The sequence below is a fragment of the Dysgonomonas sp. ZJ279 genome, assembly GCF_011039205.1.
GTDB lineage: Bacteria > Bacteroidota > Bacteroidia > Bacteroidales > Dysgonomonadaceae > Dysgonomonas.
In genome coordinates, this window is sequence record NZ_JAAKEL010000012.1 from 1 (window position 1) to 57671 (window position 57671).

Annotated in this window: 47 protein-coding genes and 4 pseudogenes (1 of these 51 running past the window's edge); 25 read left to right on the forward strand and 26 right to left on the reverse strand. The window is 36.1% G+C overall.

Going from position 1 to position 57671, the window contains the following annotated elements:
- A pseudogene (locus tag G7Y57_RS18015) lies at positions 1-119 on the reverse strand (MFS transporter); the annotation flags it as partial.
- A gap of 97 nt (positions 120-216) precedes the next feature.
- Positions 217-2427, reverse strand: coding sequence for a GH32 C-terminal domain-containing protein (locus G7Y57_RS11860; RefSeq protein WP_165024283.1), 2211 nt, complete (start codon positions 2425-2427; stop codon positions 217-219).
- A 323-nt stretch (positions 2428-2750) separates the two neighbouring features.
- Here G7Y57_RS11860 and G7Y57_RS11865 point away from each other — a divergent pair, with 323 nt between their 5' ends.
- The 3 genes and pseudogenes from G7Y57_RS11865 to G7Y57_RS11875 all read left to right on the forward strand — a co-directional run.
- Entirely contained in the window at positions 2751-5867 is a 3117-nt protein-coding gene (locus tag G7Y57_RS11865) for a SusC/RagA family TonB-linked outer membrane protein (RefSeq protein WP_165024285.1), read from the forward strand.
- A gap of 20 nt (positions 5868-5887) precedes the next feature.
- Positions 5888-7633 (forward strand): RagB/SusD family nutrient uptake outer membrane protein, encoded by a 1746-nt coding sequence (locus G7Y57_RS11870; protein WP_165024288.1) that lies wholly within the window; start codon positions 5888-5890, stop codon positions 7631-7633.
- 372 nt (positions 7634-8005) lie between these two features.
- Positions 8006-8242: pseudogene (locus G7Y57_RS11875) on the forward strand (tyrosine-type recombinase/integrase); the annotation flags it as partial.
- A gap of 87 nt (positions 8243-8329) precedes the next feature.
- Here G7Y57_RS11875 and G7Y57_RS11880 read toward each other — a convergent pair.
- From G7Y57_RS11880 to G7Y57_RS11905, 6 genes and pseudogenes are all read right to left on the reverse strand, one after another.
- Positions 8330-8824, reverse strand: a pseudogene (locus tag G7Y57_RS11880) (hypothetical protein); the annotation flags it as partial.
- Between the two features lie 24 nt (positions 8825-8848).
- Positions 8849-10873 (reverse strand): DUF4906 domain-containing protein, encoded by a 2025-nt coding sequence (locus G7Y57_RS11885; RefSeq protein ID WP_165024291.1) that lies wholly within the window; start codon positions 10871-10873, stop codon positions 8849-8851.
- Positions 10874-10891: 18 nt separating this feature from the next.
- The gene (locus tag G7Y57_RS11890) at positions 10892-11809 is read right to left on the reverse strand and encodes a FimB/Mfa2 family fimbrial subunit (RefSeq protein ID WP_165024293.1); all 918 of its coding nucleotides are present in this window, start codon (positions 11807-11809) and stop codon (positions 10892-10894) included.
- A 127-nt stretch (positions 11810-11936) separates the two neighbouring features.
- Entirely contained in the window at positions 11937-13100 is a 1164-nt protein-coding gene (locus G7Y57_RS11895; protein ID WP_165024296.1) for a hypothetical protein, read from the reverse strand.
- Positions 13101-13163: 63 nt separating this feature from the next.
- Positions 13164-14618, reverse strand: coding sequence for a DUF3868 domain-containing protein (locus tag G7Y57_RS11900; RefSeq protein WP_165024298.1), 1455 nt, complete (start codon positions 14616-14618; stop codon positions 13164-13166).
- Positions 14619-14631: 13 nt separating this feature from the next.
- The gene (locus G7Y57_RS11905; RefSeq protein WP_165024301.1) at positions 14632-15222 is read right to left on the reverse strand and encodes a DUF3575 domain-containing protein; all 591 of its coding nucleotides are present in this window, start codon (positions 15220-15222) and stop codon (positions 14632-14634) included.
- 1056 nt (positions 15223-16278) lie between these two features.
- Here G7Y57_RS11905 and G7Y57_RS11910 point away from each other — a divergent pair.
- Positions 16279-16470: pseudogene (locus G7Y57_RS11910) on the forward strand (IS256 family transposase); the annotation flags it as partial.
- Between the two features lie 334 nt (positions 16471-16804).
- On the opposite strand, the gene G7Y57_RS11915 reads toward G7Y57_RS11910, so the two are convergent.
- The gene (locus tag G7Y57_RS11915) at positions 16805-17602 is read right to left on the reverse strand and encodes a hypothetical protein (protein WP_165024303.1); all 798 of its coding nucleotides are present in this window, start codon (positions 17600-17602) and stop codon (positions 16805-16807) included.
- A 107-nt stretch (positions 17603-17709) separates the two neighbouring features.
- On the opposite strand from G7Y57_RS11915, the gene G7Y57_RS11920 reads away from it, so the two are divergent.
- Entirely contained in the window at positions 17710-18579 is an 870-nt protein-coding gene (locus G7Y57_RS11920; protein WP_255491427.1) for a nitroreductase family protein, read from the forward strand.
- A gap of 22 nt (positions 18580-18601) precedes the next feature.
- On the forward strand, positions 18602-19621 hold the full coding sequence (locus G7Y57_RS11925) for a helix-turn-helix transcriptional regulator (RefSeq protein ID WP_165024308.1): 1020 nt from the start codon (positions 18602-18604) through the stop codon (positions 19619-19621).
- Positions 19622-20115: 494 nt separating this feature from the next.
- Here G7Y57_RS11925 and G7Y57_RS11930 read toward each other — a convergent pair whose 3' ends face one another.
- The 12 genes from G7Y57_RS11930 to G7Y57_RS11985 form a co-directional block, all read right to left on the reverse strand.
- On the reverse strand, positions 20116-20364 hold the full coding sequence (locus G7Y57_RS11930; protein WP_255491428.1) for a macro domain-containing protein: 249 nt from the start codon (positions 20362-20364) through the stop codon (positions 20116-20118).
- 57 nt (positions 20365-20421) lie between these two features.
- The gene (locus G7Y57_RS11935; protein WP_165024311.1) at positions 20422-20835 is read right to left on the reverse strand and encodes an ADP-ribosylation/crystallin J1; all 414 of its coding nucleotides are present in this window, start codon (positions 20833-20835) and stop codon (positions 20422-20424) included.
- A 15-nt stretch (positions 20836-20850) separates the two neighbouring features.
- The gene (locus G7Y57_RS11940; protein ID WP_165024313.1) at positions 20851-21441 is read right to left on the reverse strand and encodes a DUF4291 domain-containing protein; all 591 of its coding nucleotides are present in this window, start codon (positions 21439-21441) and stop codon (positions 20851-20853) included.
- Complete coding sequence (locus tag G7Y57_RS11945) at positions 21438-21995, reverse strand: NADAR family protein (RefSeq protein ID WP_165024316.1); 558 nt, start codon at positions 21993-21995, stop codon at positions 21438-21440. The genes G7Y57_RS11940 and G7Y57_RS11945 overlap by 4 nt, the downstream gene beginning before the upstream one ends.
- Positions 21996-22007: 12 nt before the next feature.
- Complete coding sequence (locus tag G7Y57_RS11950; RefSeq protein ID WP_165024318.1) at positions 22008-22709, reverse strand: NUDIX hydrolase; 702 nt, start codon at positions 22707-22709, stop codon at positions 22008-22010.
- 128 nt (positions 22710-22837) lie between these two features.
- Positions 22838-23950: an AAA family ATPase gene (locus G7Y57_RS11955; RefSeq protein WP_165024321.1), complete on the reverse strand. Its 1113-nt coding sequence runs from the start codon at positions 23948-23950 to the stop codon at positions 22838-22840.
- The gene (locus G7Y57_RS11960) at positions 23947-24660 is read right to left on the reverse strand and encodes an RNA ligase family protein (RefSeq protein ID WP_165024323.1); all 714 of its coding nucleotides are present in this window, start codon (positions 24658-24660) and stop codon (positions 23947-23949) included. Before G7Y57_RS11960 ends, G7Y57_RS11955 begins: the two co-directional genes overlap by 4 nt.
- Positions 24661-24797: 137 nt before the next feature.
- Complete coding sequence (locus G7Y57_RS11965; RefSeq protein WP_165024325.1) at positions 24798-25340, reverse strand: RNA 2'-phosphotransferase; 543 nt, start codon at positions 25338-25340, stop codon at positions 24798-24800.
- A gap of 17 nt (positions 25341-25357) precedes the next feature.
- The gene (gene prfH / locus G7Y57_RS11970) at positions 25358-25978 is read right to left on the reverse strand and encodes a peptide chain release factor H (protein WP_165024327.1); all 621 of its coding nucleotides are present in this window, start codon (positions 25976-25978) and stop codon (positions 25358-25360) included.
- Between the two features lie 49 nt (positions 25979-26027).
- Positions 26028-27425, reverse strand: a complete 1398-nt coding sequence (locus tag G7Y57_RS11975) for an RtcB family protein (protein WP_165024329.1) — start codon at positions 27423-27425, stop codon at positions 26028-26030.
- A 22-nt stretch (positions 27426-27447) separates the two neighbouring features.
- A complete protein-coding gene (locus G7Y57_RS11980) occupies positions 27448-28182 on the reverse strand; it encodes a hypothetical protein (protein WP_165024331.1) in 735 nt (244 codons plus the stop codon).
- 366 nt (positions 28183-28548) lie between these two features.
- Complete coding sequence (locus tag G7Y57_RS11985) at positions 28549-28743, reverse strand: hypothetical protein (protein ID WP_165024332.1); 195 nt, start codon at positions 28741-28743, stop codon at positions 28549-28551.
- Positions 28744-29053: 310 nt separating this feature from the next.
- Between G7Y57_RS11985 and G7Y57_RS11990 the strand changes: the two genes are divergently transcribed.
- The gene (locus G7Y57_RS11990; RefSeq protein WP_165024334.1) at positions 29054-29941 is read left to right on the forward strand and encodes a WG repeat-containing protein; all 888 of its coding nucleotides are present in this window, start codon (positions 29054-29056) and stop codon (positions 29939-29941) included.
- Between the two features lie 380 nt (positions 29942-30321).
- Here the strand turns inward: G7Y57_RS11990 and G7Y57_RS11995 are convergent, their stop codons facing one another.
- From G7Y57_RS11995 to G7Y57_RS12005, 3 genes are all read right to left on the reverse strand, one after another.
- Positions 30322-31416, reverse strand: coding sequence for a LacI family DNA-binding transcriptional regulator (locus G7Y57_RS11995; protein WP_165024336.1), 1095 nt, complete (start codon positions 31414-31416; stop codon positions 30322-30324).
- A 198-nt stretch (positions 31417-31614) separates the two neighbouring features.
- On the reverse strand, positions 31615-32766 hold the full coding sequence (locus G7Y57_RS12000) for an MFS transporter (protein ID WP_165024338.1): 1152 nt from the start codon (positions 32764-32766) through the stop codon (positions 31615-31617).
- An 11-nt stretch (positions 32767-32777) separates the two neighbouring features.
- A complete protein-coding gene (locus G7Y57_RS12005) occupies positions 32778-34202 on the reverse strand; it encodes a sedoheptulokinase (RefSeq protein ID WP_165024339.1) in 1425 nt (474 codons plus the stop codon).
- 635 nt (positions 34203-34837) lie between these two features.
- Between G7Y57_RS12005 and G7Y57_RS12010 the strand changes: the two genes are divergently transcribed.
- The 4 genes from G7Y57_RS12010 to G7Y57_RS12025 are packed head-to-tail and all read left to right on the forward strand — an operon-like array spanning position 34838 to position 43247.
- Positions 34838-37936, forward strand: a complete 3099-nt coding sequence (locus G7Y57_RS12010; RefSeq protein WP_165024341.1) for a SusC/RagA family TonB-linked outer membrane protein — start codon at positions 34838-34840, stop codon at positions 37934-37936.
- A gap of 19 nt (positions 37937-37955) precedes the next feature.
- Complete coding sequence (locus G7Y57_RS12015) at positions 37956-39677, forward strand: RagB/SusD family nutrient uptake outer membrane protein (RefSeq protein WP_165024344.1); 1722 nt, start codon at positions 37956-37958, stop codon at positions 39675-39677.
- A 13-nt stretch (positions 39678-39690) separates the two neighbouring features.
- Entirely contained in the window at positions 39691-41172 is a 1482-nt protein-coding gene (locus G7Y57_RS12020) for a family 43 glycosylhydrolase (protein WP_165024346.1), read from the forward strand.
- A gap of 11 nt (positions 41173-41183) precedes the next feature.
- A complete protein-coding gene (locus G7Y57_RS12025) occupies positions 41184-43247 on the forward strand; it encodes a hypothetical protein (RefSeq protein ID WP_165024348.1) in 2064 nt (687 codons plus the stop codon).
- 123 nt (positions 43248-43370) lie between these two features.
- On the opposite strand, the gene G7Y57_RS12030 is transcribed toward G7Y57_RS12025, so the two are convergent.
- Both G7Y57_RS12030 and G7Y57_RS12035 read right to left on the reverse strand, forming a co-directional pair.
- Positions 43371-44933: a TlpA family protein disulfide reductase gene (locus G7Y57_RS12030; RefSeq protein WP_165024350.1), complete on the reverse strand. Its 1563-nt coding sequence runs from the start codon at positions 44931-44933 to the stop codon at positions 43371-43373.
- A gap of 195 nt (positions 44934-45128) precedes the next feature.
- Positions 45129-47144, reverse strand: coding sequence for an AAA family ATPase (locus G7Y57_RS12035; protein ID WP_165024352.1), 2016 nt, complete (start codon positions 47142-47144; stop codon positions 45129-45131).
- A 1146-nt stretch (positions 47145-48290) separates the two neighbouring features.
- On the opposite strand from G7Y57_RS12035, the gene tssD (G7Y57_RS12040) reads away from it, so the two are divergent.
- From tssD (G7Y57_RS12040) to G7Y57_RS12105, 14 genes are all read left to right on the forward strand, one after another.
- On the forward strand, positions 48291-48686 hold the full coding sequence (gene tssD, locus G7Y57_RS12040; RefSeq protein ID WP_165024354.1) for a type VI secretion system tube protein TssD: 396 nt from the start codon (positions 48291-48293) through the stop codon (positions 48684-48686).
- 184 nt (positions 48687-48870) lie between these two features.
- A complete protein-coding gene (locus G7Y57_RS12045; RefSeq protein ID WP_165024356.1) occupies positions 48871-49332 on the forward strand; it encodes a hypothetical protein in 462 nt (153 codons plus the stop codon).
- Positions 49333-49345: 13 nt separating this feature from the next.
- Entirely contained in the window at positions 49346-50719 is a 1374-nt protein-coding gene (locus G7Y57_RS12050) for a DUF5458 family protein (protein WP_165024357.1), read from the forward strand.
- Positions 50720-50782: 63 nt separating this feature from the next.
- Positions 50783-51208: a type VI secretion system tube protein TssD gene (gene tssD / locus G7Y57_RS12055; protein ID WP_165024359.1), complete on the forward strand. Its 426-nt coding sequence runs from the start codon at positions 50783-50785 to the stop codon at positions 51206-51208.
- Positions 51209-51219: 11 nt separating this feature from the next.
- Positions 51220-51645 carry a type VI secretion system tube protein TssD gene (gene tssD / locus G7Y57_RS12060; RefSeq protein WP_165024361.1) on the forward strand — a complete coding sequence of 142 codons (426 nt, stop codon included), beginning with the start codon at positions 51220-51222 and terminating at the stop codon, positions 51643-51645.
- On the forward strand, positions 51642-52796 hold the full coding sequence (locus G7Y57_RS12065; RefSeq protein WP_165024363.1) for a hypothetical protein: 1155 nt from the start codon (positions 51642-51644) through the stop codon (positions 52794-52796). The genes tssD (G7Y57_RS12060) and G7Y57_RS12065 overlap by 4 nt, the downstream gene beginning before the upstream one ends.
- A 9-nt stretch (positions 52797-52805) precedes the next feature.
- Positions 52806-53303, forward strand: coding sequence for a hypothetical protein (locus G7Y57_RS12070; protein ID WP_165024364.1), 498 nt, complete (start codon positions 52806-52808; stop codon positions 53301-53303).
- Between the two features lie 68 nt (positions 53304-53371).
- On the forward strand, positions 53372-53845 hold the full coding sequence (locus tag G7Y57_RS12075; RefSeq protein WP_165024366.1) for a hypothetical protein: 474 nt from the start codon (positions 53372-53374) through the stop codon (positions 53843-53845).
- A 52-nt stretch (positions 53846-53897) separates the two neighbouring features.
- Positions 53898-54317: a type VI secretion system tube protein TssD gene (tssD, locus tag G7Y57_RS12080; RefSeq protein ID WP_165024367.1), complete on the forward strand. Its 420-nt coding sequence runs from the start codon at positions 53898-53900 to the stop codon at positions 54315-54317.
- A complete protein-coding gene (tssD, locus tag G7Y57_RS12085) occupies positions 54317-54766 on the forward strand; it encodes a type VI secretion system tube protein TssD (RefSeq protein ID WP_165024369.1) in 450 nt (149 codons plus the stop codon). The genes tssD (G7Y57_RS12080) and tssD (G7Y57_RS12085) overlap by 1 nt, the downstream gene beginning before the upstream one ends.
- 3 nt (positions 54767-54769) lie before the next feature.
- The gene (locus G7Y57_RS12090) at positions 54770-55267 is read left to right on the forward strand and encodes a hypothetical protein (RefSeq protein WP_165024370.1); all 498 of its coding nucleotides are present in this window, start codon (positions 54770-54772) and stop codon (positions 55265-55267) included.
- A complete protein-coding gene (locus tag G7Y57_RS12095) occupies positions 55264-55707 on the forward strand; it encodes a GPW/gp25 family protein (RefSeq protein WP_165024372.1) in 444 nt (147 codons plus the stop codon). The genes G7Y57_RS12090 and G7Y57_RS12095 overlap by 4 nt, the downstream gene beginning before the upstream one ends.
- Positions 55708-55717: 10 nt before the next feature.
- Positions 55718-57562, forward strand: a complete 1845-nt coding sequence (locus G7Y57_RS12100; RefSeq protein ID WP_165024373.1) for a type VI secretion system baseplate subunit TssF — start codon at positions 55718-55720, stop codon at positions 57560-57562.
- A 12-nt stretch (positions 57563-57574) separates the two neighbouring features.
- Positions 57575-57671, forward strand: the 5' portion of a protein-coding gene (locus G7Y57_RS12105) for a TssN family type VI secretion system protein (RefSeq protein WP_165024375.1). The gene runs 815 nt beyond the window's last position; 97 of the gene's 912 nt are visible here — the first part of the coding sequence; the start codon lies at positions 57575-57577; its stop codon lies beyond the right edge, outside the window.

Genomic DNA, 57671 nt, shown 5'->3' on the forward strand with positions numbered 1-57671 from the left:
GACAAGGCAAAATCAGCCTTTACATAATTGGTCGCGATACCAACCAAGTCTACGAATCCCATAACGAAGAATGATAACATCAATGGAATTAATGCTAAATATATGCTTTTCTGTTTCATATTTTTTTATTTAAGTTCTTGTAAATATTTATTGATATATTTCTACTGACTTATTATTTGATAAGCAGTCTTGTAACTCGTAACTAATTACTTGTAACTACTTAATCTTATATATGAATATATTTTCTATATTTATTTCACTTTCGCTCTCGAACGTTAGTGTATTATACGGCTCGGTCGGGAACATTATATTTGTGGAGACAAGGCTTCCGTCATTAACGAACAATTCGGAAGAAGCTTTATCTATGAAAAGGCGGATTTTGTATGTATCCTTTTTCACAAGAGGGGCTTCGATCTTTGGTAATGCGAAATTGTCGCAGAAATTGACATTCCCGCTTTTTGACCTGTCTATACTTAGGCTTTCATTTTCAATATCAAAAGAGAAAACCATTTTCTCCTGCATCCTGTTAGACAGTTTGAATGTAAAGCGTTTTGCACTATTAGCTTTCACGCTCATTTCTATTTCGTAAGCCCCACTATTATTATCTAGCAATTTATCGATGGAATAAGATGTGTCTATTTTTATATCTCCCAATGATTTCTTATCACTTCTTAAATCTACGATTCCTTCTATCGGAGGATTAGCAACAACCAAATGTTTGCCATTATGTACCAGTTTTAATTCACGGGGCAAAGTCATTGCACTTCTGAAATGAGTGATGGGCAGTGGGCGCTCCGCATAAGCCCAGTTGTTCATCCAACCGATAAATAAGCGTCGTCCGTCACTGGCAGGAACATTACTCCATGTCACACCAGCATAATTATCACATCCGTAATCTAACCAAAGGGGGTAAGGCATGTTGTCAGCTTTAAATGTTTTACCATCAAAGTTTCCTACGAAATATTGAGTCGCGCTACCTCCATTAGGGCCGCCGGGGTTGATGCTTACAATTAGTACCCATTTAGTTTGCCCATTATAAGTAAGGGGAAATAAGTCGGGGCATTCCCATACGCCGCCATGAGCTCCAATTCCTTCGCCAAACTCGCTTAATTTTTCCCATGCTTTTAAATCTTTAGAACCATAGAACGTAATTGTTTGCGAAGTTGCCAACGTCATCACCCATTTTTGAGAAGCCTCGTGCCACATTACTTTCGGGTCGCGGAAGTCTACAATATCAGGGTCTGCCAATACAGGATTATTATTGTATTTAGTAAATGTACGTCCTCTATCGGTGCTGTAAGCAATACTTTGAGTTTGGGTTTTTCCGGCTGATGTGTAAATGGCAATCATGGCATCTTTACCAAATCCTGCGGTATTATCTTTGTCTATTACCGCACTTCCCGAGAAAATGGCTCCTAACAAATCGGGCACAATACCCGCAGACAGATATTCCCATGTGAGTAAGTCTTTGCTTACGGCATGCCCCCAGGTCATATTACCCCATAGAGATCCGTAGGGATTATATTGGTAGAATAAATGATACTCACCATCGTAATAGACCATTCCGTTCGGGTCATTCATCCAGCCATATTGAGGTGTGTAGTGATAACTGGGACGATATTTTTCATTATAATCGAAATCGAATCTGTCGGATTGATTGATTTGAGTATAGCCTATATCTTCTTTGTTTACATTAGCTAGAGTTAAAGTTACCTTTTGTCCTTTATACTGTTCTACAGGTATCGGTATCCAATAGTCAACTTTAGTTTGAGCAATGCGAATATTCATCGGTACACCAATAACTTGTCCGTCTACATCAAGTGAAACCGGAATTGCCGGACTTTCGTCTTGTATAGGAATAAGTATATATTTTTGGCTTACATCGAATGATATTGAATGATTCAATAAGACACTGCTTTTTTCGGTATTACTCATTTCGATTTGATCTGCTAAAATATGTCCCCAGCCGCTACTATCATTGTCTACAATGCGAATCACAGCCGATTTCCCTCTATAAGCTTTTACATCCCAGGTCATTCTGCTTAGTGTATCTCCGTTAGTCATAGCATGTGCTTTAAGAACACTTTTCCCATCGACTACCAGTTCGATATACGTATTAGGACCGACACCTCCTCCTAAAAGAAAGTTGATGTAATCTCTTTCGATAACAAACTCTTTTGAAGTAAGTTTTCCGATAGAAATGTCTCCTCCGTTAAAGCTATTGGCTAAATAGTTTCCTTCGAATCCTTTTACTTCCTGCTGATCAGAATATGATCCTTTTGTGGGCGTTGAGCCGAAAGCATCGCCCTCGACCATCCATCCGTCGAAGGTTCCCGATTCGAAGTCATCAATCGGAATATCTTTTGATGAGCAACTAACTAGCAGAACCAAAGTCAGGCATGCGACTGATTTTAGAATTTTTTTCATGGTTTTGATATTAAGTATATATTAAAATTTATATGAGTTAGATATTTAACTTAGATTATGGTATACTGTTAACTCGAATGTATGCATAGATATAGAAATTAAGATTATTCTATGTCTCAGTACAAAGAAAATTTTAATTACAGATTAAGGCTATAACAGATGTTGCGAACGATAGTAAAAATGTTGCATGACCTGAAAATAATTCACTCTTGCAACATTTTTACATGCATCTGCTACATTCATTATATACTTTTATTTCCAACCTCTTTAGATTTGCAGAACCATGAACCTAAAGTTTTTTAACTTATAAAATTTAATTATCCATGAAGAAACGAAAGCACTTAATCAGGTTGAAATTTATATTTTCAATCATTTTCCTATTTGTTCTTCCATCACTTATTTTTGCTCAAACTACAGGAGTAACAGGTGTAGTTGTATCTGCTGACGATGGCATCGAGCTGATCGGTGTAAGTGTAGTAGAAAAAGGAACTACGAACGGAGTATCAACAGATGCTGATGGAAGATTTCAGATTCAAATGAAAGCAGAAAAAGGAGTATTGGTATTCTCTATGATTGGTATGAAAACACAAGAGATATCGGCGAAAAATGGAGACGTTATTAATATTTCTTTAACAGAAGATCAGGCTTTATTAGACGAAGTAATTGTAACAGGCTATTCAACTCAGAAAAAGGCTGACCTGACAGGTGCTGTTGCAGTAGTGTCTATAAATGATCTGAAAACATCTGCTGATACTGATCCTATACGAGCGTTGCAGGGAAGAGTTGCAGGTATGACAGTGACAAACGATGGTAGCCCTTCTGGTACAGGAACAATTAGGATAAGAGGTATCGGTTCCCTTCAATCCAGTCAGGATCCTCTATTTGTAATCGATGGAGTACCTACCACATCTACACTGAATTCTTTAAATACAAATGATATAGAAAGTATGCAGGTTTTGAAAGATGCTGCATCTGCTTCTATCTATGGCTCGCGTGCTGCAAATGGTGTGATTATTATAACGACCAAAAAGGGTAAAAATAATCAGAAATTGAAAGTAGATTTTCTAGCCTCTGTAACAGCTCAATACTTCAGTTCTAAAATGAAATTGCTCGATACAGACCAATACGGAAAGGTTCTTGTGCAAGCAGCTCTTAATGATGGTATCGACCCTACAGCCTATTCCCGAAACTATGGTTACACAGTTACCGGATCGGGATCAGCATTAAGGGATTTCTCTATTACTCCCGGTATATATTCAGGTTATTTAAATTCAACACAAACAATGCGGGCTAGTAATACCGACTGGATGGATGAAATATCAAGAACGGGTATTCTACAAAATTACGACCTTTCACTATCTACAGGTTCAGAAAAAGGTTCGACAATGTTCTCGTTAGGATATAAAAACAATGGTGGAATATTAAGATATACAAATTTCAGTTCCCTTTCTGCACGTATGAATTCATCTTACAATGTGCACAAAATAATCACAGTAGGAGAGAACTTTACTGTAACCTATACTAAACAGGTGGATGATCCCGGTGTGATGGAAAATGCACTGAAAATGGCTTCGATCATCCCTGTGTACGAAACCGACGGAGTGACATTCGGGGGGCCTATCGGATCGATGCCCGATCGTCAAAACCCTGTTCGCCAACTTTATCATAATAAAGACAATCAGTCTACATTCTGGCGTTTGTTTGGTAATGCTTATGTAGATATAAAACCATGGAAAGGATTTTTGTTTCGTTCTAACTTTGGTCTCGACTACGATAGTGAGTTCAGACGTAACCTGACACATACTTTTGTTTCAGATATCATTGCAAATAACACAGCGGAGGTGTCTATAACTAACGCTCAGGATACTAAATGGAACTGGTCTAATACCGTTAATTATAATTTCGAAATAGATAAAAAACATAACATTTCCTTATTGGGAGGTAATGAATTATATAGACAGACTCGGGTCGACTCTTATAATAATATTAAAGAATTTGCTATTGAAACCCCCGATTACATGTGGCCTAATGCAGGTACAGGTACTACAACGGTTACAGGAAATCAATCGGGTTTTTCATTAGTTTCATTTTTCGGTAAAATCGACTATAATTTCATGAATCGCTATCTGGCATCATTTACTATACGTAAAGACGGCTCGAGTCGTTTCGGAAAAGATAACAGGTATGCGACATTCCCTGCTGTTACTGCCGGCTGGCGTATTTCTGACGAATCATTTATGAAAGGGATATCGGGGATAGACGATTTGAAACTGCGTGCTTCGTGGGGGAAAACCGGAAATCAGGAAATCAGCAATACGGCTCGTTATGGGCTTTATCAGGCTGATTATGGCAGCGATCGGGTTACGTCTACTGCATACGATATTTACGGAATCGGTTCAGGGCTTTTCCCATCGGGTTATAGAATAACTCAGACTGCAAATGATAATTTGAAATGGGAAACAGCCGAACAATATAATATAGGTCTTGATTTTACTTTACTGAATCAATCAATATATGGTAATATAGATGCTTATATAAAAGATGTGACCGATATGCTTATTTCTCCCGCTTATCTGGGAGCTAAAGGCGAAGGTGGTGTTAGTTGGGCAAACGGTCCTTCGTTAAGAAACAAGGGTATGGAATTTTCGATAGGTTATCGTAAAAGTCTGAATAATGATCTATCGATAGATGTTAATGGAAATGTGGATTTTTTCCGTAGTAAAGTGACCTATTTGCCTGCCACGGCAACCGGTTCTTATGAACATACCAACACTGAAAATTTAATAGGACGCGCTTATGGCTCTCGGGTAGGATATGTTGCTGACGGATTATTCCAGACACAGGACGAAGTGGATGCTTCGGGACAGACAAATGCCCGTGTAGGTGGGCTGAAGTTTGCGGATATCACTAAAGATGGAGAAATTACAGCTGCCGACCGAACTTGGATTCTCGATCCTGTTCCGGCATTTGCTTATGGACTAAACTTTTCGTTATCCTATAAGAAATTTGATTTCCAAATGTTCTGGCAAGGAGTTCATGATGTAGATGTGGAAAACGTTCAAAAGTACCAGACCGATTTTTGGAGTGTAAACGATGTGGGTGCGAACAAAGGAAGCCGCTTATTAGATGCTTGGAGTCCAACCAACACTAGTTCTACTATTCCGGCATTAACAACAAATAATACTGCTGATGAAGGACGCTTTTCGAGCTATTTTGTAGAAAATGGAAGTTATTGTAAATTAAGAATGCTGCAAGTAGGGTATAGCATTCCACCTTCGCTAAGTAAAAAGATCGCAGCTGATAACGCTCGTATATATGTTAGCGGACAAAATCTGTTGACATTAAAAAGTAATGGCTTTACAGCTGAGGATCCCGAAAATGCTGCATGGAGATATCCTATTCCTACATCATTTACATTAGGTGTTCAAGTATCGTTTTAACTAATAATAATTTTAAGAAAATGAAAAAATATATATTCGCTATAGCTATTGTAATTTGTGCATATAGCTGTGATGATTTTATTGATGTTTCACCTACGGCTGTCGTAGATCAGGACTATGCATATTCGCAACCCGAAGCCATGGTAACATCAGCCTATGCTGTGCTGGGTGACGATTGGTACACATATCCTTTCAATCTATGGCCATATGGAGACGTTGCATCCGACGATGCTTATAAAGGAGGAGGGAGCACCGGAGATACGAACTACCATCCGATAGATATATTTTCTGCATTATCGGCATCCAACCCCGATCACATGGACGAATTATGGTATCGTTTATATGTTGCCGTTTCTCGTTGCAACAGGGCTATAATTTCACTGAATGAGTATGGAGAGGCAGTATTAGGAAGTGAAAAAGCGAAAAAACGCATGGCGGAAGTCCGTTTTCTGAGAGGTCATTTTTACTTTAAGCTTATTTCTCTATATAGACAAGTGCCTTGGATAGATGAAAATGTAGTTATAAATAATTCACATGAGAGTACACGCAACGATGAATATTCGTATGAAGAACTGATCGGGAAAATAATGGAGGATTTTGACTCAGCATATAAAACATTGGATACTTATCCCGAAGCGGCTTCCCGTGTAAGTAAAACTGCGGCTGCCTGCTATCTGGCTAAATGTCATTTGATCCTTGCGTATCCACAAGGCTCGGAATATCAAGTAACCAATGTAGATGCAGCACAAATGAAAAAAGTTATTGATTATACTGATTTTGTAATGACTACAGCTACTAATTATGGTTATGCATCAGACTTTGGAGAAATCTTTATGCCTGACCAAAGAAACGGTAGAGAATCTATTTTTGCAGTTCAACATTCTTTAGATGATAATACTGTCTATGGGCGTGCCAATTGGAGTAATACATTAAATGCGACCTGGGGTTTATTTACCTGCGGATGGGATTTTCATAAGCCGTCGCAAAATCTGGTGAATGCTTTCAAAACAGAAAACGGTTTGCCTATGTTCGATACGTTTAATAATACGACATGGTATCCTGAGGCTGCTAAAACATCGGGGCAAAAGTGTGACCCTCGCTTATTTCATACGGTTGCTATCCCCGGATTTCCATACAAATATGATATGAATACTATTTTCACTTACGAAAACACCCGTACTCCTAACACATATGGTTATTACAGTTCTTTGAAAGAAAATGTACCTGTTAATAGTACTTATGTAACATATAACGGTTCGTGGCAGGCTGTGAACCAAAACGATTATGTTTTTCGTTACACCGATGTTATGTTGATGAGAGCTGAGGCGCTTGTAGAACTAGGTGAATTGGCTGGAGCCCTTACCATTATAAATGATATACGCACGCGGGCAGCAAATTCGGTAGAAAAATATATTCCTTATGCAAAAGATTATTGTGAGATCAAAGCATATCCAAATTTTGCAAACAAAGACTATGCCCGAAAGGCTTTGCAATGGGAACGTAGACTGGAAATGGCAATGGAAAGTAGTCGCTTCTTTGACCTAAGACGCTGGGGTATAGCTGGCGAAACTCTAAATAAATTTTACGACAAGGAAAAGAATGTTTCCTTCACTTATACTGATCTTGGTAACAACACTGTAACACAATCGTATGCTGCATACTATAAAGATGCACGTTTTACTGCGGGTAAGAACGAATTTTTTCCTATTCCTTACAATCAGTTAAACTATATTCCAGGTTTATATAAACAGAATAAAGGTTATTGATCGTTGGTAAATAAAAATAAGAGGTTGTCCAAAAAATAAATAGGCAGCCTCTCTTTTTGTGTTATTCGTTAAAGAATATCAGATTAATGTTTGAAATACAGTATGTTATTAAGATAAATTTAAAAGTTTATCAGGAAACCAAACAGTTCTTTTCCCTTCGAATCTTTTGGAACGCATCCACTGTTTTGAACTGATATAACGAAGCATCCGCTAGATATTTTTGCATAACAAAATCTTTGCTTACCTTTGTATAAAAGAGTTAGTCGGCACATGTAATACTATGCGAAGACCTGTTAAAAGAACCGTTTCCAAATCGTTACTTCTCGAATTTCGCACCTTTATAAAACTCTGATATATAGCTTGTTTAGTTTGATCAACTGCTATTTCAAAGAGATTGCCGATTTATGTGGTATTACAAAACGATTGACAATGCACGTTGCCCGTCATACCTGCGCAACGGTTGTTATGCTCGCCAATAATGTCTCTTTAGAAAATGTGGCCAAGATTTTAGGGCACTCTAATACAAAAATGACACAGCATTATGCTAAGGTTTTGGATAGTTCTATTCTCAGAGATATGGGGAGTGTGGAAGCTAGGTTTGAAAAATAAAATAAATATTTGCTCTTTAGCTTTGATAATCAGCAAGAAACAAAGCAATCATATTTCTTTTTTTGAAATATGATTGCTTTCATTTAATTAATCGATCAATAACTTAGTTACTGCCGCTGTATTCATCGCCCATTGCATCGTGTAAATTTCATCTGCTTCCTGCGTATACACAATAGACATGCCCTGAGCATTTGCTTTAATCGCAAGCAGATTACCAATTGTTGTTTTACTCTGTATTTTTTTTAGTAAAGTCTCTACAACTTCTGTATTCATATTAGCAACTAATTGTCCGCCAAAAGGCATTTCAAGCCAGATTATCTCTCGGTATCGAACATCCAGTAAGCCAAAAACAAGACCCTTGGATAGGCTTTGAGATACTCTTACCTGATGTTGTACGCAAGAAGGATCGTAAGCTACTCCTGTCTTTTGCGATATTTTCATCTTATGAGCCCAATTCATCCAACCAACAACTAAATTTGGAGAAATAGCACCATTGCTATACGCATTACACGTGAATATAACATATTGGGCTTTTGCTTTATTCAAATCATTCAAATCAAGCTCTATATATTCAGCTGTACCTATTTAAACTCTCCTTATTTTTTATTACGGTGTATCTTTTGATGGACGATATACAGCCCGAACTTTTTTAATTCCTGTGCGTGTCGTTGTCAAGGTTCGTACCGCTGTCGTTTTGTTCCAATAGTAGGTTCCTCCCGCATTATTGGCCGAGGAAGACCAATAATCGATAGTTTTATCTACCACATCCATACCTGTATAGGCTGGGTTAAAAATATCGACAACAAAGCTTGCCACTGTATCCATTTCGGCAGACGAAGGCAGATAGTATGCCGCAGGTTTAAACTGAGATGCTAAAATAGAAGGACTTACACCGGCTATATCAAATCCACCTTTTCGTAGCGTATATGTTGCTGCGGGCGAGGTAGTGCCCAGTCTTTGTGTATTCACAAGTCCCTGCTGATTATCAGCCCCTCCGGCTGTCCAATAGACAAAACCCGATGGCAGAGTAGTTGTTCCTTGATACCCCCATGCCAGATTGCTGGCTAATGTAGTCTTACCCTCATCGAAGCGTTCCATATAGAGCGTGCTGGATAATCTGATCGGTGCCCATTGGCGAAAGACTACAGTTTGTGGACTAGTTCCGTTTGATTTTACTATTGTAATTGTACACTCCCTGTATTGTTTATCAGTGTCAAGTTTAGGGAAACCGGGATCTGTATATCGCCACGGCTTGATAAAATAGGTAAACTGATTATTCTTTATCGCGTCTGCTGAACCTGTTTCCATTGGTATCCAGGTATTATTGGCTTTGGTGGTCAAAATCCAGTGCTCCGATACATTTGCCGTATTTATAGCAGGATTATACTGAAAATTAAAGAATTTACTCGATCCGGAAACCGGAAGAACTCCCGTACTCATATGTCCATCGAAGTTAAAATCGGTTTGTGAAAAGCCATAATCGTACATATTCATTAATACCCGCCAGTTGACCCCTTGCCCTGTTCCCGTAACGAGAGTATTGGCGCTGATCCGTCCTCCCTCCTGTGCTCCTCCCCAATCCGAAAGGTAAAGGGATAATATATAATGCTTATTGCGAATCAGATCATAATTTTGGGTTATATCCGTTCCCAAACAAAACCTGTAAGTGATGTCACCCTTTAAGGTACCGTAACTATACTGAGCCTCTACTGTGACGTACGTAGCAAAAGGCATCTGGTTAATATCCGATTTTTTATTTAACTGATTAGCTATCGAATTGTCGGTTCCCTGCATATTTTCAAAAGCGAATAATGCAAGAGTCCCGGTACTAGTATGTGTATTGTAGCCTATAAGACTGTCTACGTTATTTAGGATCGGCCAATTGCTATCTACGAGGGAATATCCCGCGCGCAATCCAGTCGAATTAATTATTTTATTGTTGGGTTGCCCCAGTGTCATCGTAGCCGGAACATTATTTATACTTATTCTTGTCGGTTTTATACTTACTCCTGTCCTGAGGTTTTTTCCATGCAGGCTGACGGTAACCATAGCCATATTGCGCTCCAAGGCAGCATTGAACACTTTACTTCCGTCGCCATTTGTTGTCCCTTGGTCGATAGCTTTGGCAAACATAACAGATTTGTCGGGAGCATTATTCATCGGAAGGGTAACACTTAGCGATTTGAGATCGTTGGGTGTAAGTACAGAACTTCTGCTGATCGCGCTGCCATAATTACCCACAAGATATACTTCGCTGAAAGCTGTAGTTGTATATATGGATAATGACGAGGTTCCTCCACTCATAGGAAGATTAAAGCCCGACGGGTGTGTGGTTGCATCAAAATAATAGACATACGGTGACGCAGCATCATTGTTTACATATACAACAACATTCAGGTTGTTGAGTGTATTGTAATCGAACCGCGTACTGGATGCGCCATTGACAAATGCTTTAAGAGTATTCTTGGCTTCGGTAACTTCCTCCAACGATATATTTATAGTTATCCTATTAGCATCCTTAGAGCCATCGTTATCATAATCCGCTCCATCTTCACGGCACGAAACCGAGAAGCATAGTATTAACATTAGCATCAACGATAAGATTGATATATTCTTTTTATAGGGTTTCATAATTATAATATATTGTTGTTATAATTCGGGTTTAACACCATTGTCAATATTCCAATCGGGTGCTTTCACTGATACACCCTGGGGTGTAAAGTCTATACTGATATTTATTGTAACCTCGTTTTTATCAAGATCAAATTGTGCATATTTATTCAAAAAGTCAGTCATTTTCATACTATATATAGGCTTCCCGGAAGAGTCTTCCAAACCTATAGTTACTGACGATTCCTTTTGGAAACGCATTAGACTGATTTTTGTATAATAGACTTCCTGTTCTGCATTATACAGGAATTTTGGATAATAAGAATAAAGGTCTTTGGTCTGGTGGTTTTCGAAGTCGATAGAACCTGCCAAGTTGTTTATTATAAGCTTTGGCATCCCCGATGCAAATGCTTTTGTCGCAGAAGCATCAGTGTTACTGATTCCTCCTATTTCTAAATACACCTTGATGTGGCTGGAGACAAAGCGAACAGTATCTTCAACTTTGTAATAGTGTTCAAGGTCGGGTATTGTTATTTTTTTATATCCGAAATATAAAGAATCATTGGTGAGGGCATTTTTCTTTTCCATAAGGTTTAGATTAGAAATACGCATTTTGTTCATATCCGCACCTTGTTCGGTTTCTATTAATGTATTTTCGAATGCATTACCTACGCATAATATATAATAATCTCCCGGAGGAACATCGAGTCTTACTCCGTGATTCTGCATAAGTTCACTTTTACTTACTGATTGAATCAGAATATTTCGCTTATCAGAATTGAAGACAAAGAAATCTACTTTCTCGATTTTCTGATCGAAAATTTGCGCAGTCCCATCGCCCGTATAGCTAAAATGGATAAAGGCAGGCTCGCAATCGTCATAATCGTCCGAGATGCATCCACTCATCAAAACAGCGAGTAATGATAATAATATAAATCTCATGTGTTTCAATTTCATATGCCTATATTTATTTAATTCGTAATAGTATTGTTAAAATTTTGGAATTATATAATCTCCTTCAATTTTATTATTATATCTCCGGGATTAAAACTCCCGGAGATTAATATTATATGTTGTATCTTGATTAATAGAATGTTGGTGTAAGAGCTTGTATAACCCAACTACTTACAGTCACGTTCACGGCTATACAGATTCTTGAATCCGGATCCCAAGGGCCAATATTGCTTTCGGTAAATACCAAGTCAAATTGATAAATATACCCCGGTTTAGGATGTGTGTTATCAACTCCTGCACCACTAAAGCTTCTTGTCGCAACATAAGAGAATTGTGTAGGGCTATTATCCACACGTGTCACATCCATAAGACGTATTTTCACATTCGGGAACGTACCTGCTACAGGAATAAAGTTATAAGCAAATACTTTCGTAATATCTCCTTCAGCATAGTATGAATTACTACCGGATGTAAGCGTCGGAATCGGTGAAATAGCATTGTATGCCCATGATATAGCCGGTGCATTACCAAACTCATATAGTCCTACAGGAGGGCTTGCCAATCCCGGCTCATATATTTTACCCATGCTGCCAAGTCCGGTATATATAGAAAGTTTTTCGCTCACGCCTGTACCATCGACATTAACTTGTTGGTAAATATCTACCAGACCAAGACCTACCAGTTTAAATGAAGAATAAGTGTTTCCTAAATCCGAACATTGTATTTTACCTATTTCGACGCGTGAAACCAATGCCGACAGATTGACGGTTGTTGTAAAATAATCGGTATCATCCAATGGATGAGGAGTAGGTTGTGTCTCTGTAGACGGAGTTAATATATTTTCCCCATACAAAAGGATATTATTTTTATCCTGCTCATCCGCAGCTTGCATCACACTACTTTTTACAGATGCTACATTGGTATAATTGAGTGTTTCACCGGTAGTGTTTCCTAAAACTATTACTTTGTTGATAGCAGGATCCAATTGGTGAAATACGTAACCGCTTCCGGTTGTTATAATGGCAAAATCTGAACTTGAATTTAAAATAGTCTTTTTTTCATAAATATTCGTCCCGTCTGTCAGTAGAATAGTTACATCATTCAATGTGATTACACCTGCTGTTGATTTGTTTGCGATCGATTTGCTTATTTGTGAGACAATGCCATCAAGCTGTAAAGTCACCGTTTTCTTTTTTCCTGTACCCGGTGTCACCCCTGCTTCATCGTCATTGCTACTGCAAGCAAACAGTCCTATGCTCGCGAGTATAAAAACTAAATACTTTAACTTTTTCATAATTTTCGATAATTTTAATTAATACTATTTGATATATTCAATCCTCTATTTTAGTTATAGTCTTCATTCGTCCAAAAACTTATTTATTTGCGATAAATTATCAGTTGCTTCGGAAACCCCATTTTGAGACGCTTTCATAAAATATTCTTTGGCTTCGTCATACCTCTTGTTTTCTGCCATTATGATACCCAGATTGTTCCATGCTATCGGATCATTTTTCACTTTTTCGATAATTTGCATTGCTTCTTCAATGTTACCATGCTCTATTTCTATCCCTGCGGCATTGACTGCTGTTAGCGGATTGTTGGGAAATATCTGAACTGCTTTGAGGTAAATATTCTCTGATTCGGCAGAGCCTTTAGGATAACTATTAGCCAACAGATATATTTCATTCAGGCTGAGTAATTTGGGGCTTGAGACGAAAGCCTCTTTAGCTTTCTCTACATCGAAGCTGGCTACCTGATAATTAATTGTACAGGTTATACGTCTTAAACCCGGAAATACTTCGTTAAGCAATTGTCTGTACACATTACCTCCTTCCAGTTTCATTATTTCAGATTCGCGACCATCGTGTATATTAGTCTTACGGATGATTTCCAATACTTTATCTTTACCGGCTATATCGGCAGTTTCTAAAATCTTTGTCAAACCGTCCCAGTCTTCACCTTTCCAATCCACAGAAATGAGATTGTTGGATATATTATGACGTTTCTCGAGGAATTCAGCCGTAGCTTTGGCTCTTCTTTCTGACAATCTCATGTTAACATCGAAACTGCCATCAGGAGAAGAAAAGCCTACGATATTGATGTTTGTTATTGTCAGATCGTCATTTTTGAGAACGGTATTGTATAAATCATCAAATTTTTTAATTTCATTCGTATTATTCCCTAAAGGCATATCTATTACCCAGCTTCCAATCTTAAAGCTTAAATATAGTTCGCTCACTTCATTTCTTGCTTTGATTTTTTCTACATCAGGGCTGATAAAGTTTGTTTTATATCGAGGGATAAACGTTTCTTTGAGTATGGGCGACATTAGTAAGTTCTCGCTGTTAACCAGTTCGCAAAAAGCACATCCTGAAACATTCTCCTGTAAAATCAGCGAACCGTTTTTCATCCAATCTTCAGCAGGCACACTTGTGCTATAATTTACAGTTTGCGTAGTCTTATTTTTACGATTAACAATACTGTAAGGTTCACCATTGAAAACATCTTTTTTGGAGATAAGTAAGCTGCGTCGCAGCGATCTATCTTTTCGATTTCCGGTGATAACTATTTTAGGAAGTTCTTTCGATTTTAATTGATCCTGTGATCTGATTACAGGGGTAAGAACAATCATGTGGTCTGATTTGATTTGCAGTTTATCCAGTATAACATCCAGATTCACTACCAGATCATTGTTCTGTTTATTTATAGAATCCCTTACTGTTATCTGTTCGGAATAATTGGTTTGCGCCGTACTGCTTAGTGTTATAAATAAAAACAGAGTCAGGCTTATAACGTAATATATCTTGTTCATCTTTTCCTCCTTTTTATTTAATAATATAAACAATGTTTACTGCGAGTTTTGTAAACCCGAAATAGTCTTTAACACCTTGTCTGACCCACGATCCACATGTAGCACACTCGTATTTGTCGTAGTCGAAACGTATATACCCAACACCAACTCCGGCTTCCAGATTCCACCTGTCGCTAAGCATCCATGAATGATTGTAGGCGATACCTCCTCCAACAAACCACCCTTCAAAACGGTGATCTCTAAAAACTCTAAAGTCTGTACCTAAAAAATTTATTGGAATATCTACATTGCCGGCATTACCCTGTCCACCAAGCAGATGAGCGCCTAAACTACTACCATTAAATTTTTCGCAAAACCAATATTTTACTTCAGGTTGCACGAGCCAGTGTTTCCACTTTTTATTATTGGAGAAAGTCCATGGATTGTAATTTCCTGAGAGGTCCAAAGTCCATTTGTCATTTAATCCAGCCTCTACACCTAAATTAATAGTGGTTGTTAAATCGTAAAGAAGATTCGACTTTATCGCAACATCTTGTCCTTTAGATACAACAAAAGGCATAACTGCAAGAAACAGTATTAATAATAATTTATTCACCTTGGTCATTCTTTAGATATTAATAGATATTATTTATATTGTATTTTGTAATGAGCATATATTTAATAATAACCCATACTTACTTATATATTTTAAAATGATTTTTATTTAATTAAAATGATTTAACTTGCATTTTGTTTAAATAGAACAATTATGTTATATTATATTAACTATAACTACTTGATTTTTTAACACAATAGGAACTTTTTTTCAAACAAAATACAACTACTATATCCTTAAAACCAATATTGTTTATTTTTATTAATTTAAAAATGCAGTAAATATTTTGCAAAATAATACACTAATAACCCTCTGATAATTATCGAAAATGCGCAGTTATCTTCTTTGTTTAATAAAAATAGAATGTATAATTAGTGTTTTTTGCAAAGTCAAGATTTAAGAAAATATCTTTGTGTAAACAGGTAAGTGATTCTATTTCATCAGCTTTTTTATCAAAACATTGTTGGTTTCGAAATGGTTTAAGCGATTGCCTGGCTCTTTTCCATCTATGGTCTAAGGTTTTTAAAAAAATTCTGTAAAGTAAACTTGCAGACAAAGATATTATGCTTGGATTCAAGCTCCTCCAAGATAGGATTTAGATTGCGAGAATGTTCTCTAACCAAGTCGGGTCGTAATTCTCGAACAGGTTCTAATTTAATTTTAGCTCTTCGACCCTCTTCTAATAGTAGAGAGTGGTTCTATTGACTTGTGTGATTTTTGCTACTGGTCCATCGAATGTTTATCATTAGATAATAAGAGACTTAGGCATCGGTGGGGAACCACAACATCGAGGCTGGATTTATAAAGATTATTCAGCTCTAACTTTTCTTATTCCGTCAATTTTACACACCTCACGTATGATATCATTGTACTGATTATAAGATAAATACACAAAATAGCTTAACGAAAGCAGCAAAGAACAATGAGCGCGTCATAAAATCACAAAGTTATGTAAAAGAACCCTTTAATAAACTATTAAATATAAACTCTATTGTATTGGCGGAGACTGTAAACTAAGCTCTATCAGTAAGGACTAAATTATTATTTTTACTAACACAGTTTTTTATGGAAAAGGAATTTGATTTTGAAAGCATTAAGAAGAAAGCCTTAGAACAACTCAAATCAGGCAAATCTTTATTAGGTAAAGACGGAGCCTTTGCTCCGTTATTGGAAAATATCCTGAATGCCGCTCTTGAAGGCGAGATGGATGCTCATTTGGATGAACATGAACGCCTGTCAGGCAATCGTCGCAATGGACATACCCCTAATTACGGGAAATGCGAACCATCGCTGAAATGGGTTTCAGACCCGTACGGGCTTCATATAAACGGATAATAGTTCTTAGTTTATTCATTGAAATAGGATTATTAGGCATAGATTTTAAGATTTTAGTTTTGCTTTTTCAAGCGAACTAAATCAATACCTTTTTAAAATTCTAAATCTAAATCTAAACTTTTGATGCTATTTTTTAGAGGGCATTTTCCTCCGTTTTCAGGTGGTCACTTTGAACCGTTTCGAAGGGGTCATTTTCTTCCGTTTTTTAGGGGTCTATTTTACCGTTTTTTCCACTAGAAAATCTTTTTACCTTGTATTATAGTTTTTTTTGTTTGTAAAAATCTACTAATTGATTAACAACCTTGAAGGATGCGTCTTTCGAAATGAAGGATATCAGTGTTATTGTTTTCTGCTCACGGGCTGCAGCTTGAATCTTATGATGTCCGTCCAATAAATAGTTAGCGAATCCCCAGTGGCATATAACGCCATCTTCAGACTCCTCATCAAAGATCATTGATTCTTTAGTATCTACCACACTTAATGATATGGCAGTAGGTTGTATTCCTTTTTTGATTTGATTTTGATAAAATAATACTCGGTCTTCGTTTAAAGATTGAGGTTGATAAAGAGGAATGAAAAATTCAAATAGTTTTTCCTTATCTAATATTATCTTATCCATTCCCCGATAATATGTCATGCCTATTTGTTCTGATTTTTCCTCTCCATAATTCCATAAGAGAGCTTGATCTTCTGCGAAATAATCACCTTTTCCATTAAAACATGTTTGATGAGGATATATCTTAAGTAAAAGGCATTCATAATCTCCTACAGGTAAAATATCTTTTAAATATTGTAATAAATTTTCATCCAATTTATTCAGTCCGGAATTAAGTGAATCTCTAACTTCTTCAATGGTATAACTCGCTGTTAAGTCTGTTTTTAATTGACTAAAGAAAAATTGGCAAGTACCACATACGTTTCCAATATGGAATAAGTGTTTATTGTTATATGAGATATATCTATCCCATACTTCCCAATTAGCTCCCACTGTTGTAGTGAAACTCAATTTTGAATTCGACTCTTGTACCTTTAAACTTTTGTGATCTAATAGCATATTAATATTTTCTAATTTGTACCCCCTGATGAGATTCGAACTCACATTCTCCTTTCGAAGCAGTACGGCTCTAAATGAGCTTCCCTACTTATAAATTAATATTTTCGGTGCTTCTGCAAAATCTACCCGCAACAACGCATGGTCAAAAACGGGAATATCCGTACACTCCACGGCTATGTCCGGCATACATTTTGACACAAGAAAATCCTAAAGCTGAAATAGGCTTAAGAAATATCCAGTCATGTATAGCCTGTGGTCATTGTGTTGCCGTATGTCCTACCGATTCGGTTATTCACTCCGAATTTCCTCAACAAAAAGTACATACACTTAATAGGGATATTCTACCTACGCCGGAGCAAGTAATGGAGTTGTGTAGAGCCAGAAGATCTAACAGAGCATTCTTATCATCGGCTGTTCCGGAAGAATATCTCCGCCAAATTGTAAATGCTGCACATCTGGCACCTACAGCCAGCAATGGACAGGAGGTGAGTTTTACCCTTGTTACAAACCCCGATTTACTAAAACAGATATCAGATATTACAATAGAGACATTTGAAACCACTGTGAAAAAAATATCAAATCCTCTGATAAAGCCTTTTTTGAATCTGATATCACCTGGTGCGAAGGATGCTATCCCGAAATTAAGTGCTGTTATTGCAAAACAAAGAAGCGGTACTGATGCTATATTACGGGACGCAAAAGCTGTTTTATTCATACATACACCAACCTCCAGTAACTTTGGAAGGCAAGATGCAAATCTCGCATATCAGAATGCTTCTCTTATGGCTGAAAGTTTAGGAGTATCTCAGTTTTATACGGGATATGTATGTATTGCTGTTGATTTGAATAAGAAAAAGAAATTGTCCAAACTATTAAATATTGAAGGTGTCATACATGCAGGAATGGCTTTGTCGATGCCGGCTTTTAAATTCCCTAAATATATAGACCGTAAAGACCTAAACCTTACAGTATTTTAAAACATCCCAATCGAAGCAAACTATGCCGGTAAACCGTAACGCTCTCATCCGCTATAAGACGATAGATACATGTTTGAGAAATAAGTACAGACAATGGACACTTGAAGATCTGATAGATGCCTGTTCTGATGCCTTATATGAATATGAAGGTATAGATAAAGGTATCAGCAAACGTACTGTACAGATGGATATCCAAATGATGCGCAGTGAAAAACTAGGTTACAATGCACCCATTGTAGTTTATGACAATAAATACTATAAGTACGAAGATGAAGATTATAGCATAACAGCCACTCCACTGAGTGAAGGTGATTTGAAAGTAATGTCGGAGGCAGTTGAAGTACTCCGTCAATTCAAAGGCTTTTCTTATTTCTCAGAGATGGGCGATATTGTGAGCCGGCTGGAAGACCATGTAACTTCCGCCAGGCAAAAGACAATTCCTGTAATTGATTTTGAGAAGAATGAGAGTTTAAAAGGACTTAGCTATCTTGATACCATTTATAATGCTATTGTAAATAAACAGACACTGGAAATGAAATACCGATCCTTCAAGGCTCGTTCAGCATCCACTTTTATATTTTACCCATATTTGCTCAAAGAATATCGTAACCGATGGTTTGTTTTCGGAGTAAAACGAGGGACTCCGATGTTAATGAATCTGGCATTGGATCGCATTCACAGTCTTGAGATAGCGGAAAAAGAACCCTATAGGGAAAATAAGTTATTCGATCCTCAAACGTTTTTTGAAGATGTAATAGGAGTTACCAAGGCATTAAATCAAAAAGGGGAGATTGTTCGTTTTCTGGTAGATAAGCAGAATGCACCTTATGTGCTTACAAAGCCTTTTCATAAGAGCCAGCAATTGATAGAGACACAAGATGACGGGTCGATGTTATTTGAAATAGAAGTTGTGATCAATCAGGAGCTGCAACGTGAGCTTTTTGGTTTTGTAGATACGATCAGAGTGCTGTCTCCCCAATCTTTGGTAGAATTTATGATGCGAAAGTTTAGATTGGCGAGAGAAAGGTATAATAATGACTGAATTCAGTAACGACTTTCTGCCCACTCCAACCTTGTTACCAATGTTGGGAATAGATTAAACATGATCCTCAATCTATACTATCCATCTTATCAAACAGATAATACGTCTTCCTTCCATCCCCATACTTTTTCAATATGCCTGTCTCAGTAGCCAGCCTCAAGTCCCTGCTAGCGGTAGCAGTTGAAATATCCCTATTATACTCCATATAAACCTTCCGGGTAAACCCACTACCCTTGATTATCCATAATTTCCCCCCAATTATAAAACCTGAACCCTGTAGTTTTTCATTTACACAATGTTTTGGATAGTCCCTATCATAATTTAAGATTCTAGCAAGAACATAATTACCCCTCTTACTGTGAGGTAATTGTATGATGTAACCGAAAAGTTATTAAATCAATCAAAGTCCTCTTGAAAAGCTGTAATATCCTCCTGTTTCTTAGTGTGAATATATACTGCAAAATATAATTTTGCAGTATAACCAGTAATGGTTATTATGCATTTAAAATGTCATTATACAGGTTGTAATTATCATCATCAAAACAAACAAAAATAACCTCCTCTATATTCATATCTTCATTATTTATTACTTGTCTTACTGTATTGACAGCTATCTGTGCAGCCATATATTTCGGGAAACGATAAACTCCAGTACTGATATTCGGAAAAGCAATTGATTTGATACCAAGAGAATCTGCAATCTCTAACGATTTCCTATAACAGTAATGACGAGTTTGCTGCATTTACAATGGCATCAGCTGTTATTGCTGTTATATCTCCTTTGACTAATGTTATTGTTTTCATTTCTTCAAATATTTTAATACACAAAGACTTGCTTGATCGTTATTATCTATATTGAACTTTTCGCCGGTAAATACTGTAATAACTTCAATAGAATTTATGATCTGCGAATTAAACTCCGCTAAATTTTCGGCCAGAACCCAAAGTTCGTTATGAATAAAGCCTCCGACATTATGCACCTCGTATTTTTGTAGATAATCGGTTACCAATTCAAACTTTGTGACAATGCCACAATAACTAGAAAATTCATCTCCTGTATTCCACTTTTGTGCTATCTGTTCCGCATACTCCTGATTAAGTACGGGATAAAATATTGGCTGCCATCCCAAACGTGGTGGAAAGCTTTTGAAATTTGAGTCGATAATCAGTTGTAATTCTTTCAGACCTATTGGCCTGTATAATGTTGTTTTCATCTTTTTCTATTCATATCAATCAACTCCTAAGCGTTTCATTATATTTTCCGAAACAGGGTATATTTTTTCTATGGGAAGATGCTTTTTTGCTTTTTCATATTCCCCTTCTTTTCGTAGATTATATATTTTACGAACAAGCGGAGTATAATCTTGTATGTCAACAATCCATTCATTATTATATGCTTCGATCAGATGACGGCTTATGCCGACCTGTATTGAACGACAATCTAGTTTGTTTCCTCTCAAATTTCGTTCGGGATCCCATTGAACATTTACAGTAGCGTTTTGAATCATTTCTTTACAGGTATCGCCACTATTATAAACATTTTCATGTGGATGGGTTAATACAGCTTGTGACAATACATACTCCCATGATATTCGCTTAATTCTAATAGCCAGTATATACTCTTGTCCCGACTTTTGCCCATATCCACAGCGTTCCATCATCCAAAGAAATGAAGGTTTTATCCATGTCATGCGATTGAAAGAGAAAGGCTCGGAAAATCGTTTATTCTTGATTGCTTTTTCTGCTATTTGTTTGTTATAAGCCTGATACACCACGATTGTGTCTCTATCGTAGTCGGCTCGTATCTCATATTGTTTCATTGTTGTAATCTATCTCTAACTTCTATTAAAGCAAATCCCAAAAGATTTGCACCTTTCCACAACCTTGGATTTTCTGCATGTTCATCATCCTGTGCCAATCCAATTCCCCAGATATTATCGACCGGACTGGCTTCTACCAATACACGATCTTTTGTGTTCAGGAGAAATTCTTTTAAATCGGGATGTTGTGAAAATTTATAATAGTTTCCCTCACAAACGATATTGAAACAATTCTCATTCCAGATTTTCGGGTTGAAATTTCTGACTTTTCTACCTAGCTTTTTAGCTTCAGCCGGAGATTTGGCTGCAAGAATTTTTTCTACTATTTCTGTATCTCCAAACAATTCGGCTTTTCGAGCCATCATCCAGTGTTCGGCAGTCGCATACCTTATTCCATCGACTTCAAATGCGCTTTGCCACCACTGGCTGAAGCACGATTTTGTTACAGAGCCATCCTTTGAAGGTGCATGTCTCCAAAAGAAAAGGTACTTAACTCTTTCTTTTTTTTCTACTTTATTCAATAACCACTGTAGATTATATGTGTTATTTTTCATAATTGTATCTTCTTATAATTCAAAATAAAATCCATTCTTTGTTAGTTCTTCGTATCTCTCTTTATCAAAACTATATAGCTTTGGGGCTCTATTCCGTGCCCCACGTTGCTGCTCCTTTAGATCAATTAATAAGTTATAGCCTAAAATCTTCTTTCGGAAATTGCGGTTGTCCAGTTCTGTTTGTAATACTGTTTCATATAAACAATGAAGATCGGGCATGGTAAACTTCTCAGGAAGAAGTTCAAAACCTATAGGCTGATATTTGATCTTTCCTTTTAATCTTTCTTTTGCCATATCTAATATCTTTGCATGATCGAAAGCTAACTCCGGAACATCAGAAATCGCAAACCATTTTACACAGGTAGTATCCGTTCCTGCTTGTGCACTATAATCAGACAATTTGACCAATGCATAATAAGCTATACTAATTACCCTATAACGAGGATCTCTTTCAACAGCAGAAAATGTATACAACTGTTCCATATAAATATTTTCAAGTCCGGTTTCCTGTACAAGTTTACGTTTGGCACAAGTTTCAGAATCTTCATCCATATCAATAAAACCTCCGGGTAAAGCCCATTTACCTAAATAAGGCTCAATACCTCTCTCAATTAATAATACTTTTAATTCTCCTTTATCGAAACCGAATATAACACAGTCTGTCGTTACTGCCGGACGAGGATATTCATATACATATTTCCCTTGTTGTTCCATCTTTATATTTATGTATTATTTACGCAAACAAAGAAAAGGGAATATTTTCAGAACAAAAAACAGTTTGCGTATTTTTTACAATAAAAGATGAGAAATAAAAAGCACGCTAAAAAAAGTGTGCTTAATTTTTACTTGTCAACTATATACTTTACTTCATGAGCCTCCGTCAATTGCGGTATCTCCAATTTAGCAAGCATTTTATCGAGAACCGCTTCTGGTAGGGGATAATCTCTGTTTTTATTCTGATTCAACCATACACTATACGGTTTTTCTACATAAACAATTTTCACTTTAGCACCATAAGAAACAAACAAATCAATCAACTGCGAACGCATCTGCTGAGTAATATTGGTTGCATTCCAAACAAAGTTCTGCCCTTTTCTTAAATAAGTACGGGCTTCTTCTTTTGCTGTTTGCACCACCCATCCGTTTCCCGATTTATCAGTCGGACTTATCTTATGCTTACGACGAATAGCATCCAGACTAACAACAGGAGTCTCTTTACCTAAAGTTTGTATATAATGATCTTTACCCATACCCGGCAATCCGGACAGCATGGTAACCTCACATTTGAAATTATCAAACGGAACATAATCAATATAGCTGTCGTCCGTATTGAAATAGTGAAAACGAGCACTAGGACTTGCAAACTCTTTTGATACTCCCCAACAATCTTGTTCTTTACAGAACAACTCAAACATATCCAATGAATACAGAAGAGCACCCGGATCATCGCAAATCCGTCCTCGAGCATCTGCTTCTGCCAATAGTTTCAAGTGTTTGGTATTTAATCGGCATGCTACTTCAACTATTTTTTTTAGCGGATCAGGTTTTTCCATCAGCCAAAGAGGCAAACCATGAAAGCGGACTAAAGAGCCTATCTGCTCTCGGATATAAAACGGTGTCGGTATTTCTCTAAACAATACGCTACGTGCTGTATATTCCCCTCGACGGGCATGCCCGTTTGCAGAGATAATACCATTGCCTTCATCTATGGAAGTAGACCGTTTTTCGACATCATGGAATAAAGCACTAGCCCAGAGTATTTCCTGAGACTGTTTGTCCAGTTTCTGATATTCATCCGATTTTAATAGTTGCTCTATAACCATCTGCGTATGTATAGCTACATTTCCTTCCACATGATGTATACGATGCTGTTCTACGTATTTCATATCAGTTACCCACGAAAATTGTTTTTCGAGAGCATTCCATTCTTTATTTTGTGTTAGTTGCCAAATCATTTCTCTTCCTCCTTTTTATTGCTTGTTTCCCAAACCAGTTTTGCCCGTTTCCAGTTTCTTGTCCAGTGTTCGTCTGTTTTTACATGACCTTTACGTACATATTTGAAGACATTATGAGCAAAATCGTTCACGGGATATTCTCCAATGTTACGACTAACGACTCCTTCTCGTGTACATACTTCATGTGTAGACGGATCAATCGAACCGAAAACACTTGGCTCCTCTGCCCAATTCAATATTTGTTGTTTAAGCATATTTTCAGACAAATCTTTAACAGGCTCTATTTTTAATTCGGGGACTGTCGGAAAATCAAACATTGCAGCATAGAATTTTACCTCTTCCCACGAGAGCCACTTGTCTACACATCGCACAGCGAAGATAAAGTAATAATCTTCTATATGTTTATATTCAATGGAGTGGATAGCATATAAGTTTTCTCCGAATAATTCTATATCGCCCAAATCGTGCTTTATCAACTCCCAGCGTTCACGAATTTGATTCGTCCACGGCGAGGTCGTAGGTGATGCATGTGATCGGGCAAATACACCGAACTGATTGAGGCAGTTATTTTCGCCATCCAGCTTTTCTGTATGTACAAGGGTTTCTATTTTCCGGAAATCTTCCCAGTATGTATGGTTGATGCGGTCGTCGCTTGTTGTTCCCGGCGAAAAGGGGTAATGATATGTACGACCATATTTTTGTGATAACATAATTGTAATTGTTTCGTTTATAAAAATATGAATTATAAGCCTTGTAAATTTATATTTACAGGCTGAAGTCGAGATTCAAATCTCATATATACACTGACAATTACATGATTTCTATTTTATTAATATGTTATTCCTTACTATTTCGATATATATTTTACATCCACAAACTCAGTGAGCCATACGCCATTATCAGAGCAGTAAAACAAGATGCCATCTTCGTGCATCTTTCCTGTCATAATAGTTAAGATGCAAACTTTGCCATGCCTAGAACCCACTTTTTCTGCTGTTTCCTTATCACTGCTTAAATGAACATGCTGACGACTACCTTTTATGATTCCTTCGTTCATAATAGAGGAAAGAAATCGCGTAGCTGTTCCGTGATACAAAAATTCGGGAGGTGTGACCGGAGATAAAGCCAAATCTATATCTATCGAGTGTCCCTGATTCGCTCTTATCTTATTCTTCTTTTCGTTGAAAGAATAGCGTTGCTTATTATTTGTTTCGACAATCTCCTCCAATTCTTCCATAGAGAAATGATAACGATTCTTTTTACACTTTTCTATAAGTTCCTGCACATTCGCCCAGCCTTGTTCGTCTAGCTCTAAGCCTATCTTTTGAGGATCGTGCCTGAGTACAAGGCTTAAGAATTTACCGATCCGTTTTTTATGTTCTTCTGTCATTTTTTGTTTCTTAAATTTCACTTCAACGATTCCTGTATTACTTTCACCGGATTACCCCGTTGCAAGTTATTATGATTATTCCAATTCTTTTGAACTGCCTGCATACTCTGTTCTATATTCCAAGCAGCCAATTTAATTAGCAACCGTTCCGTTGCCAGTTTTTTATTCTGCAATTGCGAACGCTGATCGGAAGCTATAACACTCAATCCCGAAGGAGTATGAGTTGCTCTCACCGCCGATTCGGTCTTATTGACATGCTGTCCACCGGGACCAGATGCACGAAGAGTCTGATATTCAATTTCCTTTTCGTTGGTATCTTTTATATCAGGTACAATAAAGGAATTTACCCCAATAAACCAATTCTTGCGTTTATGATAAATTCGATAGGGACTTTGAGCAATCCATTGAATTGTACCTTCCCATTCCTTTACTATATCTTCGCATTCTTTACCTTCTATCGAGAGTGTTGCCGAAAACAAGGTGCGATTAATCACACCCTGTTCTCTTTCCAACACTTCGGTATTAAGCCCCTTCTTTTTAACCTGTTCCATAATTCGCTCCAAAACAAGAGCGACCACACGGCAACATTCGGCAGGACCTCGTCCGGAGGTTATCTGTAAGTATATTTTACTACTCATGTTTTATTCTTGCTTAATTGGCTAATTTTCATATTGGCACATTAACCAATTACTCTTTATTCATTCTAACTATCCGTGGCATAAACCTGCCATGAATATCAACCAACGACTCCTGAGCAGGCATTACTTTGTCAATATCTTTATAAGCCAGAGGCATTTCTTCCACACTACCTCCAATAAGAGTTACCCCGTTTTGAGTAAGTAATTTCTTTAAAGCCGATTGTGTAAATTGCTCCTTTGCCTTTTGTCTCGACATAGCCCGCCCTGCTCCGTGTGAAGCTGAATTTAATGAATCTGCGATTCCTTTACCACTTACCAGATAACCCGGTGTTGCCATACTTCCTGGAATAAACCCTGCAACACCTTTTCCCGCAGGAGTAGCTCCTTTACGGTGTATTATTGCATATTTGTTCGGTGCAATCTCTTCTCGCCAAGCAAAGTTGTGATGATTATTTACATTCGCTAATGCTTTTAATCCTAATGCTTTGCTCAGATTGATATGAATGCGTTCGTGGCATGCCTGTGCAAAGTCTCCCGCCAGATTCATACTCATCCAGTATTCCTGTCCGGCCTCGGTATCCAAGCCCAGCCATGCAAAATGCTGTGCTTCACGTGGTAATTTACATACTTCACGAGCCACATCACTGTAATGTCTGGCAATAGCTGCACCCATTCCACGGGAACCTGAGTGTGAAAGCAATGCTGTATAATTTCCCGCAGGAAGATTCAATACATTATTTTCAATCAACTCTATCTCACCAAACTCTACAAAGTGATTACCACCTCCTGATGAACCCAGTTGTCTTACTACTTTTCCGTGTAAGAGATTGAGTAATGGAGTAAGCTGAAATTCGCTTCTGTCCAATATGTCATGCTCCTGAGGAAAACCGAGACAGCCATCCATTCCGAAATGTGTATATTCTTTTAACGCTTCTTTGATCTGATGTGAATAGCGTTTCAGAAAATCCACATTGGTATCGAATACGGTCAGGCTCATCCGGCAACCGATATCTACACCTACAGCATAAGGTATTACAGCATTTTCTACTGCCAATACACCACCGATAGGCAAACCGTATCCGGCATGTGCATCGGGCATCATAGCTCCGGCAAGTGTTATCGGTAATCGCATAGCCAGATTCATTTGCTGTTTGGCCAGTGTATCGATAAATTTATTTCCGTATGTTTTGAATGCTAAAGGTTCATCGAGCAGGTTGTAAACGGTGAACGATTTGTCTACCGGTGTCGGTGAAAAATGTTCCGCCAGTTTTCCCCATACTTCATTGCCTTTATATTTATCGGGATATGCCAGCAGATCTCTAAGCATTTTTATAATTTGTTCTTTGCTGTCGTGTTTGCAATATTTGTTTACTATGTTGATCGCTAAACTACGTGCTACATTGTTGGTATATCCCAGTTTACTTAATTCTTTAGGTTGTATGCCCATTTTCTTTTTCTTTGTTATATTCTTATATTATTTGTTGAATCGGGATATTAATCAATGAGTTGTACATATACTTTTTGCGGTTTTCTTTTTCATTGATAATTTTCTTCCATGAATAAGTATTTCCACCTGCCATTCTCACCAATCTTTTGCGATTTCTATCTCTATCTAAGAAATCCCTCAATTCGTCTCGATATTGTTCAAGTTCCAAATCTTTTATCTGAACTTTAGTTATTATATTCGGTACTATCCGAAGTATAAAACGCCATTGTTCTGCAAATACATACTTTTCTCTTTGTTGTTTAAGTTGATAGTCGTAATATTCTACTTTATAAAAATATTTCGCCTCTTCATCTGTAAACTTCATGTTCTGAAAAGTCCAGCCATCGGGTTCTTGAAGTTTTTGTTCCTTATTTTTTCTGTATTTCCACTTTGATATTTTTCTTTTTTTCTCTTTAAATATTTTGTGTGGACTATACCATACCACATTTATTTTATCTAAAATGTTTTGATAAAATTCAGCATGGTTACTATATTTAGCTTCCTCTGTCAATACAAATAACCGTTTGTAACCTCGTTGGATGGGTGGGACTAATTCTTCATACCCTAAATTCCTTATCTGGTTATAGATATAGGTATGTTCTTTATCTATGCAGCGTAATTTTTTATCATACGCTGTACGAATACGTCTTATTTTCCAACGTCGCGACGGCAGATTATTTTGTATAATGAGAGTATGCTCATCAGCAAAATTGCCCATGACATTATTTTTATGCGATATAATCCGACTAAAGACACAATAGATGCCCTAAAGCCGATAATATCAGCAATGATATAAAATATAAATTGTGATTGTGGAACTAACCAACGATAACCAATTTGCAGCCGTAGATTTTTGGTTTTCTAATTATATAAATGAGTTGTAAAAGCTCTTCATTCCGATGAGCCAGCTTAGTTCCTGTTTGCTGTGTTTTATTTCTTGACCAACATAATTATACCCTTTCGTAATTTTTTAAGGGTTAGTACTCGTATTTCAGCCACAAATGTACTGCAATTTTTTATATTAACAAATATTTGGAATAAAAAGATGGTTATGGAGTTATATTTAGAAACTGTTTGGAATTTTTTATTTTATTCTGTTAAGCATTAATTTTATCATATCAAGTTGCCCCATTATTTGGTTTGTATCTATATTATACTCAGAGTCCTTACTCACATCTTCTGCATCATTCAAACCAAGAGACAATTCACAGTAACCTCCATCTGCCATAATCTTAACCAGCCTTAGTAATGTGCCCTTCAAAGTTTGGATTACTTTCATGGCTGCATTACTATCGTGTTCATTAGCTGCATATACAACTCGTCTTCAAGAGATAAAATATAGCATCTATTATCTCTTTGAGAGAACGTTTCCGTTTTCTTGCTTTGCTATCAATCATTTTTTCTATAACTTGTCATTGTTTTTCGGTTAGGTTAGTTGGGTAAATGTTATTTTGCATCTTTATGCTTATTTGGTTGATAATCATAAAGACAACAAAGAAAAACCGACTAATCAACATAAAAATAATGTGTAATATTTTATAAAACAGATAGATGAGTTATTTATAAATTCAAAATAATTTCTTAATAGTATGAGAAAAAATGTGATCAGCCTACTCATTTTATTTATCAGCCTTTCCGTATTCAGCCAGCAGGGAGACAAAATCAATCTTAAAAGAATAGATTATAAAAGTGGGGCTGTCGATAAAAGCGGAAAAACAATAATACCATTTATATACGATGGAATTGCTTTTCTAACGTCTGATTTGGTCTCTGTACAGAAAGAAAACAAATGGGGAGTGCTTGATTTATCAGGAAAGGAGATTCTGCCTTTTGTATATGATATGATATATTCGGTTTCCAATAATATAATCATGGCTAAAAAAGACAATAAGTGGGGGATTATTACTCCCTCAGGTCACGAAATTGTGCCTTACATTTATGACAATACTAAAATGTTTAGCGACGAATCGGAAGTCACTTCTCAAACGACTGCCTTAATGGTAGAAAAAGATCAGAAATGGGCTCTTATCGATCGGACAGGAACAGAAATTACCCCATTCATATACGATTCTATGTTTGAATATTACACTCTGAATGATCCTAAAACCAAAGATTTAGCTTGTGTCGATAAGAATGGAAAATATGGTATCATCAATAAAAAAGGAGAAGAAATAATTTCGATAAGCTATGACGAATTAGGCTCATTTTCAGAAGGCTTGTGCTTTGTCAGAAAAAATAATAAGTATGGTATAATAAATATGTCGGAGAATATTACAACTCCTATTATATACGATTTTTTACACCTCAACTGGTATCAAGGTAATCGTTGGGTAATTGTCCGAAACGGTGATAAATATGGTGCTTTAGACAGAAAAGGAAAAGAAGTTCTACCTTGCATATACGATCAAATTAAATTAGAAAAAGAGCGGGCTGAAGTCGAAAAAGACGGACAAACTGAATTTATACCAATCAAATAATTATAAGAAACTGTTTGGATTTTTATTGTAATATTTTCTTCTACATTTTATGTCTTTTTGAAGGCTTTTGTTATTTAAATTATTCATTATAAGATGTTTGTATAAATAAAAAGTTGTATCTTTTTGTATAGCAATAACATATAGATGACCAGCTACCCAACTTCTAATGGAAACTGTCTATTATTAATTTTCCCAATGGAGTTATGATGGAACTATGGAAATGAATGATTCGTGAGAAGGTATACTCCTCATCATAGTAGCTATATCAAAAAAATAGTTTCTTTTAATCCTAATACTTTATCAGCTTCCAAAAAAAAATCAAAAAGAGTGACTTCTCTTTCCACTTTATGAATATTGAAAAGTTTGAAATATTTTTATAATTATGTCGAAAATTCAGTTGATGCACGAGGAATTATCTGACCAAGCAAGCTTACATTAATGGGTTTTGCTTCCTTTGAATGAATGCGTCGCATCATTAATTCTATAGCAACATCAGTAATTTCTTCACAAGGCTGTGCATACGAAGTCAGAGGTGATTTCAAATGACTCGCATATTTCATATCATCGAAACCACATATTAGAATATCTAAAGTTATTTTCACATTAATAGCATCCATACTCGACATGAGCATAGCTGCTGTAGAATCGTTTGCGCATATTATGCCTGTTTTATTCGATAAAAATTTTATATTTCGAACAAAATCTAAGTTTTCAGGCTCTCCACAATATACGTTATTCTTATCAAATTGCAGATGACGTTTATGTATAGCCGCTGCAGCTCCTAAATAGCGCAAGATAACTGAAAAAGCAGAATTAGGGCGATATACAAAATTAATGATGGTGCACCCCGCATCCAAAAGATGCTCAGCCATTGTATAGCCGGCATTGAAGTTGTCGAGAGAGACCAGATCATACACACTCCGATTAGGGAATTCAACAATATCACGATCAAGTAAAACCAAAGGAATTCCTGAATTAGCAAATTTTTCGCATATTTCTCTATTAATTTCATCTGCCATGGGAATTCGTTCGAGAGGTGCAAAAAATACTCCATCAACCTTTTGTTCAATATAATTGACAGAACTCTTTTCTGTTAAGTCTTTCCTCATATCTGCATTCCCAGTTGTTGCACCTTCCCATAGGCAATCGAACTCTCCATCACGAGAATGCTGAAGAAAACGATTACTAATTATTGAAAAAATCTCAGATTCTCCGACACCTGGTAACAACAGACCAAAAGTTAATTTATTTTTCGATCGCTGATAAACTATTTTTGTACCGACCCCCTTTTTCTTCACAACGTAATTGTCGTGTTGCAATGTGTTATAAACTTTTGTAATTGTCGGACGAGATACTCCATATTTTTGGGCTAAATCATTTTCGGTAGGCAACAATGAGCCAAACGGCAAAATGCCATGACTTATTTGTTCTTGCAAAATATTGAGTATCGATTTATAATTTTCCTTTACCTTCATAAAAGTTTATATATTGCATTTCGTTTTGCAAATGTAATAAAAAAGAAATAGAATGTCTTTTAATAAACTACTTATGAATGCAGTAGTTTATTACATATGTTATCTGCTTTGTACAATTATTTGCTTTTAGATATATTAAAAAAAGACTACAAATAATACACTTATAGTCTTTCCCCTTTCAGATTGTAATATTAGAAATCAATTACTATGTTTCATCTTTGAAGAAATAAAGGCTAAATAGCCGATACAAACTGCAATCACCATTAAAGCTCCACTTTGGCTTTGTAAAGCATCTGATGCGATCCCCATAAAAATGGGAAAAATAGCTCCCCCGGCGATTCCCATAATCATCAAACCTGATATTTCGTTATTCCGATTGGGTATCAATTGCATTGCTTGCGAAAAGATCATCGGGAATATATTTGAATTTCCGATCCCCAATAATGCAATACAAAGATAGATAAGCATAGTAGTATCAGCAAAAAATAGTCCCGCTATCCCTACTAACATTAACAAGATACTTAGAATAAAAAACTTACGGGAAGATATGATAGATAAAAGAAAAGTTCCGGAAAAACAGCCGATCGTTCTGAAAATAAAATAAACAACAATAGCGTATCCTGCTTCATCAAGTGTTATTCCCAGCCTCTCTATCAATATTTTGGGAGCAGTCAGGTTTGTACCAACATCAATTCCCACGTGAACCAATATTCCCACAAAAAGGAAAACAATGGATTTGTTTGCAAACAGAGCAAAACAATCTTTGAAAGAAGACGGTTTGTTTTCTGATAGATTTTCATCAATGTCTGTTAAATAGAGCCATATCATCGGAATCATTGATATTGCGGCAAAAATAGGATATAGCAACCGCCAATTACCAAATTTTACGGAAGCCCATCCCGCAATGACAGGAGCCAAAAATGAAGCGATAGCTTTTACAAACTGACCAAATGTAAGAGTGCTTGCCAGTTGCTTACCATTAACAATATTAGTTACCAATGGATTAAGCGATACTTGCATAAGAGTATTTCCTATGCCAAGCAGGGCAAATGCGATCAGCATCACAGTAAAGTTATACCCAATCAAAGGCGTAATCATTGATAAAAATGTCACCACAAGGCTCAAAATTACAGTTTTTCGCCTGCCTATTTTATTCATCAGCATCCCGGTTGGCACCGATAAAATCAGAAACCAAAAGAAAACCATAGATGGCAACAAATTCGAAACTGTATCGCTCAGACCAAAATCAATTTTTATATTGTTGGTTGCAATACCTACCAGATCGACGTATCCCATGATGAAAAATGCAAACAAGGCAGGAATAAGTCGTAAAATTTTTGTGTTTTTCATATAAATCTATATTAGTTTTCAATAAGTGTTTCATGTACAAGATTTAAGAGGAAATTTTTACTTTCGTCCTCCGATTTTATTACCCCTATTGCTTTTGCGGCATTCAATGCTGCTCCCACAGCTGCTTCTTCATTGTAGGGTGTCAGATTTACTGATTTCATAAATGTTCTCTCGATAATTTCAACAAATAATTTATTCCTTTTCAATCCATTTCCACTACCACATATATATTCAATATTTTGAGATAATTCGGAGAAAAAACCTGACTTATAATACTCGGCAAGCCCGACAAGGAAGCCCGTAATTAAATTTCCGGGATGGAAATTGAATGAATCAATATTGGTTATCTCCCCTCTCCTACCCGAATCCATTCTTTGCCCGGCTAGTAAAGGTGAAATTTTCAATTTATTTTCGGATTCATTGTTGCGAGCCACCTTTTCCATATTGCTCCAAAGTTCACTTTCACTTATGTTACTCAGGTTAAATAAATCCATACCAACCTCCCTGAAAAAATTAAATAGCGATTTGTAAACTGATCCTCCATTGGCGAAACTGGTCGCTATCAGATATGAATCATTATCGTAGGGACGTAATTGAGTTTCGAAACCATCTATATATTTATTAAATATATCTTTCTCGTTCTTATTAATAAGAAATGACACTTGTGCTCCGGTGCCAACATTCAACAAGGCACTTGTGCTCTTATCAGACACGCTTCCTAAAAAGCTCGCTTGGTTATCGCCTAGAGCTGAAACAATGGGGATATTGATAGCCCTTTGCCTTGTATAGCCGATAATCTCAGTATCATCCACAATTTGGGGGAAATTTTCTACTTTTAAACCTAATTTATCTATCGAACCTCCTATCCACTTATTCGCGTGGATATCAAAAAGACCTATACTGTGTGCCATAGTCGGACTCATCACTATCTTTTTTGCTAGTAACCCCGCAAAATAATCGGCAATTGTACAAAAAGAATGTATCTCTACCCTTTTCTCTATATTGAGCCATTTATAAAGAGTTATTATTCCATAACCATTTGATAAGGTCTTGTCTCCCGAAAGTAGTTTTATCTTGTCTAATAAACTTCCTCCTTCAGACAAAATCATGTCTCCACTTTTATCTTCCCACGTAACAAGATTCGTTACTGCTTCAGATCTGCTGTTTACTCCTACAATTCCATGCATCTGACCGGTAAAACCATAAGCAAGTGTTTCAAAGTCTGGAATAGCTCTTATTTCGTCTAACAAGCTATAAAACAGACTTGTTAAAATATCTATCGATTGTTCTCTAACAAGAGGATCTGAAGTGGGTATATAAGCATTAGTATTTCGACTGAATACCTTTTCTATTCGCATATTCTCAACATTTATTATGACAGCAGAGAGCGAAGTAGTTCCAAAATCGATGCCTATTATGCATGGTTTCATTTTCATCAGAGTATATATTATATTTTTGTTTCTTATACCTTAAATAACTTTTGCGTACTAAAAAATCACAGATAAACTATCTTGTAAATTTGAATTTCATTTTTTCTCATCTTACTCCTATAATAACACCCTTTAAGCTATATAGTGGAGAAAAACGATTGTGTATTTTTCATTCTACTGTCTAACTTATCCTATTACAAGTACTCTTTATCGGTTCTTTTACAAGATATCTTTCGATTTTCACTTAGCAAATGTAAAACATAGAGCCATTATATGCAAACTTTATTGAATAAAAATACTTCGTATTATTTTACATACATAAAATATTACTGTGAAGTTATCATAAGATTTATAACATTATAAATATTGTGTGTTTACAATCTATACATATACCATAATCATTTGAATATAAATTTAATATATCAATATAATATAGTATTCAAATATAATTACTAAACAAATTATTGCATTTTACAAATCAATTATTTTTCAATTATGCATATTATTTAATTCAAAAAAATATCATATATGCATGTTTATTATGTTAATAAATATTGCATAATAAAAAATACACATTACATTTGTGAAATAATACACTTCGTAAAAACACTTTTAAATTGTTAAACTTTAAATCTATTCACATGAAAAAAAGAAATTTATTCAGATGGCATGTGTTTTTAAGCCTATTTTTCATCTGTACTACTTTTGCACATGCACAAACAATCAAGATTACAGGTAATGTTACATCAGCTAAAGATGGTTTGCCGATTGTTGGAGTAACAATTGTCGAAAAAGGAACGACAAATGGCACTATCTCTAACGAAGATGGGTTTTTCTCTATGAATGCCGAACGTTCCGGTATACTTCAGGTTTCATTTATTGGTTTTGTCAAACAAGAAATCCCGATAAATGGTAAAAATTATTTTGACCTGCTACTTCAAGAAGATAGTGAAATCTTGTCTGAAGTAATAGTTACAGGTTACATGACACAGCGCAAAGCCGACCTGACCGGAGCTGTAGCCATAGTTGACCTGAAAGATGTGAGAGATATGCCAGGCGGGAACATAATGAAAGACCTGCAAGGACGTGTACCGGGATTATTTATTACATCCGATGGATCTCCACGCAATGCTGCTACGGTTAGAATCAGGGGGTTAAGCACTTTTGGCGATAACGATCCGTTGTATATTATTGATGGGGTTCCAACCAAAGCAGCCATGCACGAACTGAATGACAATGACATTGAATCAATACAGGTACTTAAAGATGCTTCATCCGCAAGTATTTATGGATCGCGTGCTTCTAATGGGGTAATATTGATTACAACGAGGAAGGGAACCAAAACCGGTAAACCACGTGTTGAATACAATGGATTGCTGACTATGCAAAAATTTGTAACAAAAAGAGAGATGTTAAACACTCAACAATGGGGTGAAGCATTTTGGCGTGCTTCTATTAATGATGGACTAAGCCCTGCACATCAGCAATATACTTTCGACTGGCATACAGACACTTCAGGTAGGAATATACTTGATAGGGTAAATCTTCCTGAATTTATTGATGATAAAAAAACAATGCGTCCGGGAGATACTGACTGGTTTGATGAAATAACCAGAACCGGTTTTGCACAACAACATAATATCACAGTATCTACAGGCAACGATCGCAGTAATTCGTTGTTTTCGTTAGGTTATTTGGGGAACAATGGGATAATCAGAACTACAAAATTGGATAAATACTCATTGCGATTTAATTCCGAATATCAACTTATAGATAAAGTACTTAAAATTGGTGAAAATTTTGCCATTTCGTATCTAGCTGAAAGAACAGATCCGGGTGTGATGGGACTAGCCCTTATACAGCATCCACTTGTTCCGGTACACACCATAGACGGAGTTGGTTGGGGAGGCCCGGCCGCCGGTATGGGCGATAGGCATAATCCTGTGAGATTATTAGAAGATACCAAACAAAACAAAGAACATTTTATGCGCAGTTTTGGAAATGTGTATGTAGACCTTCAACCTATAAAAAATCTTCTCCTTCGTACAAATTTTGGAATAGATTATGGAAACTGGTATATGAGGGGCATGGACAAAAAATATGTTTCAGGCTATCTTGAAAGCAGCAAAAACAGTACTAAACAAGAACAAAAACACAATATAAACTGGACTTGGTCGAATACTGCAAATTACAATTTCAGTATCAAAAAGAATAATTTTGATGTTTTGGCAGGAGTCGAATACTTAAGGAGTTACAGTGAAAATGTATGGGGAAGCAGAGAGATGTTTACACTCGAAGATACAGATTATATGTATCTCGATGCCGGAACAGCAAACAAGAATAATGGTGGAAATGGTTCCGAGAATACAATGATGTCATATTTCGGAAAAATAAACTATTCTTATGGTAGTAAATATCTGGCTTCTGCAACTATCCGTAGAGACGGGTCATCAAAATTTGGACTAAACAATCGATTCGGAACCTTTCCTGCGTTTTCATTAGGTTGGCGTTTAAGCGAAGAAGAATTCTTTGCAAATAACGTGAAATTCTTTTCAGACCTGAAACTTCGATACGGATGGGGAAAGACTGGTAATCAGGACATACTTAGCAACGATGCAACGTATAATGTCTACATAGCCGGTTATGATAAGTCGTCTTATGACCTTTCGGGAAGCAAAAGCGGAAATCTGCCGTCGGGGTATTATAGAACTAAACGTGGAAATCCGAACTTGAGATGGGAAGAGACAAAGCAATCGAATTATGGAATCGATTTTGCATTTTTAAACAATAAAATCACAGGCTCTTTCGACTATTTTAATAAAAACACAACCGGAATATTAATATTTCCGCCAAATGTTGCTACTGGTGGCGAAGGCTATGATTATTGGGTAAATGGAGCTTCGATGAATAACAAAGGATTTGAGGCTGTATTATCTTATATGGGAGAAACAGGTAATAAACTGAAATATAGTATTACGGGTAATATATCATCATACAAGAATAAAGTAACATACCTACCCGAAGCAGTTAAGAATGCTTATGGAGGAAACGGTTTTGATCAAACTATATTAGGTCGCTCTAAAGATATGTCATTTGGATATATAGCCGACGGTATCTTTAAAACACAAGAAGAAGTAGATGCCCATGCTAAACAGCAGGGAAAAGCCGTAGGAAGAATAAAATATAAAGATATAAATGGTGACGGCGAAATAACCGATAGGTATGACCGGACTTGGATAGGTAATCCTCATCCCGATTTTATCTATGGACTGAATACAAGTCTGGCACATAAAAACTTCGATATTAATATATTCTTTCAAGGAGTTGTTGGAGTTGATGTATACAACGATAATAAAAAAATGACCGATTTCTGGTTCTTCGAATCGGGTAATAATAAAGGGATAAGAGTTCTTGATGCCTGGTCTCCGGATAACCCGGACTCTACAATCCCGGCATTGAGCCTGACGGATAAGAATAACGAGGGACGCACATCCACTTATTTTGTTGAATCAGGTGCGTATCTCAAACTACGCTCTGTTTCTATTGGATATAGCCTGCCTAAGCCGTTTATTAATAAATACAAAATGGAATCTGTAAGGTTGTTTGTCCAAGGTCTAAACCTTTTGACCGTAGCTAAATCGTGGGGCGATAATAAATTTACAGGTGTCGACCCTGAAAATGTGGGTAATGGATATCCAAATCCATTGAGTCTTACATTTGGTTTAAACGTATCATTCTAAAATATTAAATCTATATAAAATGAAAACACTATTGCGATATACAATCATAGCCTGCATTTCTTTGACAATTTGTTCGTGCTCCGATTTTTTGGATGTAACCCCTAAAGGTATAATTACCGAAAGCCAGATTAATGATGCCGATGGAGTCGAAAAAATGTGTGTGGCCGCATATTCCGAACTCGGAAACGACCACTTTCAAAATCCTAATTCGAACTGGCCTCACGGAAATGTCCGCTCCGACGATGCATATAAAGGTGGTGATGGGCTGGGCGACAGCGGAGACTATCATGGATTGGATGTATACAATGAGATGAGAGCTACCAATGGATGGATGGATTACAGATGGTGGAAGTTTTATGTCGGTATATCCAGAGTACACAGAGCTATGAAACTTTTAGGTAGTATAGACGAATCCGACTTACCTACTAAAAATGCAAGAATAGCCGAAATGAAATTTTTAAGAGGGTGGTATTGCCTACAACTTAAACTGATATGGAAATATTTTCCTTATGTAGATGAAAAAATGGATGAAGAAAGTTATAAATTAGTATCTAACCGACAATACTCAAACGATGAGTTATGGGTGAAAATTGCAACCGACTTCAAAGATGCCGCAGCCGTACTGCCCGAAACGCAAGTAGAAGTTGGTCGCCCGACAAAGTTTGCTGCTAAAGCCTTCTTGGGGAAGACTCTACTCTATCAAGCATACGAGCAAAACGATATGCATGAAGTTACCTCCATAAACAAAGCATTGCTAGAAGAAGTCGTATCATTAATGAATGAAGTAATAGGATCAAGCAAATATGATCTGTTTGAAGATTTCGGTTATAATTTTCTTGCCGAATTCGACAATGGAAAAGAATCAATTTTTGCTATTCAGCGTTCGATGGATGACGGAACAGGTGATGGACGATTAGATGGCAGCAGCTTATTAAACCATCCGATGGGTCCCTATGGTTGTTGCGGATTTCATATACCGAGCCAGAACCTAGTGAATGTATTCAAGGTTTCTACAGATGGCCTGCCTTTATTTGATACTTACAATGGCTTAAGTTTAATAGATCCCGTAGATTTCGTTATACATCCGGTAGATCCCAGATTGGATCATACAGTTGGTATTCCCGGACATATCTGGAAATATGACAATACGACTCTTTACGAAAAAAGCTGGTCGAGAGCGCCTCAAATCTACGGGCATTATTCTTCGATGAAAGAAGTGATGCATTTCAAATGCGATTGTTTCAAGAGAGTAGCACCGTTTATGTCAAGTACCAAAAACACAGTATTAATCCGATATGCAGACGTATTATTATTCAAAGCCGAGGCTTTAATAGAACTTAACCGTTCTCAGGAAGCATTAGAATTAATAAATAAAATCAGGTTGAGAGCATCACGGAGTAAAGGCATGCTATTATTTGATAATAATACCTATGCATCGACCTACAAAATAGAAGAATATAAACCGGGTGTAAATTGTTCATGGACGCCAGATTACGCCAGAACTGCCCTCCGTTTCGAAAGAAGATTGGAATTTGCAATGGAAGGTTATCGTTTCTTCGACCTAGTTCGTTGGGGCATAGCAGATAAAGTCTTGAACGACTATATTAATGAGGAAAAGACACGACGCGAATATTATAAAACTGCAAAATTCACAAAAGGCCGTGATGAGTACCTTCCTATACCTCAGTCTCAAATAAACTATAGTGAAGGCAATTTAGTTCAAAATCCGAAATACGAATAAAATCAATACTTAAATGAAAAAGCTAATTTTCACTTCTATTTTTTTAGTAATGGCATTAAGCATTGCAGGGCAGGTTGTAAAAGATTACAATCCGTCTATTCAACCTACAACCGGAATGCAATATTTCAAGCCTGTCGAGGAACATCTTTTTGCAGGTGATTGTATGCCATTCTATCACAATGGTGTATTCTATCTCTATTGGCTTTTAGACGAAGGGCATCATGCCGGACTCGATGGACTGGGCGGTCATCAATGGGCCCTCAGCACATCCACCGATCTCATCAATTGGAAACATTATCCGGTGGCTCTTGGAATAGATGAAGAGTGGGAAAAGTCGATATGTACCGGATCTGTTATTGCAGACCATGACAAGATTTATGCTTTTTATTCCACACGGGTGAAAGAGGGTAATGATGTTCATGAACAATTAAGTTATGCTATAAGTGAAGACGATGGTTATTCTTTCAAAAAGCAACAACCAAATCCGTTCTATTTTGCACCGAAAGAATGTGTAAGTCGCGACTTTAGAGATCCACGTGCTTTCAAAGATGAGAATGGTCTTTTCCACCTTTTCATATCCGGTTATCAGAAAGATTCTCCGCTTAGTGGGCAAGGTGGCTATCTGGTACATCTGACTTCAGACAATCTTAAAGATTGGTCAGAAGCAGCGACGCCACTATACGGGCAAAGTGGAGTTCCGGAATGTCCCGATTATTTCAAATGGGGAAATTGGTATTATTTGCTTTATAGTATACATGGCAATACCTATTATGTAAAATCGAAACAACCATACGGACCATGGGAATACCCCGAATTTCAGCCGATGTCTGAAAAATGGGGAAATGTGTCTAAAACAGCCGCATTCAAAAATGGCCGTCGGATTGTTGTATCCTACATGAATAGCAAGTTAAATAATAAAGACAGTGAAGGTCAGGTTTGGGGCGGAAGCATACTTCTGCGTGAGCTCTTCCAGCAAAAGGACGGCAGTTTAACTGTTGGTTATCTACCCGAAGTTGCTCCGGCTATGACCTTGACAAATATCCCTCCTATCAACCTGATGGATAAATTGAAAGAGATTTTACCGGAGAAAGGCGAAATTCTAACCCTGGCAAGCCACAATGGTATAAGTGTGGCTTCGATGAATAACTTACCCTCACAATATCGCATTACAATGACCATTGTCCCCAAAGGAAACTACGATGAATTAGGATTGTTTTTGCGGTCGACCGATAAAGACAAAAAAGGGTATAAACTCAGTTTGAACGCTAATAGAAAAACGGTGGGCTTATTTGAAACAGAAATAGAATCGGTAAATGGGCTTCGAGAACCAATTATGCTGAATGTTGTAATAATGGATGATGTGATTGATGTCTATATTAATAATGAACGCTGCATTGTAAATCGCTTAGGAGAACAAAAAGGCGAAAATTTGCTTTTCTTTGTCAAAAACGGACAAGCAGAATTTAAAGATATAAAATTGTACAGCATTAATTAAAAGCTATGAAAATGTATAAAATTAGAAACACATTCCTTTGGGCAATGATTTGTCTACTTTATCTACCGATTTCCCATGTGTCGGCACAAGACGCCGCAAAGGTTGATTTGCTGAGCCACTGGTGGAAATTTAGTCCGTCAGCTCCGGCTCAGGGAACAATTGGAAAAGGTTCTAAAAGTGGAGAATTCGTTACAAAAGATCCTGTTGCAGGATTCACTGTGAAATTTAATGTAAACCTCGAAAAGATTGAGGGTCAACAAAACATATTGGAAATTCCTGATGTTTTATCTGTACACCTACGCCGTGTAAGTCCTGACGTTCGCGACAGGCAAAACTATCCTGCATATAAAATGGCAGATGGCTCGTTACCCGTACTAGAGGCCAATATCAATCTATTTAGAAAAGAACCGGGTTCGCAAGGGAAAAAGATGGAAATAGGCTTTCCTCTCGCCATGCTAAAAAACAGCTATGGGAAGCATGAAATTATATTGAATTTTACTGGTGCGCAATGGACAATATATGTAGATGGTGAACTGGTGGATAACGATTTTCCGATAGGCTATCCAAAGTGGGATTCGAAATCTGCGTGGTCTATTGATCCTAAATTTGTAGAAAATGCAGAAATATTTATGCCTGCAATAGTTCCGGAACGAGACTTATCGAAAAAGAGCGTTGATAAGCCACAAGTACAATATTGGACACCCGTAGGGCATAATTCATGGGTGGGTGATGTCGCTACAATTTACCATAACGGACGTTTTCATTTATTTTATTTGTATGACCGTAGGCATCATTCAAGCAAATTTGGCTGTGGAGGACATTATTTTGAACACTTATCGACCTCAGACTTTAAAACATGGACCGAACACGAACCGGCCACTCCTATCGAGGAGCAATGGGAAACGTTCGGAACGGGAACACCTTTTGTGGTGGATGACAAATTTTGTATTTCGTATGGTTTGCACACATCACGAATATATCCGGATGAAAAAACAATGTATCCTGCTCTGAAAGTATATTACGAAAATTATGGTAAAACAGGGTTTTTCGACTATAATTCTTTTCCTACTGTACCTTCGGGAGCAACTTACTCTGTTAGTCAGGATGGGCTCTTTAATTTCAAGAAAAGCAAGAAAATAATACACTATAGCGAGAATCCTACTATTTATACCGATGCAGACGGAAAATTGACAATGCTGGCAAGCTTTCGTTCAAAAGGGATGTGGCAGTCCGATTCCCTTGACGGAGGTTGGTACTGTGTTAATCGGGATTTTCCTCCCGGAGGCGATTGTACATTTTATTTTCGCTGGGGAAAATTCGACTATATTATCGGTGGTTTTGTCGATTTGTGGTCGAAACCAATTGAAAGTGCGAATACAGAATATAAAAGTGTATCGGCACAAGGTGAAGACTATTATAATGGGTTCAATGTACCCGCTATCTCAGAAATTTCCGATGGACGTTTCATTATGTCAGCATGGTTGCCGGTACGTGGTTGGGGTGGTCCTCTCCTGATTCATGAAATGATACAGTTCCCCGATGGTCGGATCGGTACAAAATGGATGAAAGAACTTATTCCAGAGACAGGCAAAGCAAAAACCGTTACCCAACAGGTAAATGGAACTGTTTTTTATGATGCTATACCTGAATCTTTCATGCTTTCGTTCGATGTCTATCCAACAAAAAAGAATGGCGGGAAACTGGCTGTTTCATTTCTTCCGGATGAAGGTACAGACAAAGGATGTGAGTTTCAGCTACGATTGGATGATCTGGTTGCTCAATATAGCAATGCGTCATTTTCTCAATTCGCTGACCCTGAAAAATCGTTACGACAAGGAGGGCAACCTCAAGAAGCACGTAATTATGCGATTGAAAAATTAGTCGGAGCAGATAAACCGTTTTCTGTTCGTATGGTTGTGAAATATACGGATAAGTTAGGGGGTGTCCTTATAGATTCCGAAATTGCGGAAAAACGAACTATGATAACTTATCGACCCGATTTATTTGTAAAAAAACTAATGTTCAAATCAGATAATATTGACATCAAAAATGTGAATATTGCTCCTTTAAAATAGATCATGAAAAATATTACCAAGTAAAAGATACATTTTACTTGGTAATATTATCTTGCTAAATAAATAGAAAAGTTATAGCGACTTACAAAGGCGATAGAAAATATCAATCCTATTCCTAGTTAATTAGGGTAATAACTCTTCTATCATTTTGCGTATCTTATCCGATCCTGTATAACCAGTGACTTTATTTATCAACAGGCCTTCCTTATCGTAAAAAAGATAAGTTGGAATTGAATTAAAATCTAAACTGTCCATAATATAAATCCATTCTTTCTGTGTCAGATAGTAATGCTCTCCTCCTATACCTTTAATTTTCTCTGCCCACCGCTTTTGGGGTGAAGACTCTGTTGTTATATATACAAAAACAACATCTCTATCTTTCATCTCACTTTTAAGCGGTCTAATATCTTCTATCGTTTTCATACATGGACCACACCATGTTGCCCAAAAGTCAATTAGAACTACTTTACCTTTATATCTGGATACAATTGCCTCTAATAGTTTTTCATTATCAACAGGCGGATTTACATTAACAACGGTCTGATGTCTGTTCTTATCCAATGCTAGAATTTGTTTATTTTTGCGCAAAAGAATCTTTTCAATTTCTCCTCCTTTAAAATAACTATTAATATTTTTTGTCTGTTTGGTCGACAAAGGTCTCATTTCATCAATGAATTGACGAGAATAAGCGTTTGCAATAAGCACATCATAGAACAATCCGCTATCGAAACCAACCAACTCTCCCATTATTGCTTTCACTTCTATCAACCATTGGTCAATAGGTATTTCATCGATTTTAGGAATAGCCAAAGTATCATTTCTTAATATGAGTTGCATCAAACTTTGATACTTTTCGGTATATAAATATTGAGGATCATTCAAATTAAATTCTTTCAAGAAAACATAATATGATTTATCAGGATTTTGCGGAGTAAATGTTGTTGTATCTCCTTCAATCCTGGTATCGTTATATAAGCGACCCATTACATCATTGAACCAAAAAAGGTTGCCTACAGTATAAAAAAGATTAAAATTATCAATTAGTAAATTCTTCTCCATTTCTGAAATATCTCTGTCATTTTTCACAAGCCTTAGTCTATATCCCAGATCATAGTGCATGGCGAAGGGAACATATGTTTTCGGATCTTCAATAAAGTGATTTACACTATCTCGATTGATATATTTAGGATCAAACTCTGAAGTGGCCATACCAACAATTAAATTCCCCCAACGGTTAAAATTGTCATGTATAAAGTTAGGGCCACTTAACCTCTTTACTGTTGCCAGTCCATCATCGTCAAAAATAATTTCAAGTTTTGTTTCTTCATTAGGGGCTAAATTGACAATAAAAGACATTTCCAAAAATGAACACTGTAAGGATCCAATAACATGAGATACTTCTATCGGAACCTCAAGAGAAAAACTATCATCGTCATTTAAGAGTATATTATAATAATTGAGGCCAGAAGTAATAGGATCAGAAACCGCCAAAGTTAGCATCATATTATCCTTTCCTCCGCCTTTGTGAAGATTTGCGATTTTACCTGAAACTTTAGCTATTCCTGCCTCTATATTAGGCTCAGGCAATCGGTCTTTTGGAGAGGATGTGAAAGATAGAAATATGAAACAAGTTCCAATAATCATTATTAATTGGGGAATGTTCATTGCTATTCGTTTTTCATTCATAAAATTTATAGGTATTAAATAAATGGTCAATAATTGTTTTAACAAAAATAACATTAATTAAAAGCATATTATAATAATAAGAGACATAAATGAGTACAATAATATCACAGCTAAACGAGCTACTTTTACTTTTTTCGCCTCGTACTGCCCGATCTTTCTTAAATTTTATACTTTTTACAATAATTATATACCGTTCTATAAATCATTATCCTTAATTCCTCTAAGTTGTTGTGCAATCTGATAATGCTTATCCGACATCTCAAGATTGCCTATAGCCGCATAAGCTTCAGCTAAATACTCATGACAAGCAGCATGGCGGGGTTTCTGTTGAGAAGCTTTACCCAAATCAGTAAGCGCCAATTCTGGCTCATCGATTTTAAGCTTATTCTTCCCTCTGTTGTATAATGCCTTAAAAGATAAAGGACTCAATTCTACGGCTCGGTTAAAACATTTCAACGACTCATGGTAGTCCTCCTGATCATAATAGGTAACACCTTTTCTAACCCAAGCATCCAAATAAGTAGGATCTAAATCCAGTGCTTTATTAAAGTTTGCTTGTGCTGCACGATAATCTTTATAGGCAACAATACATTCATTACCCATCAGATAATATTCCTTGGCATATTTCTTTAACGTTTCAGTTTGTTCGTATAGCTTATTCTTTAAATTTGTATTTTTTGTTTTAAGACCATTTATGACATTGAGTTTCTTTCTAATATATCTTTGTTGCAATGGTTTTTCAATGTCGTAACGGGCATGAATAGCTTTAAAGAAATGAGTTAAGAAATCCTCAAAATTCCCTTCATCAAATTGCTGTATTGCTTCCTTGTAAAGATAGTCGGCATCAGATTCTTTCAAAGCTTTATTGATTAATTGCTGATTGTTGAACTGCTTGCTGAAATCAACAATTTCAGGTCGGATAAATACGTCTGTCCGGCTCATGTTTTTTTTAAGTACAAGCCCGTCTAATGAAGTACATCTGCTTAAGGCAACATAGGCCTGTCCTCCAGCAAACACTCCCCCACTGAAGTCCACAATCACATTATTGAAGGTAAGACCCTGACTTTTATGTATGGTTATTGCCCATGCCGCTTTCAATGGCAGTTGCGTATATGTACCTATAATTTCCTCTTCTATCTTTTTTTCCTGTTCATTATACTTGTATCTGTAGTTTCGCCATGTTTCTTGCTCTACTTTCACGACTATTCCATCTTCTTTCAGAACATATACATTCTCTTCTTCATCTATTCCTGATATAATACCTAGCGTACCATTAACCCAGCGACGAGGCCATTGCAAGTCATTACGGATAAACATGACTTGTGCGTGTTCTTTTAATACCAACTCCTGAGCAGTAGGCAGTGATGATTCAGGGAAATCTCCGTCTTTGATACCATAACTGATAAATTCAAAGGTATCGAGCTCAGCCATTTTCTTCTCATTAATATAATCGACATTATCACGCTTGGTAGCCAGGGTAATATACATGTCTTCTTCTCTGGGATTGAATCCCGGATTTACACGCTTATTGAGCAGAGTAAGATCATTGCTGTTTGACTTCCCATTTCTAATGTTATTCAGAATGGAGATAAATATTTCATCTGTTTGGCGATAGATTTTTGTAAACTCTATTGGAACAAGGTTTATTTCACGGAAAACATTAGCCGAGAAGAAAAAAGCATTTGTGTAGAACTTATTGATTATCTCTCTTATATCGGGAGTAACAACAGGTTCAAGTTGAAAAACATCACCGACACAAACCAGCTGCTTACCTCCGAAGGGGATACGCATATTATTTGAATAAACGCGAAGAATTCTGTCTATACAATCTATTGTATCAGCTCTCACCATCGATATTTCATCAATTATAATCAGTTCCACTTCTTGTATAATCTTCCGATGTTCTTTCCTGTATTTGAAGAACTCGAAGATACGTCCATTAATGAGGCTTAAATCTGCGTCATCTGGAGCTATTGGTCTGAAAGGTAGCTTGAAAAACGAATGCAAAGTTGTTCCTCCTGCATTTATTGCTGCTATACCCGTAGGAGCCAAAACAACATACTTTTTCTCTGTTGTTTGACAGAGATGCTTCAGAAAAGTAGATTTACCTGTACCCGCCTTTCCCGTGAGAAAGACAGACTGACTGCTCCGTTCAATCAGGTCAAGAGCATTTTTGAATTCTTTATTGGATGTATCTATTGATGAAGTCATAACTAAAAAACAAAAGTAAGCTTTTTATACAATTATTTGAGCCTTGTATGGCTTTCTTTAAGTTCTCTTATAGTTGTATAAATAATTTATAGCTCCTTTTCGATAAAACACGAAAATTTCATTCTTAGCTCAAAAATTCGCCTGATAAATTCATGTCAATTCCGAGGTTTAGAACAATGTCGATTGTTCTAAAGTAAACATCCATTCTTTTTTTATATTACACTGCAGTTTGTGTAATCGCTAGTGTTTACGACATAGGTTTATTTACAGTAAAAGCATGGCAATTTTAATCATCAAAATAGTATTTTAATTGACAAGTTCTTTAATATAATAATACTAATGAAATCAGCATATAATTAAAATCAATATTAAAAATTTGAATATATTATTTATTTTTACAGTTACATAATAATAAATAGATGTTAGAGCTATGTGATATTAATAATATTATTAATATATTGTATTTATGATAATTAACAGATATTTTTTATATTAATGTGAAATATATGTTAAGTCTTATTATATTTTAAATTTAGCAAAAAAGACAATCATATTCAATAACACATCACTAAAAAAAACAAATTACTAACATATTCCACATACAAATGAAAATTAAATAAATAAATTTCCATATTACTATCCATATCATCACAAATAGAGGTTAATTAGTAATTAAATTAAATATAAAATCCATATAAATATATATTAACCAAATTTAACCTTTCAAACAAACACCTATTAATCAACTATATAAATTAAAATACAAAAAGAATTTAATCTTTTTACTCTATATCCTATTGCCTGTTATTTTTAACATACCTATATTCGCAAACGCAACACGTATTTAAAAACTCTTTATAACACGAGACAACTTTACGTATTTAAAATCCTTACATTAATAACTTTATGAGCATACAATAAATTTAGCTAGGATCACCTAAACATCAGACAACTAATATTCAACAAATAAATTTAACATTAATCAAAAACTATAAAAAAGGAGACAATGTATTGAGTTATCATTTCGAATACTTAACAACAAAAACAAGACTTAAAACATACCACTCCAAATCTAAATTTATATTAAAATTAATTAAGCCTGATATACTCTATCGGGGAATACCAACACTTTAAAATTATAAAATTATGGCATTTCGTGCAACATTAAATTTTGGGGGCAAAGAGTTTGACGTCCTTGATTGCAGCTACAAACTAAGCAGAGATATCGACTCTAAAGGACGTCCTGCATCTAACATCTACGGAGGCATTATTAAGGTACATGTGGAGTCAACAGAAGACACATCTATCTTAGAAGGTCTAGTAGCTCAATTTAAACCCAATTCGGGAAGTATCACCTTCAAAAAAGGTGACGAAGAAGCTAAAATGAAAGAGCTTACATGGGAGAATGGTTACATTGTTTCTTTCGAAGAAAATATCGATGTAGTTGGTTCAAAACCAATGACTCTTACATTTGAGGTTTCTGCTCAGGTGTTAAAAATTGGTGGCGCACAGTTTGAACAAAACTGGCCATTAAATAACTAAAAGTAGAACAGAAGCGGAGTGGATGTCCCACTTCCCGCAAAAGTTGTTGAGATACCGCTCCGTTCTGCTCTCTGTTAACTATTTCCGAACAGACAAAGAATATTGATGCTTAAAGAAAGTATCAACTGTTTTTTGTATCTGTTCCGGAAATATTATTCAAAGATAATCATTAAATTAAAGATATATGATAAATAATTATGAAATTGGTGGTAATGAGGTCAAGATAGATGCCTCTGAAGCCATTTCCGCAATCCCTGAAAACAGGACAATGCTTGTCGAAAAACTGACATCTGATGAACCTATTAATCCAGCTGCTGTAACAGGATTAACATCTATAGAACAAGTTTTCTCTCATTATAAACCAGAAACTGATATAGAATTTCAAAATGCAGATGGACAACCGGTAAATGAAACCTTTCGTTTTGCCAGTGTAGGAGACTTTTCTGTAAAAAATATGACTGCCCAAAGTCCTTTCCTAAAAGGAGTAAGCACAGAGAAAGATTTCTATGATAACCTTACGAAACAACTACGTTCGAATAAGGTATTGCAAAGAGCGTTGGAGAACCCTGAAGCAAAAGCTGCTTTTGTAGCTGCTTTACAAGGTGTATTGGCAGAAATGGATGAGGTTGAAAATATATCAATATAAAAGATAAATTATAATGGCAGAGAAAGAAGCAGTGCAACAAGATGTTGCCGAAAAAGTAAAAGCGACCAAAAAGGCGAGTTCTATTGAATCGCTGGATCAGGCAATAAATACATTAGCGAAATTTGGTGGATTCAACTTCCTTGAATCGGCTGTGGACGGTATTGCAGCAATGAGTCCTGAGCGCAAAGCCAGAAAGAGAGCATTCTTAATAGAGGAAGGTAGCAAAGCACAGAGAGCTGATTTACGTAACAATATAAATCTATGGCTTGACATGCTGGCATCTTCGGCAACAATCAGCGAAATGCTTGACAAATCGCAAGAAAAATCAACAGCGGTATCACAATTACTAGCAGAAAATCAATTAGCTGCTGTAGAATCGGTAAAAGATTTAGAACAGTCTTATCGCAATGTGATGCTATTTTACAAAAATACAGAGTCTGATAAATTAACCAATATCACGATCGTAAATGCTTCACCAGAGCAAGTTACCGATCTGGACAATTCGCGTTTTATTGACTATGTGGCTAACGAATTGAAACAGAATTACGATAAGCTGGATCTACGCAACAACTATTCACTGTTAGTTGTCCCAGGTTATTTAGGTGGTGCGAAAGTTATTGATAAATGGTCAAAAATTGCATACGATAACAAAGCTCAACTATATACCGATTTTATGGATCTGGACAAACCCGATGATGTAGTCGATATGTTCTTTAATGCCGGACTAGCATCGGGTGAAGCTTATAAAGCAAATACTTGCTTGGCTTGTAACTGGCTAATCGGTAGAGGTAAATATAACGAACTGGGAGAAGAAGAAGATCTGCGTGTGTCTCCTGCTGCTGCACTTGCTGGAAAAGTATACGGAACACTAATGTCTCAGATTACTGCCGGAAAAAAACATGGTGGTATCAATGAAGTGGACAGCGTGGTATTCCCTTTAAAGAAAAGCGAAATATCTCAATTAGACAAAATGGGATTAATCCCGATGGTAAACGAGTATGGCAAAGTAATGGCATTCTCAGGAAAAACATTATTCAATGGAGATAACCTAGGGTTACAAACTTATTCGGTAGTTCGTGTATTCGACTATATCATGAAAGTTTTATTCGATTTCTTAAACCGCAGAGCATTTGAGAACTGGAGCGGAAAGACTGAAAGAGACCTTAGAAGCCAAATTATCAAATTCTTGGATGGTGTACAAGGCCCAGACCGTTTGATCGAAAAATTCAAGATAGTTCGTTTCGAGCGTGATCCTAACCAAAAAGATCGTATTTATCTTGATCTTCATATAACTCCTTATTTCCCAGCTAAAAGTTTTGTTATCAAGATGGACGGAACAAAAGGCGAAGATGAAAATGCATGGAATACAGAGGTTGAACAACAATAAGAAGCATTGAGGGACTAAAACTTCCTTGATGGAGTTTTAGTCCGTGCTGAAAAAACAAAAACAATGTTTACACATAAAAGCTATTTAAAAATAGGATCAGTAACTGATACCAATTCATACAATTTATTTCGAGATGCATACGAACTTTCTCGTTGCAATTACTCATTTATGAAAAGTATCGATTTCAAGGGACAGGTTCAATCTGATACTGTAGGTGGGGTTATCGAAATAGATATTCCTACCCTGCCATCTAAAGATATAATCACTTGGGCATTAAATCCACGAAAGTATGAAAGCGGATCAATTGTGTTTTGTGATGACGCAGGTATTCCACAAGAAAAAATATTCTTTGATAAAGCTGCATGTGTTTCTATGGAGATAAGCTATATAAAAACAGGGGATGGATATATGACAACATCATTGGTATTGAGTGTAAAGAAAATTTTTATTGGTGCAACAATACATGAGAACCGATGGACTAATGTGTAAAATAACAAGTTATGCTAGATAATATAGACAAATTATTCAATTTTCCTCACATTGACTCAAATGTAACGGTTTGGTTTTGCCTTGATGGTAAGGAATATGAGGTTGAACAATTTCGAATTGGGTTTAGTCAACCTACCGATGACAAAGGTGAACCCGAAACAGAGATTATGGGTGGTCAAGTGATGATAACACTTAGCGAAACTGTTCCTGAGTCAATTTATGATTGGGTCCTGAAGTCGGGAATAAAAAAAAATGGACAGATTGTTTTCAAAACACAAACAAGCAACGCTCCACTCAGAGTCGAGTTTTTTAATGCTTCTTGTATTAATTTTACTAGAACTGTAAATGGGTCAGGTGGTTTGCAAACCAACTTGATAATTTCTCCTGAAAGATTAATGATTAACGATGTTGAACATGATAATTTCTGGGTAGAATGAATAATAGAAAGGAAGAATATCCGATGATTTCAGAGAAAGAATATTGGGAAAAAGTGAATAATAATGAATCTTACAAAGGTTATGTCCTATATTCAGATGGAAAAGTCACGTTCATCTTACCCGAAGTGACAGTAACATCTACCTCTTCCAATAAGGTTAACAGATTTTCTCAATTTGGTCTAAAGACTGAAATAAAATATCATGAATCCATAACTCCTTTTGTATGTGAGTCCATAAATAATGGTATAAATACAAGAAACAGACAGCTTCAAGCAGAATCTAGCATACAAAATGGACAGATTAAACGCAATGTAAAAAATCTGCTTTTGAAAAGCATAATATCCTATTACCAAGCCGAAGAGTATGCAAGACTAGAGAAAACAGGATATCTTTTTCCTATCACTAATCCGTCAATGATTCTTATAGATGTAAGTAACCCAAAAACATTTTACCAAAAAGAGTTCACAAAAATTAAACAAAAAGTTGAAAGTGAGACCCTAAAAAAAAGTGATTTTAAAGATAATGTGGCATATGCAGCCAGAAAAGAAATAGAGATGTATTTCGCGTGTTTCGATCCAAGCGATCCTAATTATATCCATTTCTGGAATGTAAAATATCACATAGGACGTCCTACTGGAGCAGAGGCTGTAATTCCAGTCTGGGCAAATCTAAGAACATCGCTAGATTCTTTCCAAAGAGGATATAATGGTGATGGAATTCAAAATTATAGCGATGGTGTAGGTTATTTCTGTTTGGCGTTGGCAGATGCTATGGTTTTAGAGTCTGGTGTTGCTGCATCTGGTGGAATGAAATCACTCGGCCTGATAAAAGAGATTCCCACAGGTTCTGCTTTTTATAATTCAAGAAGTTTATATGTTCAGCAGTATTTAAAACGAAATAATTTTAATATTCATCCAAGAATTTCTAACCCTGGATGGTATGATGTTGCTAGACCGAGAGTGGGTCAATTAGATGCAGGACATAGAGGAACAACTTTTTTATCTAATGAAATATTAAAAACTGGGAAAATAGGTATAAAAAATTATAAGACGGTATATTTCAACAAAGCAATTGGTGATAAATATTTTAGTATTGGTATTAATCCTTGGACTAGAACTATTTTTCATGAAGCTCCAGGCTTTTTTAAATAATTCTCTATTATGGTAGATAAGTGTGTATTCTTATATTCAGGATATTTAATGGGTTATCTAAGCTCTGAAAATATTATTAAGTGGGCAGATAATGAAATAGTAAATGGAAATAACAATCCTGCTATTATTGATATATCATTATCAAAGGCTGACAATAATCAAATTATATCGAGCTTAAATATATTGCCGAAAGACGAGGTTTCAACCATTGTAGTGTATTACTATTCGTTATATAATACATTATTGAAAACGAAAAAGCTTAAATGGAATTTAATTGAAGAAGAACTTTATCGATTATATCAGAACAATTTCATTAATGGATATAATAATGATTTGTTTTTTACAAGGCTCGCTGATGATTATCATTTACGAAAAGATGGTTTTACAGGAAATATGAAAATGCCTGATGAACTTAATACTTTTCTATCTAAATACAATTATGACATACAGATATTTAAGAACTTAAATTTTATTATTAGAGGAGTTAACATTGCTAATGAATTATGATTTTAGAATGGATTAGGTATAGGAATATTTAAAGAAATAATACAATCCAATCTATGAAATAGAAGAATATGATAGGAATAAAACATATCAGAAATCAGGGAACTTTTGAGATTTGTATAAGTTTTTCAGAAGATTTAGGACTTGTAGCGTTGGAACATATTTTGAAATACTTACGCTTTTCTGATTCAGTATGTTATTATATCTTTTTTGGATATAGAGAATATAATAGAAATATTGAACCATATTATAAATATTATCGGGAATTAACTTCCGACAAAGGAATTATTAGATTAAAAGAAACGGACATATCTAATACTCAGTTAATTTATAACATTTTAAATGAGTTCCAAATATGTTCGTTATACATTAATGAATCATCAGACTTGACAGAGAATTTTGATTTTGCAAAGTGGAGAGATTCAAGACAACTATATAATGGATACGTTATTACCGATATGATGGAAGATTATATCATAATCAATAAAGATAGTTGTTTACCAGATTGGAATATATCTAAAATGGGAATCCAAGCTGAGATTTAAATAAAGAAAAAAATAATTAAAAGCATTAAATATAAAATACCCTGATTAATATATGGAAGGTAAAGGCATTTTCAAACTTCGTAAACCGAAAGAAGACAATATTCAAAATCTTTATTTCGAGAACTACGACTTGCTACATTGTGAGTATTCCTTCGATAAGGGCATTACCAAACAAGGAAAAGTCCGCACAGAAGTACTGGCAGGAAATATAAGGATTGCACTACCTATGCTGCCTACTGCTGAATTATTATCATGGGCGTTTGACAGTGGTAAGAAATACAATGGGGAAATAATGATCCACGATGGCCATGAAGAATCGGTAGATAAAATTTATTTCGAAGAAGGACGTCTAGTGGGTTTAAGGATGCATTACGAACCGAACGAAGATAAGGAGAATGTTATTCTTTTACTTTCTATTAATGCCCAACGTATGATTGTAGGCGATGTCGAATATATAAATCGTTGGAGCTGATGGGATTCTTTGATCGTTTTAGAAAAGGTAAACTCTTCTATGGTAAGAATATGCCTGTTATGGTAACCGAATTTCGGTTCATGAAGAAGAAATATATACTGGAAGAATTTGATTTGGAATTCAGACAGGATGTTAATGACAAAAATAAACCAGATAGCGATACCTATGGGGGAATTCTGACACTAACAATCAGTGAGGCTCCCGATCAATGGATCAATTTATGGATGATGAATCCCCACGAAAAAAAAGATGGAGAAATAAGATTTTTGGCAAACGAAAGTAAAATAACAGAAGGGGCTTCGTTAATCATAACTTTTCAGGATGCTTATTGCATCAGTTATCATAAGACCCTAAATCCGAAAGGAGCAGGAACATTGACAACCTTGATTATCTCGCCCCACAAAATAAAAGTGGGGAACGAAGAATTTGAAAACAATTGGAAAAGCTGAGATATGATTAATGACAAGGAATATACAGTAACGGATTTATATCTACGACTCAAATTGGATATATGGCGTTCGGGGCGCGTAGCCAGATGGGGACATGTCAAGAAAGTAGATATCCAAAAAGATAATTCTACCAGTACTGCATATTATATTCCTAAACCATTAAATAGTTATAACTCTTTTTCTCTTGCAAAACAATTGGCTACGGGATTATATTTATTGGATTTACATCTTGTTAAAAGGGATGTTTGGAATAAACAGCTTGTATATATTGCAATTATAGCCATATGTAGAAGTACGATGGCACAAATTCAAACAATACACTGCCTTCAGGTAACGAATTCATTAGAACTAGGAATATTCCGTAACCTGATAACGGACAATCCGGCACAGGCATCGATGAGGAAGCGCAAGTCTCCTTTCAGAGTAAGCAAGACGCCGAGAACATTTGATGCCAGTCCTATAAACGCAACGCCAAGAAGAAACAGAATAGAAAACAGATGAAAAAAACATGCTATAAATTGCCAATCAGATTTGATTCCATTATCGATGGAGCCAGTAGCGAGATGTCTATGTGTACAGAACAGGAATCTATCGACCAACATATCGGGCTGTTGTTGACTACTTGTCCCGGGGAACATAGATTTAATAAGAGTTTTGGTTGCGGGATATGGGATATGGATTTTGAGCGGGTTGTTTCGCGAAAAAAGTGGGAAGAAGATTTCACCGGGCATATATTATCGGCTGTAAAGAATTTCGAACAACGCTTAAAAGATATCTCTGTTTCCATTCATATCACTGAGGTAACCAGGGAAGATATGGTTATGAAAACAACAGCGATTAAGAAAAAGGTAACAGTTCTTCTTAAGGCAAAACTTGTATCGACGAATGAAGATTGCGGTTTCAAATATAATTTATTTTTAGGTCCTCTATCAACCGAGTAGCGAGAAAAGTATGATGAATTACACCCCATATATAAACAAACAGAGTATAGAAAAACGTATGCTCAAGCTGGCAGCAAACCATCTCGGTGTTAGTCAGACTGAGTTGTTAGATCCTGTTGTGAACTTGTTTTTGGAATCTTTATCAGAAGAAGTATATAAAATATCAGGGGAAATAGAAAATATTGAAAATCGTATATTAAATAAACTATTTGGAATTCTTACTCCCGGAATTGACGTTATAGCTAAACCTGCACACTGTATATTGCATGCTCGTGCACAGAACAATGCTCTTAGGATAACTACCCAGTCGGAGTTTAATTATTCGGCTAAAGGCAGTAAAAAACAATTTTCATTTTATCCTGTGTGCAATACAAATATTTATAATGGCGAAATACGATATTTTATCCACAAGGGATTAATGTACAGTATGGACCAAGATTTATCCAAAACATTCTATGCCCGTAGCGACGAAAGGAATAAGTTCGATGAGAATACCTTCTGGCTTGGCTTGGAATTAGAAGAGAATATAGACAATATTTCCGGTCTCTCCTTTTATTTTGATCTTCATGGCATCTTTAAAAAAGAAGAATACTTGAACCTACTTCCTTATGCTGTTTGGACAATGCAGGGCGAGGCAATCTCAATGAATAAAGGGATATTATCTTTGGAAGAAGAATATGAAAATGATACACAAAGCCTGTTTGCCAAGTTTGACTTATCCCATCAGATAAACGAATCGGTAAAAAAACATTATAAAAACCGTTTTCTAACTATTGCCGGAAATTACAGTATACAAGGCAAGAGAGAAATTCTTCCCTTTGAATTACAATCATATTTTACAGAAGAAACTAGAATAAAGCTAAAGAAACCACTGTTATGGATAAAAGCAGCCTGCCCACAAGGATTTACACCGGATGTTATAGAATCGTTACAATCTAGTATCAATGCATTCCCTGTAGTCAACAAAAAACTTGTATCCTCAATAACAGAAGTAAAGAAATCCGTACCTGTAATACCATTGAAAACATTTAGTAACGAATCGTTCATATCAGTTTGCAATGTAAGTGACTCTCAGGGAAAGCGATACTGTGATATCCCGATAAATGACACTCAAATTACTAGTTATGGAATATATTCATTACGCAGAGGTGGGTATGAGCGTTACAATAATCGGGATGCTACAGAATATCTGGCAACTATCACCGATGTACTTAACAGCGAGATTTCATCATTCTTTAAAAATAAAAATGATATAAAAAGTGATCTAAAAAAGATACAGGTTGAAATTACAGAACTGGTAAAACGGCTTGAAAAAACACTTTCCGAGTCCAAAGAACGATATGAAATAGAAACCTATCTGCAAGTCAATCCCGATAAGGAGAATGAAATCTATTTTGTGGATTATTGGATAACCGAAGGAGCGCAGGCTAATAATATAAAGGCGGGAATGATATTTAATTCATTATCCGGCTTACCAATACAAAGAAGCTCAATCATTACACTATGCCCTACTATTGGAGGGAAATACGCCCCACAGGGAGAAATGAAAAACAGTTTGTATAAAAAAGTCTTAACGGAAAATAACCTACTCGTTACAGATAATGATATAGAAGAATTTTGCCTGCAAGAGTTTCATGAATCAATTTGTGAAGTGAAAGTCTGCCAAGGAACGATGAAAAGTGATAATCCCATAAATGGTTTTATCCGCACCACGGATGTATATATAAAACCCCATAAAGATATGGAAGAATATATAGGAGATAAAAATGAAGAATATTTTAAACAAATATTAAAAAGAAAATCCCCGGCAACCTATAATTATAGAGTGTTTATAAACAAGATATTACCTAATTAAGAAAATATAAGGATGGAATTGTTTTTTGGAAAATTCGTATTAATGTACTTATTGATGCCCATAATCGGACTGATACTGGGAGTCGTGCTACTTTTTGTTGCCAAGAAAA

Excerpts from the sequence above, each read along its gene's own strand:
- G7Y57_RS12070 (WP_165024364.1), top strand. The coding sequence starts at position 52,806 with ATGGTAGATAAGTGTGTATTCTTATATTCAGGATATTTAATGGGTTAT.
- tssD (WP_165024369.1), top strand. The coding sequence starts at position 54,317 with ATGGGATTCTTTGATCGTTTTAGAAAAGGTAAACTCTTCTATGGTAAG.
- G7Y57_RS11905 (WP_165024301.1), bottom strand. The coding sequence starts at position 15,222 with ATGACCAAGGTGAATAAATTATTATTAATACTGTTTCTTGCAGTTATG.
- G7Y57_RS11860 (WP_165024283.1), bottom strand. The coding sequence starts at position 2,427 with ATGAAAAAAATTCTAAAATCAGTCGCATGCCTGACTTTGGTTCTGCTA.
- G7Y57_RS12095 (WP_165024372.1), top strand. The coding sequence starts at position 55,264 with ATGAAAAAAACATGCTATAAATTGCCAATCAGATTTGATTCCATTATC.
- G7Y57_RS12030 (WP_165024350.1), bottom strand. The coding sequence starts at position 44,933 with ATGAATGAAAAACGAATAGCAATGAACATTCCCCAATTAATAATGATT.
- G7Y57_RS12100 (WP_165024373.1), top strand. The coding sequence starts at position 55,718 with ATGATGAATTACACCCCATATATAAACAAACAGAGTATAGAAAAACGT.
- G7Y57_RS11895 (WP_165024296.1), bottom strand. The coding sequence starts at position 13,100 with ATGAAAAAGTTAAAGTATTTAGTTTTTATACTCGCGAGCATAGGACTG.
- G7Y57_RS11955 (WP_165024321.1), bottom strand. The coding sequence starts at position 23,950 with ATGATTTGGCAACTAACACAAAATAAAGAATGGAATGCTCTCGAAAAA.
- G7Y57_RS11995 (WP_165024336.1), bottom strand. The coding sequence starts at position 31,416 with ATGAAGGTAAAGGAAAATTATAAATCGATACTCAATATTTTGCAAGAA.
- tssD (WP_165024359.1), top strand. The coding sequence starts at position 50,783 with ATGTTTACACATAAAAGCTATTTAAAAATAGGATCAGTAACTGATACC.
- G7Y57_RS12010 (WP_165024341.1), top strand. The coding sequence starts at position 34,838 with ATGAAAAAAAGAAATTTATTCAGATGGCATGTGTTTTTAAGCCTATTT.
- G7Y57_RS12075 (WP_165024366.1), top strand. The coding sequence starts at position 53,372 with ATGATAGGAATAAAACATATCAGAAATCAGGGAACTTTTGAGATTTGT.
- G7Y57_RS11990 (WP_165024334.1), top strand. The coding sequence starts at position 29,054 with ATGAGAAAAAATGTGATCAGCCTACTCATTTTATTTATCAGCCTTTCC.
- G7Y57_RS11890 (WP_165024293.1), bottom strand. The coding sequence starts at position 11,809 with ATGAAATTGAAACACATGAGATTTATATTATTATCATTACTCGCTGTT.
- G7Y57_RS12000 (WP_165024338.1), bottom strand. The coding sequence starts at position 32,766 with ATGAAAAACACAAAAATTTTACGACTTATTCCTGCCTTGTTTGCATTT.
- tssD (WP_165024361.1), top strand. The coding sequence starts at position 51,220 with ATGCTAGATAATATAGACAAATTATTCAATTTTCCTCACATTGACTCA.
- G7Y57_RS11950 (WP_165024318.1), bottom strand. The coding sequence starts at position 22,709 with ATGGAACAACAAGGGAAATATGTATATGAATATCCTCGTCCGGCAGTA.
- prfH (WP_165024327.1), bottom strand. The coding sequence starts at position 25,978 with ATGAGTAGTAAAATATACTTACAGATAACCTCCGGACGAGGTCCTGCC.
- G7Y57_RS11975 (WP_165024329.1), bottom strand. The coding sequence starts at position 27,425 with ATGGGCATACAACCTAAAGAATTAAGTAAACTGGGATATACCAACAAT.
- G7Y57_RS11960 (WP_165024323.1), bottom strand. The coding sequence starts at position 24,660 with ATGTTATCACAAAAATATGGTCGTACATATCATTACCCCTTTTCGCCG.
- G7Y57_RS11935 (WP_165024311.1), bottom strand. The coding sequence starts at position 20,835 with ATGAAAACAACATTATACAGGCCAATAGGTCTGAAAGAATTACAACTG.
- G7Y57_RS12035 (WP_165024352.1), bottom strand. The coding sequence starts at position 47,144 with ATGACTTCATCAATAGATACATCCAATAAAGAATTCAAAAATGCTCTT.
- G7Y57_RS11915 (WP_165024303.1), bottom strand. The coding sequence starts at position 17,602 with ATGCTATTAGATCACAAAAGTTTAAAGGTACAAGAGTCGAATTCAAAA.
- tssD (WP_165024354.1), top strand. The coding sequence starts at position 48,291 with ATGGCATTTCGTGCAACATTAAATTTTGGGGGCAAAGAGTTTGACGTC.
- G7Y57_RS11985 (WP_165024332.1), bottom strand. The coding sequence starts at position 28,743 with ATGAAAGTAATCCAAACTTTGAAGGGCACATTACTAAGGCTGGTTAAG.
- G7Y57_RS11870 (WP_165024288.1), top strand. The coding sequence starts at position 5,888 with ATGAAAAAATATATATTCGCTATAGCTATTGTAATTTGTGCATATAGC.
- tssD (WP_165024367.1), top strand. The coding sequence starts at position 53,898 with ATGGAAGGTAAAGGCATTTTCAAACTTCGTAAACCGAAAGAAGACAAT.
- G7Y57_RS11925 (WP_165024308.1), top strand. The coding sequence starts at position 18,602 with ATGCCGGTAAACCGTAACGCTCTCATCCGCTATAAGACGATAGATACA.
- G7Y57_RS12020 (WP_165024346.1), top strand. The coding sequence starts at position 39,691 with ATGAAAAAGCTAATTTTCACTTCTATTTTTTTAGTAATGGCATTAAGC.
- G7Y57_RS12025 (WP_165024348.1), top strand. The coding sequence starts at position 41,184 with ATGTATAAAATTAGAAACACATTCCTTTGGGCAATGATTTGTCTACTT.
- G7Y57_RS11945 (WP_165024316.1), bottom strand. The coding sequence starts at position 21,995 with ATGAAAAATAACACATATAATCTACAGTGGTTATTGAATAAAGTAGAA.
- G7Y57_RS11885 (WP_165024291.1), bottom strand. The coding sequence starts at position 10,873 with ATGAAACCCTATAAAAAGAATATATCAATCTTATCGTTGATGCTAATG.
- G7Y57_RS11900 (WP_165024298.1), bottom strand. The coding sequence starts at position 14,618 with ATGAACAAGATATATTACGTTATAAGCCTGACTCTGTTTTTATTTATA.
- G7Y57_RS12050 (WP_165024357.1), top strand. The coding sequence starts at position 49,346 with ATGGCAGAGAAAGAAGCAGTGCAACAAGATGTTGCCGAAAAAGTAAAA.
- G7Y57_RS12005 (WP_165024339.1), bottom strand. The coding sequence starts at position 34,202 with ATGAAAATGAAACCATGCATAATAGGCATCGATTTTGGAACTACTTCG.
- G7Y57_RS11940 (WP_165024313.1), bottom strand. The coding sequence starts at position 21,441 with ATGAAACAATATGAGATACGAGCCGACTACGATAGAGACACAATCGTG.
- G7Y57_RS12065 (WP_165024363.1), top strand. The coding sequence starts at position 51,642 with ATGAATAATAGAAAGGAAGAATATCCGATGATTTCAGAGAAAGAATAT.
- G7Y57_RS12015 (WP_165024344.1), top strand. The coding sequence starts at position 37,956 with ATGAAAACACTATTGCGATATACAATCATAGCCTGCATTTCTTTGACA.
- G7Y57_RS11930 (WP_255491428.1), bottom strand. The coding sequence starts at position 20,364 with ATGCAGCAAACTCGTCATTACTGTTATAGGAAATCGTTAGAGATTGCA.
- G7Y57_RS11965 (WP_165024325.1), bottom strand. The coding sequence starts at position 25,340 with ATGACAGAAGAACATAAAAAACGGATCGGTAAATTCTTAAGCCTTGTA.
- G7Y57_RS11980 (WP_165024331.1), bottom strand. The coding sequence starts at position 28,182 with ATGGGCAATTTTGCTGATGAGCATACTCTCATTATACAAAATAATCTG.
- G7Y57_RS12090 (WP_165024370.1), top strand. The coding sequence starts at position 54,770 with ATGATTAATGACAAGGAATATACAGTAACGGATTTATATCTACGACTC.
- G7Y57_RS11865 (WP_165024285.1), top strand. The coding sequence starts at position 2,751 with ATGAAGAAACGAAAGCACTTAATCAGGTTGAAATTTATATTTTCAATC.
- G7Y57_RS12045 (WP_165024356.1), top strand. The coding sequence starts at position 48,871 with ATGATAAATAATTATGAAATTGGTGGTAATGAGGTCAAGATAGATGCC.